This is a genomic window from Serratia sp. TSA_130.1, assembly GCF_052691795.1.
In genome coordinates, this window is the sequence record NZ_JBQZFS010000002.1 from 54,438 (window position 1) to 110,654 (window position 56,217).

Sequence of the window (56,217 nt, forward strand, 5' to 3'; positions counted from 1 at the left end):
TATTGGCGTCTATCGGTATGCCCTGCTCCAGCCGCGCCGCGCGGTTGGCCTCTTCCCATTCTCCCGGCACCGCGATCGGTTGTTCGCCGCTCGGCGGCGACGCCTTCACCCAGCCGATAAACGCTTCGGCCTCGGCCTGCATTTGCGGGGCGTCGAAGGCCTGAGGATCGAGGATCAGGGTCGTCATGCAGTTGAAGATGGCGTCGCTGTCGGCTTTCAGCGTGGCGTCGTGGGTGGTGCGGCCACCGGAGAGCGCGCCGCCGAGGATCTCACACATCGCCGCCAGCGCATAGCCTTTGTGCAAGCCGAACGGCAACAGTGACCCGAACGGCGCTTCGTGCATCACCTTCGGTTCGGTGGTGGGTTGCCCGTGTTCGTCGATCAGATAGCCCGGCGCCACCGACAAGCCTTTGTTATAGGCCACCCGAGTCTTGCCGAAGGCGATGCCGCTGGTGGCGAAATCCAACAGCAGCGGCGTGCGGCCCGGCCGCGGGAAAATGGCGCAGAACGGGTTGGTGCCGAAGCGGCGATCGCTGCCGCCGAACGGCGCCACCATCGGATCACCTACCACGTTGACGAAGTGAATCGAGATAAAACCGGCGCGGGCGCACTGTTCCGCCCAATGGCCGATGCGGCCGATATGGTGCGCGTTGTGCAGCGCCACCGCCGCCAGGCCCAGTTTGCCGGCGCGCTCAATGCCCAGCGCCATCGCTTCGCTGGCCACCACCTGGCCGAAGCCGCGCGCACCGTCGAGCGTCAGCACCGCGCCGGCGTCGCGCACCACCTCGGCATGTTGATTAAGCTGCAATTGCCCTTGCGCCAACGATGCCATGTAACTGGGGATCATGCCAACGCCGTGCGAATCGTGCCCGGCCAGATTAGCCTGCACCAGGTGATCGGCCACCAGCTCGGCTTCGCGCGCCGTGCTGCCGGCCTGGCGCCAAATCGCCTGAACGAACTGCGTCAAATGCGAGCCGGCGATGCGGAATTCGGTGCTCATCATGCGGTCCTTATGCGTGGGGAATGGACTTCCACACTATGAGCAACGCCTTGTTGCGGCAAGCGATTATGATAATCGCAAGCGTCCCGTTTTACCGCGCCCGCTCGGCGGCCAGCGCCGCGATGCGCATAATTACCGCCACCGCTTGCTCCATGCCTTCCAGCGTCACGAATTCGTGCTTGCCGTGGTAGTTGTAGCCGCCGGTGAACAGGTTCGGGCACGGCAGGCCGCGGAACGACAGCTGCGCGCCGTCGGTGCCGCCGCGGATCGGTTTCATCACCGGTTCAATGTCGCAGTCGCGCATTGCCTGCTGCGCCAGCGCGATCGCGTGCGGATGCTCCGCCACCTGTTCGCGCATGTTGTAATAACTGTCTTCGATGCTGACTTCAATATAACAATCGCGCGGCAGGCCTTTGCCGACCTCGCGGGCGATCTCCACCATCTTGCGTTTGCGCGCCTCGAATCCCTCGCGCTCGAAGTCGCGCAGGATGTAGTGCATTTCGGCGCGTTCCACGCTGCCCTTGATGCTGCTGAGGTGGTAAAAGCCCTGGTAACCCTCGGTGGTCTCCGGCGTTTCGTCCGCCGGCAGCGCCTGATGAATGCGGGTAGCCAGCGACAGCGCGTTGACCATCACGCCCTTGGCGCTGCCGGGGTGCACGCTGTTGCCGAGGATTTTGATCGTCACCGAGGCGGCATTGAAGTTTTCGCACTCCAGCTCACCGACGCCGCCGCCGTCCACCGTGTAAGCCCATTCGGCATTGAAGGCCGCCACGTCGAACAGCTGCGCCCCCTTGCCCACCTCTTCATCCGGGGTGAAGGCCACGCGGATGTCGCCGTGCGGGATTTTGCGCGCGCGCAGGCGCGCCATGGCGGTGAGGATCTCGGCGATGCCGGCCTTGTCGTCGGCGCCCAGCAGCGTTTTGCCGTCGGTGGTGATCAGGGTCTGCCCCAACATCTGGTGCAGGATCGGGAACATCACCGGCGACAGCACTTCATCGCCAATACCGAGCGCAATATCGCCGCCGCGATAGTTCTCGACGATCTGCGGATTGACGTGTTTGCCGCTGAAATCCGGCGAAGTATCCAGATGGGCGATAAAACCGACCGCCGGCACCGGCCAGGCGACGTTGCCCGGCCAGGTGCCCATCACGCAGCCGTGCTCGCTGAGCGACACCCGCTCGAAGCCGAGCGCGATCATTTCCTGCTGCAACGCACGCGCCAGCTTCAACTGCCCGTCGGTGCTCGGCACATGCTTTACGTTCGCTTTGGACTGGGTGTCGAAAGAGACGTAGTTGAAAAAGCGGTCAAGTAATTTATCCATGGTAGCGGCCCCTCAGAATATCGCGTTTCATTATGCTGAACCGATCAGGATCAAATATTGCGTCAGGTCATTTTTAACCAGAATTCGCCAATATCATTAATCTTTGTGATGATTTCAGAGGGAAATAACGCTGTCATCACAGGGTCATTTGTCGCTATCATGATGAAAAACGCGGCATCTGGGCCGGATCGGCTTTCAATTCCGGCATTCAGCGTCTATCATGCGCGCTCGAAAAATTTCCATTGGCGCAACTGGTTTGAGCTTCTTTTGAATCGCGGGCATGCCCGCAAGCTCCGGCAGTCTTTTCCAGTTGCGGTTCTATCTGCATTAGCCCACGGGATAGAGTAAGACGATAAATGACTGAGACATCCTCTCGAGCCCCCCTTGTTGAACTGCATGCCCTGAGCAAAGCGTTCGATGGCAAAACCATCATTTCCGATCTGGATCTGACGATTAATCACGGCGAATTCCTCACCATTCTTGGTCCCTCCGGCTGTGGCAAAACCACGGTGCTGCGCCTGATTGCCGGTCTGGAAGACGCCGATCGGGGCCGCATCGCGCTCGACGGCCAGGACATCACCGCCATTGCGGCCGAGCATCGCCACGTCAACACCGTGTTTCAGAGCTATGCCCTGTTTCCGCACATGTCGGTGTTCGACAACGTCGCCTTCGGCCTGCGTATGCAAAAGGTGCCGGCGGCCGAACTGACGCCGCGCGTCGAAGAGGCGCTGCGCATGGTGCAGCTGGATGCCTTCGCCAAGCGGCGGCCGGGCCAGCTCTCCGGTGGCCAACAGCAGCGTGTGGCCATCGCCCGCGCGGTGGTCAACAAGCCGAAAGTGCTGCTGCTGGACGAATCGCTGTCGGCGCTGGACTACAAGTTGCGCAAGCAGATGCAGAACGAACTGAAAGCGCTGCAGCGCAAGCTGGGCATCACCTTCGTGTTCGTCACCCACGATCAGGAAGAAGCGTTGACCATGTCGGATCGCATCGTGGTGATGCGCGAAGGCCGCATCGAGCAAGACGGCACGCCGCGTGAGATCTATGAAGAGCCGAAAAACCTGTTCGTCGCCAGCTTCATCGGCGAGATCAACATCTTCGACGCGGTGGTCCTGCAACGCCTCGATCCGCAGCGGGTGCGCGCCAATGTGGAAGGCCGCGAGTGCGACATCTATGCCGATCTGCCGGTAGAACCGGGCCAAAAGCTCAAGGTGCTGCTGCGCCCGGAGGATCTGCGGGTGGAAGAAGTGAACGACAGCGCGCAGCACGACGGGCTGATCGGTTACGTGCGTGAGCGCAACTACAAAGGCATGACGCTGGAATCGGTGGTCGAGCTGGAGAACGGCAAAACGGTGATGGTCAGCGAGTTCTTCAACGAAGACGATCCGGACGTCGATCACTCGCTCAATCAGAAGATGGCGGTGACCTGGGTCGAAAGCTGGGAGGTGGTGCTGGCCGATGAAGAAATCGCGTAAAGTCTTCCAGAATGTGGTGATCGTCGGCGTCGTCGCCTGGCTGTTGCTGTTCGTGTTCATGCCGAACCTGATGATCATCGGCGCCAGCTTCCTGACCCGTGATGACGCCAACCTGGTGCAGATGGTGTTCACGCTGGATAACTACCGGCGCTTGTTCGATCCGCTGTATGCCCAGGTGCTGCTGCACTCGCTGAACATGGCGCTGATCGCCACCCTGTGCTGCCTGGTGATCGGCTATCCGTTCGCCTTTATTCTGGCGCGCTTGCCGCAGAGGGTGCGGCCGCTGCTGCTGTTTCTGCTGATCGTGCCCTTCTGGACCAACTCGCTGATCCGCATCTACGGCCTGAAGCTGTTTCTCAGCACCCGCGGCTATCTCAACGACGCGCTGCTGTGGATCGGCGTTATCGACAAGCCGCTGCGCATCATGTACACCTCGGAAGCGGTGATCCTCGGCCTGGTATATATCCTGCTGCCGTTTATGGTGATGCCGCTCTACTCCAGCATCGAAAAGCTCGATAAATCCTGCCTGGAGGCGGCGCGTGATCTCGGCGCCAGCAAGCTCCAAACCTTTATCCGCATCATCGTGCCGCTGACCATGCCGGGCATTATCGCCGGCTGCCTGCTGGTGGTGCTGCCGGCGATGGGGCTGTTCTTCGTCGCCGATCTGATGGGCGGAGCCAAAAACCTGCTGATCGGCAACGTGATTAAAAGCCAGTTCCTCAATATCCGCGACTGGCCGTTCGGCGCGGCCACCAGCATCTGCCTGACGCTGGTGATGGGGCTGTTGCTGCTGGTCTATTATCGGGCCGCCCGCCTGCTGAACAAGAAGGAGGATCTGGCATGATCGGACGTCTGCTGCGCGGCGGCTTTATGACGCTGGTATACGCCTATCTGTATATCCCGATCGTCATCCTGATCGTCAACTCCTTCAACGCCTCGCGCTTCGGCATCAACTGGCAAGGGTTCACCACCAAGTGGTACAGCACGCTGCTCAACAACGACAGCCTGTTGCAGGCGGCGGGCCACTCGCTGACCATGGCGGTGCTCTCCGCCACCTTCGCCACGCTGATCGGCTCGCTGACCGCAGTGGCGCTGTACCGCTACCGCTTCCGCGGCAAACCGTTCGTCGGCGGCATGCTGTTTGTGGTGATGATGTCGCCGGACATCGTGATGGCCATCTCGCTGCTGGTGCTGTTCATGTTGCTGGGCATTTCGCTCGGCTTCTGGTCGCTGCTGTTCTCGCACATCACCTTCTGCCTGCCGTTCGTGGTCGTGACCGTCTACGCGCGCCTGAAAGGCTTCGACGTGAAGATGCTGGAAGCCGCGCGCGATCTCGGCGCAAGCGAGTTCACCATCCTGCGCAAAATCATTCTGCCGCTGGCGATGCCGGCGGTGGCGGCCGGTTGGCTGCTGAGCTTCACCCTGTCGATGGACGACGTGGTCGTCTCCTCCTTCGTCACCGGGCCGAGCTACGAGATTTTGCCGCTGAAGATCTATTCGATGGTGAAAGTCGGCGTCTCGCCTGAGGTTAACGCGCTGGCCACCATTTTGCTGCTGCTGTCGCTGACGCTGGTGATCGCCAGCCAGTGGGTGATGCGCGATCGCTCGCCCAAGGCCGAGTAATCCTTCCCGCCGGGCGCTGCGGCGCCCGTCTCTTTCATTGACCACAATGATATGAAAGCGGCCTTTGGTGATGGCCCTGACTCGGTTAACCCGCTGATTTGCCGCTGGGATAACCGCCTTTACCCACCCCGCCCCGGCCCCTATAATGGCCCCTTTCTGGGGTATGGCGCGGCCGAAAACGGCGGCTCATACGGGTTCGGCTCACTACTGCTGAAGGATACGCTGCATGAAAAAGTGGTCACATCTGCTCGCAGCCGGGATGATGGCGCTGAGTTTCTGCTCTGCAAACGCCTCTGACGGCAAAACGCTGTATTTCTATAACTGGACTGAATACGTCCCGCCGGGGCTGCTGGAGCAGTTCACCAAAGAAACCGGCATCAAGGTGATTTATTCCACCTATGAATCCAACGAAAGCATGTACGCCAAGCTGAAGACCTACAAGGACGGCGCGTACGATCTGGTGGTGCCTTCCACTTACTTCATCGCCAAGATGAGCAAGGAAGGCATGCTGCAAAAAATCGACAAGAGCAAGCTCAGCCACTTCAAGGATCTCGATCCTACCCTGCTGAACAAGCCGTTCGATCCCAACAACGACTACTCCATCCCTTACATCTGGGGCGCCACCGCCATCGGCGTTAACAGCGACGCGCAGGATCCGTCCACCGTCACCTCCTGGGCCGATCTGTGGCAACCGCAGTACAAAGGCCGCCTGCTGCTGACCGACGACGCGCGCGAAGTGTTCCAGATGGCGCTGCTCAAGCTGGGCTATTCCGGCAACACCACCGACCCGAAAGAGATCGAAGCCGCCTACCGCGAACTGCAGAAATTGATGCCGAACGTGCTGGCCTTCAACTCCGACAACCCGGGCAACCCGTTTATGGAAGGGGAAGTCAACGTCGGCATGGTGTGGAACGGTTCGGCCTTCGTGGCGCGCCAGGCCGGCACGCCGCTGGAGATCGTCTGGCCGAAGGAAGGTGGGATCTTCTGGATGGACAGCCTGGCCATTCCGGCCAACGCGCGCAACGTCGAAGGGGCGCTGAAGCTGATCGACTTCCTGCTGCGGCCAGAAATCGCGGTGCAGGTGGCGGAAACCATCGGTTACCCGACGCCGAACCTGGCGGCGAAGAAGCTGCTGTCGCCGGAGATCGCCAACGATCCGTCTCTCTACCCGGATAAAACGGTGATTGAGCACGGCGAGTGGCAAAACGACGTCGGCGACGCCAGCACGCTGTACGAAAGCTACTTCCAAAAGCTGAAAGCCGGGCGCTAACACGCCCGCCATCCCATCAGGGCGCGCATTGCGCCCTGATGTCTTTAGGGCTTATCGGCCCGCGCCACCTTGCCCACCAGGAATTTGTGCACAAAACGCGGCACCACTTCGCTGGCCAGGCCGTAGTGTTTCTCGTCGAACTGGCTTTCCACCTGACTCGGCTCCAGGTTCAGCTCCATCGCGTAGGCGCCGCCCAGCCGCGCCTCATGCACGAACCCGGCCGCCGGATAGACGTGGCCGGAGGTGCCGATGGCGACGAAGAAATCGGCCTTGCTCAGCGCCTGGTAGATGTCGTCCATGCCCAGCGGCATCTCGCCGAACCACACCACGTGCGGCCGCAGCGGCGCCGGGAACTGGCAGCAGTGGCAACGCTCATCGACGCTGAGATCGCCGGGCCACTCGAACACCTGGCCCGACTGGGTGCAGCGCACCTTCAGCAATTCGCCGTGCATGTGCAGCACCCGCTTGCTGCCGGCGCGCTCATGCAGGTTATCGATGTTTTGCGTGACCAGCAGGAAGTTGTCCCCCAGCCACTCTTCCAGATCCGCCAGCGCGCGGTGCGCGGCGTTCGGGGCGATGTCCTCGGTCTGCAGCTGGCGGCGGCGTTCGTTGTAAAACGCCTGCACCAGCGTCGGATCGCGCTGAAAACCTTCCGGCGTGGCGACGTCCTCCACCCGGTGCTCTTCCCACAGCCCATCCGCAGCGCGGAAGGTGCGAATGCCCGACTCGGCCGAAATGCCGGCCCCGGTCAACACCACCACAAACGGCTTTTTCAGCTCGGCCGCCGCCATGGTGTCACGGTGAAAAATGCGTGAACGAAAGCGCTGATGCAGCACATGCTTACTCTTGCGAAACTGACACAGCCGATGGCGAGTGTGCATTAACTCTCTCCTTACTTTTCCCTGTTTACCCTTCTTACTGAACGTTGCGGCGTTGTTGGCTGTATACATTCACGCCTGGCCGCAACGCCCATTACGTTGGGCGAGTCAAATTGAGAAACGCTGCGCCGCGCACGCCGCCGGCGTCGCCATAGCGCGCCTTCTCGATGCGCGGCAGCCGAGCCACCCGCAGCAGGTGCGCCGGCAGCCGCTGCGGCAACGCCTGGTAAATGGCGTCGAAGTTCGACAGCCCGCCGCCGATCACCACCAGGTGCGGATCCAGCACCGTCAGCAGGTTACCCAGGCAGATCGCCAGCACGTCCATAAAGCGATCGACATGCGCCACGGCCTGCGGCTCACCCGCCTGATAATGCGCAATGATCTCGGTGGCGGGCAAGCGCCGGCCATAAAAATGGGCGTACATCCATTCGAAACCGCGGCCCGATATGTAATTTTCAATGCAACCCTGATGGCCGCACCCGCAGGCGACGCGAGGCACATCACGCCCCAGCACCTCGAGCGCGTCCACCGGCAGGCGCAAATGGCCGAACTCGCCGGCGATATAGTTGCGCCCGGGCACCGTCTTGCCCTCGACGATCAGGCCGCCGCCTACGCCGGTGCCGAGGATGATGCCCAGCACCGTCGGGTAGCGGCGGAACTCGTCGTCCCAGGCCTCCGACAGCGCAAAGCAGTTGGCGTCGTTATCGACCCGCACCTCGCGCCCGATCAGCGCCGCCAGATCGCGCGGCAGCGGCCGCCCCATCGCCGCAGGCACATTGGCGGTAAACAGCGTGCCGTCATCGTCGTTGGGCAGGCCCGGAATGCCGATGCCGACGCTGCCGCGCCGGCCGCAAAACGCATCCGCCTCAAGGGTCAGCTCGCACAGCGTAGCCAGCAGTTGCCGATAATCGTCGCGCGGCGTCGGCACCCGCTTTTGCCAAATGCGCTGCAGGCTGTCGTCGAACACCCCCAGCTCAATCTTGGTGCCGCCCATATCGAAACCGTAGTACATAACCCATCCCCAGGCTAAAAAAACGGGGCGGCATCGCTGCCTCCCCGTGGGTTTTATTGTCCGCTCAGCACCCGCGCCGGATCGATGCGGCTGGCGCGCCTCGCCGGATACCAACTGGCCAACAGGCTCAGCACGATGGCGGTCGCCAGCACGATCAGCACATCCAGCCAGTGCAGCTCGGAAGGCAGGAAGTCGATGAAGTAAATATCGCCCGACAGGAAGGAGTGGCCGACCAGTTTCTCGATGCCCCGGATGATGTTGGTCAGCTGCAGCGAGGCGATCACCCCGATCACCACGCCGCTCAGGCTGCCCAGCAACCCGGCCAGCAGCCCATACCAGATGAAAATGGCGCGGATAAAGCCGTCTTTGGCGCCCAGGGTGCGCAGCACCGCAATGTCGGCGCTTTTGTCTTTCACCGCCATCACCAGCGTGGAGACGATGTTGAAGCAGGCCACGCCGATCACCAGCACCATCGCCAGGTACATAATGGCGCGGATCATCTGGATATCGCGGTACATGTAGCCGTATTTGCCGATCCAGCTCTTGATGTAAATGTAGGCGTTGGTCACTTCGCCGGCGTCGCGCACCAGTTTGTTGGCGGCGAACACGTCGTTCATCTTGAGCGCGATACCCGTGACGCTGTCACCCATGTCGAGATACTGCTGCGCATCGGCCAGCGGCACCAGCGCCAGGCTGTGATCGAGCTGGCCGCTGAGCTGCAAAATGCCGGTCACGTGCAGACGAATGCGCTTCGGCTGCAGCAGCTTCATCTCAGGGTCGCTGTTGGGGATCATCACCGTGACATAGGCGCCCTGCTTGACGCCCAGCGCGTCGGCCACGCCCTTGCCGAGGATCACCTGCTGCTCGCCGGGCTTGAAATTGGCCCAGGCGTCGCCCTGCACATACTGCGGCAACGCGCTCAGTCGGCTCTCCTGCTGCGGATCCACACCTTTGACTTCCACCGCGCGCAGCTGAGCACCGTTTTCCATCAGGCCGGTAAAGTTGATGTACGGCGCGGCGGCCACAATGCCCGGCACCTTTTCCACCCGCTGCAGAATCGACGGCCAGCCGCTGAACGGCTGATTGACCGGCTCGAGCTCGCCGTGCGGCACCACCGCCAGAATGCGGTTCTTCAGCTCGCGCTCAAAGCCGTTCATCGCGCTCAGACCGACGATCAGCACCGCCACCCCCAGCGCGATGCCAATGGTGGAGATGACCGAGATCAGCGACACCATGCCGCCGCGTTTACGGCCGCGGCTGAAACGCAGGGCCGTCAGGAAGGACAGTGAGGCTCCCGCCATTACTCGGCCCCCATCAGGGTCAGCTGCGCCTGCAGGTGACCGTCGGCCATTTCCAACTGGCGGCTCAAGCGCTTGGCCAGCTGCAGATCGTGCGTTACCACCAGGAAAGCGGTGCCCTGACGCACGTTCAGCTCACCGAGCAGATCGAAGATGCTGTCCGCGGTGCGCTTGTCGAGGTTGCCGGTCGGTTCGTCCGCCAGCACCAGCGCCGGGTTATTGACCAGCGCGCGCGCGATCGCCACGCGCTGACGCTCGCCGCCGGAAAGCTCGGACGGACGGTGTTTGCTGCGCTTTTCCAGCCCGACCGCCGCCAGCATCTCCCGCGCTTTCTCCTGCGCCTGCGCCGGTTTGGCGCCGCCGATCAAGAGCGGCATGGCGGCGTTTTCCAGCGCGGTGAAGTCCGGCAACAGGTGGTGGAACTGATAGATGAAGCCCAGCTGGCGGTTGCGCAGCTCAGCCTTGGCCGCCGAAGACATGGCGTTCAGCGATTCGCCCTTGAAAATCACCTCGCCGGAGGTCGGCGAGTCCAGCCCGCCCAGCAGGTGCAGCAGGGTGCTCTTGCCGGAACCCGAGCTGCCGACGATCGCCATCATCTCGCCCTGCTGCATGGCAAAGCTGACGTTGCGCAGCACGTCGGTGTGCAGGTTGCCTTCCTGATAGGTCTTGCACAGGTTGTCACACTGCAGCAAAAGATGGTTACTCATAACGTAAAGCCTCAGCGGGTTGTACGGCGGCAGCGCGCCATGAAGGATAGAGCGTGGACAACAGGGAAACCGCCATCGCCACCACGGCGATGATCGTCACCTGCAGTGGATCGACCGCCACCGGCAGCGAAGCGCCGTCGATCAATGCGCCGAGGATCGGCATCAGGTTGTTCAGGTTGGTGGCCAGCAGCACGCCGAGCAGCGTGCCGAGCAGCGAACCGATGATGCCGGCGCTGGCGCCCTGCACCATAAATACCGACATGATCTGGCGGCGAGTCAGCCCTTGAGTCTGCAGAATGGCGACCTCGCCCTGCTTCTCCATCACCAGCAGGCCGAGTGAGGTAATGATGTTAAACGCCGCCACCGCCACGATCAGGCTGAGCAGCAGCCCCATCATGTTCTTCTCCATGCGTACCGCCTGGAACAACTCGCCCTTGCGATCGCGCCAGTCTTTCCAGACGGTGCCCGCCGGCAGCGCCTGCTGGCTGAGGGTATCGACCGTCAGCGGCTGTTGCAGGAACAGACGCCAGCCGGTGATGTTGCCGGCCGGGTAACGCATCAGGCGCGAAGCATCCTGTTGGTTGACCAGCAGCTGATAGCCGTCCACCTCGCTGTTGGCGTGGAAGGTGCCGATGAGGGTGAACAAACGTTGGCTGGGAATGCGGCCCATCGGCGTGAACTGGCTGGCGCTCGGCACCATCACGCGCAGCGAATCGCCGCGCTTGACGCCGAGTTGCCCCGCCAGCTGTTCGCCGATGATGATGTTGTATTGGCCCGGCTGCAGCTGTTGCTGCTTGACGTTGACCAGATACGGGGTCAGCGGATCGGCCTCGTCGGGATTCACGCCGAGCATCACCCCGACCGCCACGCTGCGAGCGCTTTGCAGCACCACGTCACCGGTGGTCAGCGGCGCAACGCGCGTGACGCCCTGCAGCTTCTGCACCTCGGAGGCCGGCAGCTGCTGCGGGTTGACCGATCCTTGCGGACTGGTAACCAACGCCTGCGGCATCAGGCCGAGAATGTTGTTCTCCAGATCCTTTTCGAAACCGTTCATCACCGACAGCACGGTGACCAACGCCATCACCCCCAGCGTAATGCCGATGGTGGAAAGCCAGGAAACAAACCGCCCGAAGCGGTCTGAGGCTCGCCCGCGCATATAGCGCAGGCCAATGAATAACGCGACAGGTTGATACATGAAATCCGTTTGATAGCCGTGGCTTAAGCAAAGTGATCATGGATAATAAAGGCTCTCCCTCGTTTAGGGAACACCCGAGGGCCTTTTATTGCGTAGCGGCGAAGAGGGAGACGGCGGCAGCTTCGCGCGTTATTTATCCTCAGCCGCAAAAAACAGACGGCATTAACCGGTTAAATAACCGGCAGAAAATTGATGGGCAGCGCTTTTTGCTGTGTCAGTTTGCCGGCCGCTGGGCTACTATAAACAGCATAAAGGCGCTGGGTTATCCGTGCCGGGACGCCATCCAACACATTGATTAAAGATACCTGAATGAGCACTTCCGATAGCCGTAACCGTTCTTCATCCCCTCGTTACTCTCTGCCCGATCGCGCGGGCGATCTGCGCCAACTGGGGCAACTGACCGGCGCGGCCTGTGCCGTGGAGTGCGCCGAGATCGTCGAACGCCATCCTGGCCCGGTGATGCTGATCGCGCCGGACATGCAAAACGCCCTGCGGCTGCGCGACGAGATCCAGCAGTTCACCGACCAGATGGTGACCACGCTGTCCGACTGGGAAACCCTGCCGTACGACAGCTTCTCGCCGCACCAGGAAATCATCTCGGATCGTTTGTCGAGCCTGTATCACCTGCCGACCATGGCGCGCGGCGTGATCATTCTGCCGGTCAACACCCTGATGCAGCGCGTCTGCCCGCACGAGTTCCTGCACGGCCACGCGCTGGTGATGAAGAAAGGCCAGCGTCTGTCGCGCGACAAGCTGCGCGCGCAGTTGGAGCAGGCGGGCTACCGCAGCGTCGATCAGGTGATGGAGCACGGCGAATTCGCCACCCGCGGCGCGTTGCTCGACCTGTATCCAATGGGCAGCGATGAGCCTTACCGCATCGACTTCTTCGATGACGAAATCGACAGCCTGCGCATCTTCGACGTCGACACCCAGCGCACGCTGAGCGAAGTCGAGGCCATCAATCTGTTGCCGGCCCACGAGTTCCCTACCGACAAAAACGCCATCGAGCTGTTCCGCAGCCAGTGGCGCGAGCAGTTTGAGGTGCGTCGTGACGCCGAGCACATCTATCAGCAGGTCAGCAAAAGCGCCTGGCCCGCCGGCATCGAATACTGGCAGCCGCTGTTCTTCAGCCAGCCGCTGCCGTCGCTGTTCAGCTACCTGCCGGCCAATACGCTGATCGTCAACACCGGCGATCTGGAGGGCGCCGCCGAGCGCTTTTGGCAGGACGTCAACCAGCGTTACGAAAGCCGCCGCGTCGATCCGATGCGCCCGCTGCTGGCGCCGGATACGCTGTGGCTGCGCGTTGACGCGCTGTTCGGCGAGCTGAAAGCCTGGCCGCGCATCGCGCTGAAAACCGATGAGCTGCCGGCCAAAACGGGCAATACCAATCTGGATTACCATGCCCTGCCCGATCTGGCGGTGCAGGCGCAGCATAAATCCCCGCTGGATAATCTGCGCCGCTTTATTGAAAGTTTTGACGGCAGCGTTATCTTCTCCGTCGAGAGCGAGGGGCGGCGTGAAACGCTGCAGGATCTGCTCGGCCGCATCAAGCTGGCGCCGGCGCTGATTCAGCGCCTCGATCAGGCGGAAACGGCGGGCCGTTACATGATGGTCGGCGCCGCCGAACACGGCTTCCTCGACGGCCTGCGCCAGCGGGCGCTGATCTGCGAAAGCGATCTGCTCGGCGAGCGCGTCAGCCGCCGCCGGCAGGACAACCGGCGCACCATCAATACCGATACCCTGATCCGCAACCTGGCGGAGCTGCATCCCGGCCAGCCGGTGGTGCATCTGGAACACGGCGTCGGCCGCTACGTCGGCCTGACCACGCTGGAGGCCGGCGGCATCAAGGCCGAGTACCTGATCCTCTCCTACGCCGGTGAGGACAAGCTGTACGTGCCGGTTTCTTCACTGCATCTGATCAGCCGCTACGCCGGCGGCGCGGACGAAAACGCCCCGCTGCACAAGCTGGGCGGCGACGCCTGGACGCGCGCGCGGCAGAAAGCGGCCGAACGGGTGCGCGACGTGGCGGCCGAGCTGCTGGATATCTACGCCCAGCGCGCCGCCAAGGCCGGTTTCGCCTTCAAACACAACCGCGAGCAGTACCAGCTGTTCTGCCAGAGCTTCCCGTTCGAAACCACGCCGGACCAGGAGCAGGCGATCAATGCGGTGCTGAGCGACATGTGCCAACCGCTGGCGATGGATCGCCTGGTATGCGGCGACGTCGGCTTCGGCAAAACCGAAGTGGCGATGCGCGCCGCCTTCCTGGCGGTGGAAAACGGCAAGCAGGTGGCGGTGCTGGTGCCGACCACCCTGCTGGCGCAGCAGCACTTCGACAACTTCCGCGATCGCTTCGCCACCTGGCCGATCCGCATCGAGATGATGTCGCGCTTCCGCAGCGCCAAAGAGCAGCAGCAGGTGCTGGACGACGCGGCCGAAGGCAAGGTGGACATCATCATTGGCACCCACAAGCTGTTGCAGAGCGATCTGCGCTGGAAAGACCTGGGGCTGCTGATCGTCGATGAAGAGCACCGCTTTGGCGTACGCCACAAGGAGCGTATCAAAGCGATGCGCGCCGACGTCGATATCCTGACGCTGACCGCCACGCCGATCCCGCGTACGCTGAACATGGCGATGAGCGGCATGCGCGATCTGTCGATCATCGCCACCCCACCGGCGCGCAGACTGGCGGTGAAGACCTTCGTGCGCGAATACGACAGTCTGGTGATCCGCGAGGCGATCCTGCGCGAAGTATTGCGCGGCGGCCAGGTTTACTACCTCTACAACGACGTGGAAAACATCGAGAAAGCGGCGCAGCGTCTGGCTGAGCTGGTGCCGGAAGCGCGCATCGCCATCGGCCACGGCCAGATGCGCGAACGTGATCTGGAACGGGTGATGAACGATTTCCACCACCAGCGCTTCAACGTGCTGGTGTGCACCACCATCATCGAAACCGGCATCGATATCCCCAGCGCCAACACCATCATCATCGAGCGCGCCGATCGCTTCGGCCTGGCGCAGCTGCACCAGCTGCGCGGCCGCGTCGGGCGTTCGCACCATCAGGCTTACGCCTATCTGATGACGCCAAACCCCAAAGCCATGGGCACCGACGCCCATAAACGGCTCGAGGCCATCGCGTCGCTGGAAGATCTCGGCGCCGGGTTCGCGCTGGCGACTCACGATCTGGAGATCCGCGGCGCCGGTGAGCTGCTGGGCGAAGACCAGAGCGGCCAGATGACCACCGTCGGTTTCTCGCTCTATATGGAACTGCTGGAAAGCGCCGTCGACGCGTTGAAAAACGGTCGCGAGCCGTCGTTGGAAGATCTCACCAGCAGCCAAACCGAGGTGGAGCTACGCATGCCGGCCCTGCTGCCGGAAGACTTCATTCCCGACGTCAATACCCGCCTGTCACTGTATAAGCGCATCGCCAGCGCGAAGAACGACGGTGAGCTTGACGAGTTGAAGGTCGAGCTGATCGACCGCTTCGGCCAGCTGCCGGATGCGGCGCGCAACCTGTTGCAATGCGCGGCGCTGCGCCTGCATGCGCAGAAGCTGGGGATCAAACGCATCGAGAGCAACGAGCGCGGCGGCTTTATCGAGTTCGGCGACAACAACCGCGTCGACCCGGGTTATCTGATCGGCCTGTTGCAGGGCAATCCGCAGGTTTACCGCCTGGATGGCCCGAGCAAGCTGAAGTTCACGCTCGATCTGGCCGATCGCCAGAAACGCCTGACGTTCACCGAAGAGCTGCTGAACGCCTTCCGCGAACACACGCTGGCGGCCTGAGCCAACGCCCCCGCCGTGGCGGCGGGGGCGGCTTACTCGCGCGGGAATCCGGCGCCCAGCGGCGCCAGCTGCATCACGCGGCTGGTCACCACCCGGTTTTTGCCGCTGCGCTTCGCCTCATACAAGGCCTCGTCGGTCATGGCGATCGCCTTGTCCAGCATCATGCCAGGCAGATACAGCGACACGCCGATGGACATTGTGATGTGCGCTTCGTCGTGCGCATTCAGCAAGAACGTTGAGCTTTCCACCGCGCTGCGAATGCGCTCGGCCACCCCGCCGATCACCTGCGGATCGTAGCTGGCGGTGATCACCATAAACTCCTCGCCACCGTAGCGCCCGACGAAGTCCTCGTTACGCACGCTGTTTTGCAGCAGCCGACCGACGCTGGCCAGCAGCACGTCGCCGGCCGGATGACCGTAGGTATCATTGATGCTTTTGAAATTATCCAAATCGAGGATCATCAACCCGCACGGGCGGCGCTCGGCACGCTGCAGCATCAGCTGATAATCGACGCTGGCGCGGTTGTTGATGTGGGTCAGGCTATCGGTCGTGGCGCGCGCGCGCATCGCGAAATAGGCGTAGATGTGGCGCTCTTTGAAATTCAGCGCATGATAGCAAATCGCCAGGCAGAGCGCGGAAACCGCCTGGTACAGCAACACATCCGGCCACAGCCCCCTTAGGTCCACCAACAGCCACACCACAACGATGCGATACAGCGCGATGACGCCGATCGTCAGGTAAAACACCCGATGGGATTTCTTCAGCCACACCCGCGACAGCAGCAGCGGCGCGACAATCGAGGCGATGAACAGGTTATCGACGGTGAAGCCGCCGGTCAGTGCCATAGCGAACAGAAAGCTCACCAGCCCACTGACGCCGCCGCCGAAGAACGTCACCAGTATCATCGGGATCATCGCAAAGCTGTAATGTACCTTATCGGTCAACACCAGCCGATCCTGACTCAAATACAGCACCGCCACCCCGGCCAGCAGGCCGAACACGACGCGCTTCCACAGTGCGGAACGGTAGGAAAACGGGGCATTCTTGCTGAGAACGAAATAGCTTACCGACAGCGTGGCATAGGTGATGCAAGCGTCGCTGTAAAGGGTGGAAATGGACGCAATGTAAGTCATAAATAGTCAGCGCGCTCCTCGGGATCGCCAGGGGTAATGTAAAGACGTTGAATAACGCATCCCTGTCGTCTCCGCTTCGGCGGCGGCCATTTTACACAGTCTATTAATAGAGTAGCAGTTCTATCTTATCGCCAAGCCGTCTATCTCACGATGCTCGCTTCAGGCTACTCTGTCCTTTGTATATCGGGGGAGAAACGCATGAATATCGACGATGAACTGCAGGCGCTCAGCGAACAGGAAGCGACGCTGGCCTTTACCCATTTTGACGCCACCACCGCCTGGGAGCTGGGCGCGGCGCTGAAAACCGCCGCCGACCGACGCGGCCTGAGCATCGCCATCGAAATCCAACTGGCCGGGCAGACGCTGTTTTATTACGCCATGCCGGGCGCCACGCCGGACATCGCCGACTGGGTGCGGCGCAAGCGCAATCTGGTAAACCATTTTCACAAAAGTTCTTACGCCATCGGCCTGCGTCTGCAGCAGCGGCAAACGTCGCTGGAGGAACGTTACGGGCTGAGCGTACGCGACTATTCGGTGCACGGCGGCGCCTTCCCGCTCACCCTGACCGGCCTCGGCTGCGTCGGCAGCATCAGCATTTCCGGCGCGCCGCAGAAGGAAGATCACCAGCTGTTGGTAAGCACTTTAGCCCACTTTCTCGGCTTATCCCTACCCGCTCTGCACTAACCGCCAAAACCTTGATTATTCCTTTCTTTTTCAGCCGCAGAATCTGCGGCTTACTTACCTGTTAACGGCATTTAGCGCCGGATAAAACGACGACACTCTGATTTCCTGTGCCAAATTGACGCAGGTCTGGTAATCCGCTGAACAAAAGGCGTATGGTATCTGTCACGTGACAAGACGGACCTCATCGGGCCCGCCATTCCTTTCACTTTTGAAGATTTGGTACGCACCGTAGATGAAAACGCATGAAATAAACAAAATTCGCCCCTTCAGCGCGCTGATAGACGCCTGCTGGCGGGAACCTTATAGCCTGGCGCGGTTGCTGAAAGACGCCATCGCCGGGGTGACGGTCGGCATTATCGCCATTCCGCTGGCGATGGCGCTGGCGATCGCCAGCGGCGTGCCGCCGCAGTATGGCCTGTATACCGCCGCCATCGCCGGCATCGTCATCGCCGTCAGCGGCGGTTCGCGCTACAGCGTCTCCGGCCCCACCGCCGCCTTCGTGGTGATCCTCTATCCGGTCTCGCAGCAGTTCGGCCTGGCCGGCCTGCTGGTCGCCACGCTGATCTCCGGGGTATTTCTGCTGCTGATGGGGCTGGCGCGCTTTGGCCGGCTGATCGAGTACATTCCGCTGCCGGTGACGCTCGGTTTTACCTCCGGTATCGCCATCACCATCGCCACCATGCAGATTAAGGACTTTTTCGGTCTGCAGCTGACGCACACGCCGGAAAACTACGTCGGCAAGCTGTACGCCCTGCTGCAGGCGCTGCCGACGTTGGATCTCGGCGATACCCTGATCGGCGCGGTGACGCTCTTGATCCTGATCTTCTGGCCCAAACTCGGCCTGCGCGTGCCCGGCCACCTGCCGGCGCTGCTGGCAGGCACTGCGCTGATGGGGCTGCTGACGCTGTTTGACCACCCGGTGGCGACCATCGGCTCTCGTTTCAGCTACCTGCTGGCCGACGGCAGCAGCGGCCAGGGCATCCCGCCTATCTTGCCGCAGCTGCTGCTGCCCTGGGATCTGCCGGGCGGCGGCGGGCAGCCGTTCACCCTGAGCTGGCAAACCGTTTCCGCCCTGTTGCCGGCGGCATTTTCGATGGCAATGCTCGGCGCGATCGAGTCGCTGCTGTGCGCAGTGGTGCTCGACGGCATGACCGGTAAGAAGCATAACTCGAACAGCGAATTGATCGGCCAGGGCGCGGGCAACATCATCGCGCCGTTCTTCGGCGGCATCACCGCGACCGCCGCAATTGCCCGTTCAGCGGCCAACGTGCGCGCCGGTGCCACCTCACCGGTATCCGCCATCATCCACGCGCTGCTGGTGCTGTTGGCGCTGCTGGTTCTGGCGCCATGGCTCTCTTATCTGCCGCTGGCGGCGATGGCGGCGCTGCTGTTGATGGTCGCCTGGAACATGAGCGAGGCCCACAAGGTGGTTTACCTGCTGCGCCGGGCGCCGAAGGACGACATTCTGGTACTGCTGCTGTGCATGTCGCTGACGGTGCTGTTCGACATGGTGATCGCCATTACCGTGGGCATCGTGCTGGCTTCGCTGCTGTTTATGCGCCGCATCGCCCGCATGACGCGGCTAAGCGAACTGAGCGCCGATGACGGCCGCCTGGTGCTGCGAGTGAATGGCCCGCTGTTCTTCGCCGCCGCCGAGCGCATCTTTACCGAACTGCTGACGCGCAGCGAAAGTTATCGCACGATCGTGCTGCAATGGGATGCGGTGCCGGTGCTCGACGCCGGCGGTCTGAGCGCCCTGCGACGCTTTATCGACGTGTTGCCGGCGGACAAGAAACTGGTGATCACCGACGTGCCGTTCCAGCCGCTGAAAACCCTGGCGCGCGCGCGGGTGCAGCCGATCGAGGGCCGGCTGCAGTTCTACCCGACGCTGCCGGAAGCGCTGGCGGACACCGGCGCCTAAACGTAAAAAAGCCCGACGAGTCGGGCTTTTTTTTTGGCGATGAGCGCTTAGTTGCTGGTATCCAGCTCCGGGAAGCTCTTCACCAGGTCGTCGATGGCTTTCATCTGCGCCAGGAACGGCTCCAGCTTGTCCAGCGGCAGCGCGGACGGGCCGTCGCACTTGGCGTTGTTCGGATCCGGGTGCGCTTCGAGGAACAGCCCTGCCAGGCCAACCGCCATGCCGGCGCGCGCCAGCTCGGCCACCTGAGCGCGACGGCCGCCGGACGCGGCGCCGAACGGATCGCGGGTCTGCAGCGCGTGGGTCACGTCGAAGATTACCGGATGGCCGCCGGTCACGTTCTTCATCACGTTGATGCCCAGCATGTCGACCACCAGGTTGTCATAACCAAAGTTGCTGCCGCGATCGCACAGGATCACCTGGTCGTTGCCACCTTCTTTGAATTTGTCGACGATGTTGCCCATCTGTCCCGGGCTGACGAACTGTGGCTTCTTGACGTTGATTACCGCGCCGGTTTTCGCCATCGCTTCCACCAGATCGGTCTGACGCGCCAGGAAGGCCGGCAGTTGGATCACGTCAACCACTTCGGAAACCGGCTGCGCCTGCGCCGCTTCGTGAACGTCGGTGATGATTTTCACGCCGAAGGTTTTCTTCAGCTCTTCGAAGATCTTCATCCCTTCTTCCAGGCCCGGACCGCGGTACGAGTGGATGGAAGAACGGTTGGCTTTGTCGAAAGAGGCTTTGAAAACGTAAGGAATGCCCAGTTTTTGCGTCACGGTGACGTAGTGCTCGCAGATGCTCATCGCCAGATCGCGCGATTCCAGCACGTTCATACCGCCAAACAGCACAAACGGCAGGTCGTTTGCTACGTCGATGTCGCCAATGCTAACCACTTTCTGTTTCATGCTTTCGCCTTTGTTAAGGTTGTAACCGTCGCCTTGCAAACTGCACGGAGTCATTGAATTAATGCAGCGTCACCTGTTTCGGCTCAATCGAATGGATCTGTACTTTGATCACTTCGCTGACCGGGTCTTCAGGACACTGCTCGACAAAATAGTTGAGATCGGAAATCGCGATATGGTTGCACTCCAGCTGGGCGTAAATCAGCCCACGATCGCGGATCTCGTACGGATCTTCCGGATCGAAGCACAGCACCGTCTCGCTGGTGCGCAGCGCCATTTCCAGCTGCTTTTCTTCCATCAGGGCGGCCTTCAGCGTATCCAGCATCTTGCGCACCACCATGATGTTCTCGGATTCGTCGAGATCGTCGTCTTCCAGCTCGGCGCCCAGCCCCAGGTTGCCCTTGATCCACACTTCCAGCTGGTGTTCGCTCAGGGTTTCGCCGTTCAGCGGGTTGATCAGCCACAGCTCTTCATCCAGCCAATCGGCGCGCAGGATCAGCTGAGTGGGGAAAATCACCGGCAGCAGCGGCAAATCCAGCGCGTTGGCGATATGCAGGAAGATGGTGCCGAGCGAAACCGGCGTGCCCTGCCGCCCCTCCAGCACCTTATCCAGCCAAATGGCGTCCGACAGGCGATAGACGCCGCTGGCGCCGCCGAATCCCCAGGTTTTGTAGAACAGTTCGATGAGCGCATCCAGTTGCTGCTCCTGTGTGATGTCGGCCGGCACCGCCGCGCGCGCTTCGTCCACCAGCTGTTGCAGCTTGCGCTCCACGTCGGCGGCGGGGAAATCACGCCTTACCGACTGCGACACCAGGATCACCCCTTCGCTCAGCGGCGAGGTGTTAAATTCAAAATCAGCAATGCTACTCATAGGTATCCCATCAGAAACGGTATTTTCGTCGTGGCAAGTTTAATTATCAGATACAGACAGCCCAACGCCAGCACGAACGCCACGGTTCGCAGCCGCTGACTTTTGGTCTTCTTGCCCAATGCGACGTAGCCAAGCAGGATATAGATAATAACGCCAAACAGCTTCTCGGTCAGCCATGAGTCCATACCCAGCAGCGGATAAAACCCGAACGTCACCACCAGCGCGATGCCGCTGACGAACAGCAGCGTGTCGTTCAGGTGCGGCGCTATCTTGACCCAGCGGCGCCCCACGATCGGCGAGCGGCGCCACTGCCAGTAAAAACGCAGCACAAACAAGGTAATACTGATGGCGACCGTCAGCAAATGGAAATGTTTCAACGCGGTGTATGCAGTCATGATGCTCCCTTAGATGGCCCGGACGTCGTTATTATGAGGGGCGCTTATCCCGGCCATTGGCCGAGCGTCACACGATCGTTGTCGCCGTAATCACGGTGGGTGGCGACAGCGGAAAATCCGGCGGCCTGCAGCAGCGCGCGCACGCTCTCACCCTGCTGCCAGCCATGTTCCAACAGCAGCCAGCCCTGTGGCTGCAGATAGTGCGGCGCCTGGCGCACGATGGCGGCCAGATCGGCCAGCCCGTGCTCGGCGGCCACCAGCGCGCTGCCCGGCTCGAAGCGCACGTCGCCCTGCGACAAATGCGGATCGGCGGCGTCGATATAGGGCGGATTGCTGGCGATCAGCGCAAAGCGTTGCCCGGCCACGGGCGCAAACCAGCTGCCCTGTAAAAATCGAACGTTGTCGATCTTCAGCTTGTGCGCATTGTGCTGCGCCAGCGCGACCGCGTCCGGCTGCACATCGACGCCGATTGCCGAACAATCCGGGCGCTCGCTGGCCAGCGCCAGCGCGATGGCGCCGGTGCCGGTGCCGAGATCGAGGAAGTGGCAGGGTTGCGGCGGCAGGCGCGCCAGCGCCAGTTCCACCAGGCATTCGGTATCCGGGCGTGGGATCAGCGTCGCGGGCGAAACCGACAGCGGCAGCGACCAAAACTCGCGCTCGCCCACCAGATAGGCCACCGGTTCACCGCGTTCGCGGCGCGCCAGCAGCGTCTCCAGCTGCTGTTGCTGCGGCGGCGTCAGCGTGGTTTCGCCGAACGCCATCAGGAAGGTTCTGGCCTTGCCGGTCACGAAACCCAACAGGATTTCCGCGTCGCGCCGGGCGCTGTCGCTGTGGGTCAAACGCGCGGCGGCGGCTTTCAGCCAGTGTTGATAATCCATCACTCTTGCTCGGCGGACAGCGCAGCCAGCTGATCGGCCTGATACTCCTGCACGATCGGCTGGATCAGCATGTCCAGTTTGCCTTCCATCACTTCGTCCAGGCGGTAAAGCGTCAGGTTGATGCGGTGGTCGGTCACCCGCCCCTGCGGGAAGTTGTAGGTGCGGTTGCGATCGGAACGATCGCCGCTGCCAAGCAGGTTGCGGCGAGTGGACGCCTCGGCCTGCTGGCGCTTGGCCATCTCGGCGGCGCGAATGCGCGCGCCCAGCACCGACATCGCCTTGGCTTTGTTTTTGTGCTGTGAACGTTCGTCCTGACACTCCACCACGATGCCGGTCGGCAGGTGGGTAATGCGGATCGCCGAGTCGGTGGTGTTAACGTGCTGGCCGCCGGCGCCGGAAGAGCGGAAGGTGTCGATTTTCAGATCGCCCGGGTTGATGTCCGGCAGCTCGGCTTCCGGCACTTCCGGCATCACCGCCACGGTGCAGGCGGAGGTGTGGATGCGCCCCTGGGATTCGGTTTCCGGCACGCGCTGCACGCGATGGCCGCCGGATTCAAACTTCAGCTGGCCGTACACGCCGTCGCCGGAAACTTTGGCGATCACTTCTTTGAAGCCGCCGTGCTCGCCTTCGTTGGCGCTCATCACCTCGACGCGCCAGCGGCGGCCTTCGGCGTAACGGCTGTACATGCGGAACAGATCGCCGGCGAAGATCGCCGCCTCATCGCCGCCGGTGCCGGCGCGCACTTCGAGGAAGCAGCTGCGCTCATCATCCGGATCTTTCGGCAGCAGCAACACCTGCAGCTGCTGTTCCAGCTCTTCGCTGCTCGCCCGCGCCTGTTTCAGCTCTTCCTGCGCCATCTCGCGCATCTCCGGATCGTCCAGCATCATTTCCGCCGTCTCCAGATCCTCCTGCACCTGACGCCATTCCAGGAAGCAGCGGCTGACATCGGTCAGCTGCGCGTACTCTCGCGACAGCGCGCGGAACCGGTCTTGGTCGGCGATGACGCCGGCATCGCCGAGCAGCGCCTGCACTTCTTCATGGCGCTCTTGTAACGCTTCCAGTTTGGCAACAATAGAAGGCTTCATGCGTGGTAATAAACCCTGTTAATAGAGAAAACTAATGCTGATCCAGCCCGAGGCTGTCGCGTAATAACTGCAACCGCTCCACGTCGCCGTCGCCGGCGGCCTGCTGGAGGGATTTGGTGGGGGCATGAATAAGACGGTTGGTCAGTTTATGGGCCAGCTCGTGAATAACCTGCTCCACGTTGGCGCCCTGCGCGATGGCGGCCAGCGCTTTGGCCTCCATTTCTGCGCGGATCTGGTCGGCCTGCGAACGGTAGTCGCGGATGGTTTCCACCGCGCCCTGCGAACGCAGCCAGGCCATGAAGTTGGTGCTTTCCTGCTGCACGATCGACTCCGCCTGCACCGCCGCCGCTTTGCGCTGCGCCAGGTTGCTTTGAATGATGGCGTGCAGATCGTCCACGCTGTACAGATAGGCGTTGGCCAGTTTGCCGACCTCCGGCTCGATATCGCGCGGTACGGCGATATCCACCAGCAGCATCGGCTGGTTGCGGCGCGCCTTCAGCGCGCGCTCCACCATCCCCTTGCCGATGATCGGCAGCGGGCTGGCGGTGGAACTGATGATGATGTCGGCATCCGCCAGGCGTTCGTCGATCTCCGGCAGGGTGATCACCTCAGCGCCGACCTCGTCCGCCAGCAGCTGCGCGCGCTCGCGGGTGCGGTTGGCGATGATCATGTGCCGCACTTTGTGTTCGCGCAGGTGGCGCGCCACCAGCTCGATGGTTTCACCGGCGCCCACCAGCAATACGTTGAGATCGGCCAGCGATTCGAAGATCTGCCGCGCCAGCGTACAGGCGGCGAAAGCCACGGAGACCGCGCTGGCGCCGATTTCGGTTTCGGTGCGCACGCGCTTGGCGACGGAGAAGGATTTCTGGAACAGCCGCTCCAGCTCGCCGGACAGCGACTGGCCGCGTTGCGACTCGGCGAAGGCCTTTTTCACCTGGCCGAGGATCTGCGGTTCGCCCAGCACCAGAGAGTCCAACCCGCTGGCCACCCGCATCAGATGGCTGACCGCGTCGTTGCCCTGATGCCAGTACAGGCTTTTCTTCACCTCTTCCGGGCGCAGGTTGTGGTACGCGCACAGCCAGGCGACCAGCTGCTCGTGCATGTGTTCCTGTTGCTCTACGCTGAGGTACAGCTCGGTGCGGTTGCAGGTGGACAACACGACACCGCCCTGCACCAACGGTTGTTGGAGCAAGCTGGTTAGCGCCTCATCGATGGACTCTGGCGAGAAGGTCACCCTTTCACGCAGAGAAACCGGAGCGGTTTTGTGATTTATACCTAACGCCAGCAGGGTCATTGCTTCGAGTAATACTTATCTTGGTACGGGTTCTCGTTGAACGGCATTCTACTTGATGCGCGGGATCAATAAAAGTAACAACCGCATCTTCCGTTCAATCGCTGTCATAGATGACATCAATTAATGAATAAGCAATAAATACAGCAGGATAAATAGTCATAGGGTAGGTTAATTGCTTAAATTTTAGCGCAGTTTGCGATAACGCGCACGCTATTCGGCGTACGCAGCGGCGGCGTTTGCGCAACTCCGGCACCGCTTATCGGGCGCGCCTCCCCCGCCTTCAGCCGATTGTGTTAATCTTAATGGCGACCCCGACGCGCGCGCCGGGTTGGCATTGCGCCGGCAAAAGCGGCAAGATTCAACGCGATGCAGCAAAAAATTGACGCGTCGCCGCCGCCCCGTTAGCGTGAGCGCTGAATCCGGGTTTCGTCGCGCATGCCCGCAAGGACAAAAGGACAAGAGAAAGTTATGCCAATACGCAAAGTTAGTTTGCTCCGTCTGATCCCGCTGGCCAGCCTGGTGCTGGCCGCCTGTACCACCACCAAGCCGACCGGCCCGGCCACCAGCCCAACCTCACCGCAGTGGCGCGCCCATGAGCAGGCGGTGCAACAGCTCAGCACCTATCAGACCCGCGGCTCCTTCGCCTACTTGTCTGATCAGAAAAAAGTCTACGCCCGCTTCTTTTGGCAGCAGTTCTCGCCGGAGCGCTACCGCCTGCTGCTGACCAACCCGCTGGGCAGCACGGAAATGGATCTCAACGTGCAGAAAAACGTGGTGCAGCTGACCGACAACCAGGGCAAACGCTACGTCAGCGACAACCCGGAAGAGATGATCCGCAAGCTGACCGGCATGGCGATCCCGCTGAACAACCTGCGCCAGTGGATGCTCGGCCTGCCGGGCGAAGCCAGCGATTTTGCGCTGGATGACCAATATCGTCTGAGCAAACTGACCTACCAGCAAGGCGGCCAGACCTGGAAAGTGGATTACCAGGGCTACAGCAACGAGGTGCAGCCGACGCTGCCGAACCGCCTGGAGCTGCAGCAGGGCGACCAGCGCATCAAGCTGAAGATGGATAACTGGACGCTCAAATGATCCGCCAGTGGCCCTCCCCCGCGAAACTCAACCTGTTTCTGTACATCACCGGCCGTCGTGAAGACGGCTATCACCTGCTGCAGACGCTGTTCCAGTTTTTGGACTACGGCGACACCCTGACCATCGACCCACGCCAGGACGACCGCATTCACCTGCTGACGCCGGTCGAGGGCGTGCCGGACGAGCAGAACCTGATCGTGCGCGCCGCCCGCATGCTGCAACGCTATTGCAATGAACGCGGCCTGCAGACCGCGCCGCGTGGCGCCGACATCAGCATCGACAAACGCCTGCCGATGGGCGGCGGTTTGGGCGGCGGTTCCTCCAACGCCGCCACCGTGCTGGTGGCGCTGAACGAATTGTGGCGCTGCGGTCTTGGCGACGACCAACTGGCAGAGCTGGGGCTCAGCCTCGGCGCCGACGTGCCGGTGTTCGTGCGCGGCCACGCCGCCTTCGCCGAAGGCATCGGCGAGCGCCTGCAGCCGGCCGAGCCGCAGGAAAAATGGTATCTGGTGGCGCATCCCGGCGTCGGCATCCCGACGCCGGTTATCTTCGGCGACGCCGAATTGAAAAGAAACACCCCGGTTCGCTCCTTAAGTGAGCTGTTGCAGGCGCCGTACGCAAATGATTGCGAACCGATCGCAAGAAAACGTTTTCGCGAGGTTGAACAGCTTCTTTCATGGCTGTTAGAATACGCCCCGTCACGCCTGACTGGCACAGGTGCTTGTGTGTTTGCTGAATTCGACACAGAAATCGCCGCCCGTCAGGTGTTAAATCAAGCCCCGGAGTGGTTGTGTGGTTTTGTAGCGCGCGGCGTTAACGTCTCCCCACTACATCGCATCCGTTCCGGGCGGTTTGAGTCGTAGCTCAACGTTTCGCTGCGCAGGGTCATGCACACCTGGCCCTGTTATCCCTGCGCTGCCTGCGGTCTCAATTTTAGTTTTACATACCCGTATGTATATTGCGCCGGCGTCGCCGACTGCCCCTTGGCGATGTCGCATGACAATATCTTCTCTGGACGCAAGCCTGAGGTTCTTCTCGTGCCTGATATGAAGCTTTTTGCTGGTAACGCCACCCCGGAACTAGCACAACGTATTGCCAACCGTTTGTACACCAGCCTTGGTGACGCCGCTGTAGGTCGTTTTAGCGACGGCGAAGTGAGCGTGCAAATCAACGAAAATGTACGCGGCGGTGATATTTTCATCATCCAGTCCACCTGTGCCCCGACCAACGACAACCTGATGGAACTGGTTGTGATGGTCGACGCCCTGCGTCGCGCCTCCGCAGGTCGTATTACCGCCGTTATCCCTTACTTCGGCTATGCCCGCCAGGATCGTCGCGTGCGTTCCGCGCGTGTGCCAATCACCGCCAAGGTTGTCGCCGATTTCCTCTCCAGCGTAGGGGTTGACCGCGTTCTGACGGTGGATCTGCATGCTGAGCAGATTCAAGGCTTCTTCGACGTACCGGTAGACAACGTGTTCGGCAGCCCGATCCTGCTGGAAGACATGCTGCAGCAAAATCTGGAAAACCCGATTGTGGTTTCTCCGGATATCGGCGGCGTGGTGCGTGCCCGCGCTATCGCCAAACTGCTGAACGACACCGATATGGCTATCATCGACAAACGTCGCCCGCGCGCGAACGTTTCTCAGGTGATGCACATCATCGGTGACGTGGCAGGCCGCGATTGCGTCCTGGTCGACGACATGATCGACACCGGCGGCACCTTGTGTAAAGCGGCTGAAGCGTTGAAAGAACGCGGTGCCAAGCGCGTATTCGCCTACGCGACGCACCCGATCTTCTCCGGCAACGCCGTGGACAACATCAAGAACTCGGTGATTGATGAAGTGATCGTCTGCGACACCATTCCGCTGTCGCCGGAAATCAAGGCACTGAAAAACGTTCGCACTCTGACCCTGTCCGGCATGCTGGCTGAAGCCATCCGCCGCATCAGCAACGAAGAGTCGATCTCTGCGATGTTCGAGCATTGATTCGTCGTCTTTCCGGTGCGGCGCCCACTGCGCCGGAAAGATAACGAGCCCGACAGCAGAAAAAGAAAAACCCGTTGGTGCGCGAGCAACAACGGGTTTTCTACTTGTAGTTCGACATGACCTCAAACCTTAATGCACGGCAGATGTTCCCTTGCCCTGCTCTTGCTTCCCTTCTGCTTTTTTAATCAATGCGACGAACGATGTTGATCGTTGCGGCACCGTTTATCAAAGTGTTTTACCCACCAGTAGCGATCCGCTACCTGCTCGCGGCCGCCGATACGCGCGCCCACCAGCCACAACAGCGCGCCGACGAAGATGCTCATGATGGCGCCGTGGGCGAAAAATTGCGGTAAATTGAACTGAGATACTTCAGCAAGAATGGAGTATCCGACGCCGCCGATCATCACGACCAGGCCCAGCCCCATAAAAAAGTTGCCCATTCTGTCCGCGTTTCTACGTTTCATATGCCACCTCCATGATTGCCATGTGCCAACCGGGATAACGCTGCAACTTGTTAACCCACTTTGATAAGTTAAGTATAGCCCTTGCTGCGGCAAGGGGATTGCGGAGGCGATCACAAATGGTAAAGAATTATTGACACTTCTTAACACACGGCTGAAAATTAGCGGACAAATTGAATTATTCAGCTAATGAATCATTCGTCTTTGTTACCTACCCCGGAGGTAGAGATCGGATTTTGTCATTCACCGCCCCGACAGGTAGACTAAGGCCCTTTCCATCACCCTGATCATAGCGAATCTCCCAGTGAGCAGTATTAAATTGATAGTCGGCCTGGCCAATCCGGGCGCGGAATACGCCCAGACGCGCCACAACGCCGGCGCCTGGTACGTCGATCTGCTGGCCCAGCGCCACAATCAGCAGTTGAAAGAAGAGAGCAAGTTCTTTGGCTACACCGCCCGTTTGAACCTGGCGGGCAACGACGTGCGCCTGCTGGTGCCGACCACCTTCATGAACCTGAGCGGCAAAGCGGTGCTGGCGATGGCCAATTTCTACCGCATCGAACCCAACGAGATCCTGGTGGCGCACGACGAGCTGGATCTGCCGCCCGGCGTGGCCAAAATCAAGCTCGGCGGCGGCAACGGCGGCCACAACGGCCTGAAGGACATCCAGAACAAGTTCGGCAACAACCCGAACTTCTACCGCCTGCGCATCGGCATCGGCCATCCGGGCGACAAGAACAAGGTGGTGGGCTTCGTGCTCGGCAAGCCGCCTGCCAGCGAGCAGAAGATGATTGACGAGGCGATCGACGAGTCGCTGCGCTGCACCGAGATGCTGATGAAGGACGGGCTGGAAAAAACCGTTCAGCGCCTGCACAGTTTCAAGGCGCAGGCCTGAACCTTGCCGCAGCGGGCGCCCTGCCCGCTGCTGGCGTCTAGCCGCGTGGGTTGAAGGTCTCCTCGCTCACGCGGCGGTCATCGGCGGCGAATCCCTCTTCCGCCACGTAATACTGCGGATCGTCCAGCTCATGGCTGCAAAACGGCCCGGCGCGCTTGAGCAGGCGCACGCAGTCACCGCTCAGGTGGCGCAGCCGAATGCTTTTCCCGGCCGCCAGATAACGCGCCGTCAGCTTATCTATCGCCTCTACGCCGCTGGAATCCATCACCCGGGTGCCGGCAAAATCCAGCACCACGTTCTGCGGATCGCTTTGCGGCTCGAACAGCTCGGCGAAAGCCGCGGCAGAGCCGAAGAACAGCGGGCCATCCAGTTGATACACCGCCACGTCGCCCGTCACCTGCCGCTGGCGCACGCGGATGCGCGCCTGCTGCCAGGCGAACACCAGCGCCGAGATAATCACCCCGCTAATCACCGCCACCGCCAGATCGGTAAAGATGGTGATCAACGTGACGGCGACCATCACCAGCGCGTCTGCCTTCGGCATACGGCGCAAACGGCGCAGCGAACTCCATTCGAAGGTGTTGTAACACACCACCAGCATGACCCCGGCCAGCGCCGCCACCGGCAGCAGGCCGATATAGCGCGACAGGCTGACCACGAACAAAATCAGCAGGATGGCGCCCACCGTGCCGGAGATGCGCCCGCGCCCACCCGAGGTAAAGTTGATGATCGACTGGCCGATCATCGCGCAGCCGGCGAAACAGCCGAACAGGCCGCACACCGCGTTACCGGCGCCCTGCGCGATGCTTTCGCGGTTACCGTTCCCCTTCTTGCCGCCCATTTCATCCAGCACCGTCATGGTCAACAGCGATTCGATCAAACCGACCAAGGCAATCACCACCGCATAGGGCAACACCACCCGCACCATCTCCAAGGTAAACGGCGCCGTCGGCAAACTGAAGTGCGGCAGCGCGCCGGAAATGTCCGCCAGATCGCCCACCCGCAGCGTGTGCAGGTTGAGGCCGATCGCCAATGCCGAGACCACCAGCAGCGCCGCCAGCGAAGACGGAATGGCTTTGGTCAGGCGCGGGAACACCACCACCACCGCAATCGCCAGCGCTACCAGGCCGTACATCAGCGGCCCCTGCCCGGCGATCATCTTCAGCTGCGCCAGCATGATGACGATCGCCAGGCCGTTGACGAAGCCGTGGATCGCCGGCAGCGGCACCAGACGAATGAACTTGCCCAGCCGGAAGGCGCCGATCAGGATTTGGATCCCCCCGGCAAACAGCGTGGCCCACAGCACGTAACCCATGCCGTACTGCGCCGCCAGGCTCATCAGCACCACCACAATGGAACCTGCGGCGCCGGAAACCATGCCCGGCTTGCCGCCGAACAGCGCCGTGACCAGGCCGATAATAAACGCGGTATGCAAACCGACGATCGGCGAAAGACCGGCGACCAGCGAAAAGCCGACCGCCTCGGGGATCATCGAAACCGCCACCACAAAGCCCGCCAGGACTTCATTTTTAACGTCCGCGATCCTGACGTTACTCAGGTTAAACATGCATTATTCACTTATGACAGATGACATCATCTCCCCGCGTAGCGGGTATGGGGTACCGCAAGGCGCGGCAGACTGCAGGCGGGCACAGCTCAGGGTGGCGTAGGCAAGAAATACATCCGGCGCGTTTCCTGTCGGTTAATCGGAACGGCCAGTATGGGTAAATGTGATCCAAATCTCAATCAAAAACCGGTCGCCCGCACGGCACTCGCCCCGGCCAAGCAAGTCTGATCGAGATAAACGCCCATTACGTGTATAATGGCGGCATTATTTTGCCCTTTATGCAGCCGGTTAAACCTAACCAGCTGATAGTTAAGATATTTAAGGTGATTACAACATGGGATTCAAATGCGGTATCGTCGGCCTGCCTAACGTAGGCAAATCCACCCTGTTCAACGCGTTGACCAAAGCGGGCATTGAAGCAGCCAACTTCCCGTTCTGCACCATTGAACCGAACACCGGTGTGGTGCCGATGCCCGATCCGCGTCTGGATAAGCTGGCCGAGATCGTCAAGCCGCAACGCATTCTGCCGACCACCATGGAATTCGTCGACATCGCCGGCCTGGTGAAAGGCGCGTCCAAGGGTGAAGGCCTGGGCAACCAGTTCCTGACCAACATCCGTGAAACCGAAGCCATCGGCCACGTAGTGCGCTGCTTTGAAAACGACAACATCATCCACGTCAACAACAAGGTCGATCCGGCCGAAGACATCGACGTGATCAACACCGAGCTGGCGCTGTCCGACCTGGACACCTGCGAGCGCGCTATCCACCGCGTGCAAAAGAAAGCCAAAGGCGGCGACAAAGACGCCAAGGCCGAGCTGGCGGCGCTGGAGAAATGCCTGCCGCACCTGGAAAACGCCGGCATGCTGCGCGCACTGGATCTGACCGATGAAGACAAGGCGGCGATCAAATACCTGAGCTTCCTGACGCTGAAGCCGACCATGTACATCGCCAACGTCAACGAAGACGGCTTCGAGAACAACCCGTACCTGGACACCGTGCGTAAAATCGCCGACGCCGAAGGCTCCGTGGTGGTTGCCGTGTGCGCCGCCGTGGAATCCGACATCGCCGAGCTGGAAGACGAAGAGCGCGACGAGTTCATGGCCGAACTGGGCCTGGAAGAGCCGGGCCTGAACCGCGTGATCCGCGCCGGTTATGAACTGCTGAACCTGCAAACCTACTTCACCGCCGGCGTGAAAGAAGTGCGCGCCTGGACCATCCCGGTGGGCGCCACCGCCCCGCAGGCGGCCGGCAAGATCCACACCGACTTCGAGAAAGGCTTTATCCGCGCCCAAACCATCTCCTATGACGACTTCATCACCTACAAAGGTGAGCAAGGCGCCAAAGAAGCCGGCAAAATGCGCTCCGAAGGTAAAGACTACATCGTCAAAGACGGCGACGTAATGAACTTCTTGTTCAACGTCTAAGCCTCTCTCCGCAGCGCTTTTCTCCGCTGCCGGAAACGGAAAAATCCACGCTTCGGCGTGGATTTTTTTGTCCTGAGTATCCCCAGTCTCACCCTATTTCCCCCTCCCACGCCGAAGGCCGGTTCTCCTTGCGCCACCTCTCCCCCGCCGCCGTCCCCGGCGCCGGCGGTTTCAATCCGTCAATCGTCCACAGCGAGAACGGCGTTTCGTCGACGTGCAGTTCCCAGCGCTGCCCGCGGGCGGCGATGTAGGGGTGCAAGATGCGGGTGCAGGCCGCCAGGAATTGCTGCTGCTCTGCGTCGTTGTCCATGGCGCGCGCGATATGGTCGATGGTCACCCGCACGAAATCATCGGCCGGTTCGCCGCCGAGATAGGCCGAACCTGGCGGCAGCGCGTGGAAGAACACGTTGACGTAAAAGCGCGGCAAAAAGTCCTGGTACAGGGCGGTGACCTTCTGCGCAATCGCGCGTTTATCGGCGGCGCTGAAGGCCGGCTCAGGGTGGTAAATCTGCCACAGTGGCATCGCGTTGTCTCCTAGGGTTTCCGGCCGGCGTTCAGGCCATCAGCCGCTGTTAATGATAAACTCCAATAATAAGAGTAATAACTCCAATTATTGAAGTTATCAAGCCGAGGCGATAACATTCTCGGCAATCAGGCGGCAAGCGGAGGTAAAGCAACGTGAAAGCAAAAGGGTTTGAAGGCATGACGTGCTCGGTGGCGCACGTGCTGTCGGCATTGGGCGATCGCTGGGGCGCTATTCTCATGCGCGATCTGCTGCTGGGGCTCTCGCGCTATGACGATCTGCGCCACTCGACCGGCATCACCAACAATACGCTGGCCGACCGGCTCAAGGCCCTGGAAAGCCACGGCCTTATCGAAAAGCGGCAATACCAAACGCGCCCCGCTCGTTATGAGTATCTGCCGACGGAGAAAGGAAAAGATCTCGGGCTGCTGGTGATGGCGATGATTCAGATTGGCGACAAATGGAATCTGTCCGAGCTGGCCGGGCCGCCGCTGCGCGTGGTTGACCGCGTAACCGGCCACCCTGCCACCCTGCGCGCGGTGGATGCCGTGACCGGCGAATCGCTGCCGGCGCAAAACCTCGCGCTGGCGGCCGGGCCGGGCGCCGACGAAATGACGCAATGGCGGCTGGCCGTCGGCAAAACCCGCTAACGGTGCGCTACAACAGCGCAATCATCTTCAGCAATTCCACCCGATTGCGGATGCCGAACTTCTTGCCTGCATTGTTGAGGTGCGAATAAACGGTTTTCGGGTGCAAATTCAGCCGCCGCGCGGTCAGGCGGATATCTTCCGTACGGGCCGTTTCACACAGCACCGCCGCCTCACCGGGCGTGATCGCCGCCGCCCGATGCCTGTTCAGCGCGCGCCGTTCGCCCGCCTTTTCCCGGCGGCTCAGCGCCGCGCAGGTCTCCCGCACCACCTGCAACGCTTCCCGTTTGTGCAAAATCGCATCCGGCTGCGCCGCCGCGATAAACGCCAGGATCAGCGGCGAAGTCTTATCGACGAAGAACAGTATCCGGACGCCTTCATATTCAGCACGTGAGGCGTGAATAAATCGCAAATACGCTTCGAACCGATAAATTTCATGGGGGAAATCCATGATAATTAAATCAGGCGCGGGGCTTATATTTTTAATAATATTAATATTGGGCGAGGATAAGGTTATCACGCCTTCTCCTAATAATGTTTTCATCCCCAAACGGCACAGCGGTGAACCGTCGATATAAATCACTCTCACTTTAATTCTCCTTATCAGCGTAAAAGTATGCTTCCACACCTCAGGCGGCTTGTCGCTGCTCTTTTTTGGGGTAATTCGCCTGCAAAGCACACCGATATAAAACATCTTGATAACATGTTTTTCAAATAATCATGCAACAGCCAGCGCTTTGATTAATACGCAAAAAAGGCATGAATGTTTCAAATTATTTCATTCACAAAAACTGACAATTCAATAAAAATGCAACGCAATGATATAGATCTATTTTCTATTTTGTATGATATAAGCGAAAATGAAAGCAAATGTAACAACAGGAGCCATCGCCTTATTGCCTTATTCAAAATATCTATAGGGAAAATTCTTAGTTTGTTAGGATGAAAATCCATGTTTGCCGACGCGTTTAAAAAACAATTGCGCAACATGATTAATCAACAACCGCACGTCAGTAAATTATTACTGTCAGGAAAGCTTTTCTCTAAAGTAAATTAAAGGGCATTTCACATGAATGTTAAATTAGTCGCATTATCCATGCTGACTCTCTCCGGCGCCTGTGCGGCCGCCTCGTCCAATACGGTGCAATTTAAAGGCGAAGTCAGCACGCAAACCTGTTCGGTGAATATTAACGGCAACCAATCCAACCCGGTTGTTCTGCTGCCGACCGTCGCCGCCAGCCAGCTCGCCACCAAAGGCGCCACCGCCGGCGACACCACCTTTACCGTTAACGTCACGGGCTGTGCGGCGGCAACCAGCGATACGGCGATCAAAACCGTGCTGGCGGGCAACAACCCGACAGTTAACGGCAACCTGGGCAACGCGGGCGATGCGGCCAAGGTTTCCATTCAACTGCTGGACAGCGACGCCACTACGCCGTTGTCATTCGCCAGCGGCTCTACCGTCACCACGTCGGCGATGACGCTGGCGAAAGACGCCACGTCCACCTCGCAGAACCTGGTGGCTCGCTACTACGCGGAAGATACCGGCGTAGCGGCCGGTTCGGTGATCGCCACCGCCCAGTTCGCCATTACCTACAGATAAGCCGGCGTCAGGCGCCATACCTGTTGATGACAGCGCCGTTCCTTAGCGGACGGCGCTGAATGACTCGCTCCCTTTATCGGTTCACGTTTATGCAGCAGATAACCCGTTACGCCCGCCGTTGGGCCGCCCTATCGTTTTGCCTGATGAGTTTTGCCGCCAGCTACGCGTCGGCCAGCGTCACGCTGCTCGGCAATCGCGTGATCTACCCCGCCGAGGCGCGGGAAAAAACGCTGCAATTCACCAATGACGACGGCGCCCCGGCGCTGATGCAGATCTGGCTCGATATCAATAACCCCAAGTCCACGCCGGAAAACGCCGACGCGCCTTTTGTCGCCTCGCCGCAAATCTTCCGCATGAATCCGCACAGCGGGCAGATGGTGCGGCTGTCGTTCGTCGGCCAGCCGCTGCCGCGCGATCGCGAATCGCTGTTCTACCTCAACTTCCTGCAGGTGCCCGCCGTGCGTCAGACGGACAGCGACAAGAACAAACTGCTGCTGGTGGTCACCAATCGCCTGAAAGTGTTCTATCGCCCGGCCGGGCTGGCCGGCGACGCCAATCACGTCATCGATAAGCTCAGCCTGCGCCAGGTCGGCAACGCGCTGCGCGTCGATAACCCGACCGGCTACTACGCCAACGTCAGCCAGGCCGCGATACTCAGCGGCGCAAAACGCACCGCGATCCCGCAGGCGGACCTGATCCCGCCGTTTTCGCAGGCCAGCTGGCCGGTGAACGGTGAGGTGCGGCAGATCGCGCTGCGCGTCATCAATGACTATGGGGTGGAAATCACACGCACCCTGAACGTCGCGCGCTGAAACCAGACAGGGAGGTTTTCATGTTCGATGCTCGCAAGGCGACGCCGCTTCCCGCACGCTGGTGTTGCGCGCTGCTGGCGCTGCCGCTGGGCTGCGCCGCCGCCGATGGCTACACCTTCGATCCCGCGCTGCTGCGCGGCAGCGTGCTGAGCAACAGCGCCCTGAGTCAATTCAACCAACAGGACGCCGTCGCCCCCGGCAGCTATCAGATCGATCTGTACCTCAACGGCCAGTTTCTCGAGCGCGATCAAATTCGTTTCGTGCGCGATGGCAAGCAGGTACTGCCCTGTTTCGATCGCGCGCAGCTGACGCGCTTCGGGCTGAAAAATCCGCCGTCGGCCGAAACGGCATGCCTGCTGCCCGGCCGGGATCTGAAGGACATCACGGTGAACGCCGATATCTCGCGGCTGCGCCTGGATCTGAGCATTCCGCAGGCGCTGTTGAACGGCCAGCCGCGCGGCAGCGTCAATCCCGCCAGCCTGGACGGCGGCGAATCGATGGTCTTCGTCAATTACAACCTCAACCAGTACCACGTCAGCTACCGACAGGGGCAAACCCGCGACCTCGACTCGACCTACGCCAACCTGAACGGCGGGTTCAACCTCGGGCTCTGGCGCTACCGCCAGCAATCCAGCTACCGCTACGATCGGGAGTTCGGCGGCCACCTGGACACCAGCCGCCGCTACGTGCAGCGCGCGATCTTGCCCTGGCGCAGCGAAATGCTGCTGGGCGAAGGCTTTACCGACGGGCACTTCTTTTCCGGCCTGGGCTTTCGCGGCATTCAGCTCAGCTCGGACGATCGCATGCTGCCGGATTCACAGCGCGGCTATGCGCCGGTGGTGCGCGGCGTGGCGAAAAGCAACGCGCGCGTGACGGTGCTGCAGGGTAAAAGCACGCTGTACGAAACCACCGTGGCGCCGGGGCCGTTCGCCATCAACGATCTGTACGCCACCAACTACGCCGGCGATCTGACCGTGGTGGTGACCGAGGCCGACGGCAGCGTCAGCACCTTCACCGTGCCGTTCGCCGCGGTGCCGGAATCCATCCGCCCCGGCCAGTCGCGCTACTCCGCCATCGTCGGCCGTTCCCGCTACGTCGGCGATAACGACCTGTTCAGCGAGCTGACCTGGCAACACGGCCTGACCAACGCCCTGACCTTCAACGTCGGCAACCAGCTGGCGGACGGCTATCAGGCGATGATGCTGGGCGGCGTGTACAGCAGCGAACTGGGCGCCTTCGGCATGGACACCACCTATTCCCACGCCAGCCTGCCGGACGGCGGCGCCTCAGGCTGGATGCTGCATCTCTCTTACAGCCGAACCTTCAGCCCGACGGACACCACCTTATCCATCGCCGGCTACCGTTACTCCACCGAAGGCTTCCGCGATCTCAGCGACGTGCTCGGCGTGCGGCGCGCCGCCGTCACCGGCCAACGCTGGCAGTCCGATTCCTACCGCCAGCGTTCGCGTTTCGAGGTGGCCGTCAATCAGGGCATGGGCGCGTTCGGCAGCCTGACGATGTCCGGCTCGACCCAGGACTACCGCGATCAGCGCGGCCGCGACAATCAGCTCCAGCTGGGCTGGGGGAAAACCTTTGGCAACGGCGTGGCGCTTAACCTCTCCGTCACCCGCACCCGCAGTCTGGGCTACAGCAACGGCGACTATCGCGGCTACGGGCCGTTGGATAACGTCTACAGCGCGCCGCTGGCGCAGAACACGCAAACCGTCACCGCCCTGTCGCTCAGCTTCCCGCTCGGGCGTTCGTCATCCGCCCCCAGCGTCTCGCTGCTGGCCAACCACAGCCAAGGTCAGGGCGGCAACTATCAGGCTGCGCTGTCGGGCAGCGTCGGCGACGAACAGCCGGTCAGCTACGGTCTGAACTTCACCACCGACGACGATCGCCAACAAAGCATCTGGGGCGGCAACCTGCAAACCCGCCTGCCTTACGCCAACGTCACCGGCTCGTTCTCCACCGCGCGCCAGTATCGACAAGGCTCACTGTCGCTGCAGGGCGCGGTGGTGGCGCACCGCGGCGGCGTGACATTAGGGCCGTATGTCGGTGATACCTTCGCCCTGATAGAGGCGCCCGGCGCCAACGGCGCGCAGGTGATGGGCGGCCAAGGCGCGCGCGTCGATCGCTTCGGCTATGCGCTGGCGCCGGCGCTGGTGCCCTATCACTACAACACCGTCGCGCTGAACCCCGAGGGCATGAATGATAAAGCGGAACTGGAGGACGGCCAGCAACGCGTCGCCCCGTACGCCGGCGCCACGGTGCGCCTGCGCTTCAACACCGTGCGCGGCCAGGCGCTGCTGATTACCGCACAGCGTCCCGACAACGCGCCGATCCCGATGGGCGCCAACGTGTTGGACAACGCGGGCAACAGCGTAGGCATGGTTGGCCAGGCCAATCAGGTGTATCTGCGCAGCGACCGGAATGCCGGCACGCTGACGCTGAACTGGGGCGACGTGCCCGGCCAGCAGTGCACGCTGCACTATCGCCTGCCCCCCGCGGAAGACAGCCCGATTCAGCGGCTCAGCGCTCCGTGCCGCTAACCCGTTTAACTTATCTCAGGAGAGACGATGAAACGCATTTCTTATCTGGTCGCCGCCCCGGCGCTGTTCGCCCTGTCGCTGTTCGGCGCGCCCGCGGCGCTGGCGCAATGCACGCGCGTCGCCCCCTGGATCGACTCTGGCTGCGATCCTTGCGGGGTGGGCACGGCGCTGGGTCGGGTCAACCTGACCAGCACCTATCTGCAGCCCGTCGGCACGCCGCTGGGCACCAGCGTGTTCGATCTGACCTCTGGCACCCGCTATCCCGACCCAAACAAGGTGCTGTATGAATGCGATGCCGGCGATGTTGGGCAAATTTATGAAGTCTTCGCCACCAACGGCGACGATCGCGTCGGCGGCTATTACGATCTGGGCGCCAGGGACGGCAACCCCAACTATTACGCCACCTACTTCCCTTACGTCGGCATTCGTTTGACCCATCTGGATTCCGGCAAGGTTTTTACCCGTTACTGGCAGTCGGCGCCGATTACCCGCTACGCCACCGTCGGCAGCAAAATTCAGATCCGGGTGAAAGATTTCAGCGCCATCCGTGCCGACCTGATCCGCATCAGTTCGCTGCCGGGCGCGGGCGCCAGCAACTACTGTGGCTACAGCGCCGGCAACCCGCTGGTGGGTATGGCCTCGACCACCGGCAATTCGAACTATACCTGCACGCAGCCGAACGGCTATGTCACCTTTCAGGGGCCCGGCATCGCCTCGGATCCTATCGGCAGCGACTCCGCCACCAACTACGCCACCTGGGGCACTGGGCGCTGGAACGCGATGGGCATGGGCACCGCACCGATCTCTTCGCTGACCTATACCGCCACCTGCGTGGCGCGCAACGTCACGCCGCTGGTGATCCTGCCGACCCTCTCCGTCAGCCAACTGACCGCCGGGCAAACCTCGCAGGCGCAGTTCACCCTCAATATCGAATGCGACAACGCCGCCGTGTCCGGCGTCAGCAGCAACAATACCGCCCTCGGCCTGCAGGTGCCGTATGAAAGCTATGTCGCGGCGCAGCGGCTCGGGTTGGTCAGCGCCAACGGCGGCGTAAGTTACCTGCTCTCCAGCGGCTACGGCACCGACAGCAGCGTCGCCACCGGCGTGGGCATCGCGCTCGCCAACGCTGGCAACGGCGCGCCGATGAACTTTGTCGGCTGGGCGCGCTGCAGCGCCGGGCAATGCCCGCAGGGCAGCGACGCAGGCTGGTATCCGGTGCTCAACGGCGCCAGCGGCGGCGGCAGCACCGCGGCGGGGTTTACCCACTACACCACCCAGCTCACCGCCACGCTCGCCCGGCTGCCTGGCCAGACCGTCACCGCCGGCAAGGTGGATGCCAGGGCCTACGTCTGGGTTAAGGTGCAATGATGAGAAAGAAATACCTGATTATGGGATGCGCCCTGCTGCTGGCGCTGGCCTCCATCGGCGCGCAGGCGGGCATCATCGCCTCCGCCACGCGGGTGATCTTTCACGAGGGCGAGACGGAAAAAACCCTGATGCTGCTCAACACCAACGGCTACCCGATCGTGGCGCAAACCTGGGTCGATAACGGTGACGTCAACGCCGCCCCCGAACTGTCTCGCGCGCCGTTTGTCGCCCTGCCCAGCGTATTCGCCCTGCAGCCTTCGGCGCTGAAAGGGCTGCGGATCCTGTTTGCCGGCGCGAACCTGCCCGCCGACAGAGAGTCGGTGTTCTGGCTTAACCTGTATGAGATCCCGCCCACCCGGCCGACCACGCCGCCGCTGGCGTCGCGCGTGACGCTGGCGATGAATACCCAGATGAAAATCTTCTACCGGCCCAGGGCGCTGAAGGGAAAAGCCGAAAACGCGGCCGAGGCCGTCTCATTCACGCTGCAAAAATCGCCGGACGGTTATCTGCTGCGCTGTCAAAACCGATCGGCGTTTTATCTCTCGTTCGCGCGTATCGCCGTGCACGCCGACAGACGCGATTATCCGGTGCGGCAAGAAAGCGACATGATGACCGCGCCATTCAGCTCGCGGGATTATCACCTCGACGGCGTTTCGGCATCCGCGCTCCCCTCTCGGGCCACCGTTCAGGCCACCCTCATCAACGACCAGGGCCAGCAGATCGTCAAGCCATACACAGCAAACCCATAACGATAAAAAGCAGCGCATTTTTTTAAGTACAGGAAATAGGGAAAATGAGTCTAAGCAGATTCCAGCTACAGTTTCATCTGGAGAAACAGGCCAACAACATCAGGCAGTCAGCGGCGTTTCACACCGCCATCGTCAAACACGGGGAATTATTGAGGGAGACCTACAAGAAGCATCCGCTGTTTTACAAAATCATTTTCAGGAACAGCCGGTTCATCATCTGCTCCACCATCCTGTCCATTTATTACCACCAGCCCGCCGCCGCGCTGAAAGACATCAAAGCCTTTTTCAAAGGGAAGAATATGATCAGCGAGAACTCCCTGGATTCCTTTCTGTTCTTTTTACGGGTCGGGCGCCGGCTGGAGGTCAAACCCTGCGAGCATGACAAACGCCAGTTGCGCTATAAACCTACGCCGCACGCGCTGGCGGAAACTCAGGCGCTGATCGCCTCAATGGCGCGGCCTTATCAGGCGCTGGCGCCACAGATGCCCATCGCGGCGCTGCTGGCGGCGCCCGACTTTCTGCCCACCTTTTTCGCCGCCTACGGGCAACTGATGCTCAAGGAGATCTACCTGATCGACCTGGTGCCACAGTCCGGGCTGTTTATCAGCAAAGACGCCGGCCACATGGTGTTGTTGATGCTGTTTATCGAAAGCATCCGACAGGACTCCCCCTTTCTGCTGCTCTCCTCGGCGAAAATCGCCAAGTCGTGTTCCGTCTCTCGCGCTCACGTGAACCGCATTCTGCAGGCGGCGGAAAAATCCGGCCTGCTGGCCACCACCAATAATGTGGTGATCGAACTCAACAGTTCGTTTTTCATCATGGCGGAGCGTTATTTCAGTCTCTATTTCGCGATGGTCGAATTCGGGCTTGAACACGTTTGGCAAAACTGGCAAGAAGGCCAGACAGCAAAACCGTAAGTTGACGCCAAGACTAAATCGTCACATGCCCAGAGGTGAAATACTCACAAGACAGGCAATACGGTGTAAAAATCATCCTATAGAGAAATAGCGGTTCTACCTTATAAGAACCGCTATAAAGCCTCAATATGCTCTTATTCTCAAAGCATCGGCAGTTTCAATCCAAATCTTTTCGCGGCAGCAACGGCTTGCTCATAGCCAGCATCGGCATGGCGCATCACGCCGGAACTGCAGTCGTTGACCAACACCCGAGCAAGCCGCCGGTCAGCCTCCTCACTGCCATCGCACACGATCACCATTCCCGAATGCTGCGAATATCCCATCCCCACACCGCCACCATGATGCAAACTCACCCAGGTAGCGCCGCCCGCAGTATTGAGCAATGCATTCAGCAACGGCCAATCGGAAACGGCATCGGTTCCATCCTTCATGCTTTCGGTTTCACGATTGGGGCTGGCGACAGAGCCAGTATCCAGATGATCTCGGCCGATAACAACCGGTGCGCTAAGCTCCCCTCTACGCACCATCTCGTTGAAAGCCAGGCCTGCCAGATGACGCTCGCCCAACCCCAACCAACAGATACGCGCCGGCAATCCCTGGAAAGCAATGCGCTCACGCGCCATATCCAGCCAACGATGGATATGCTGGTTTTCAGGAAACAGCGCTTTAACCTTGGCGTCCGTTTTGTAGATATCTTCCGGATCGCCAGATAACGCCACCCAGCGAAACGGCCCTTTGCCCTCGCAAAACAGGGGGCGAATATAAGCCGGTACGAAGCCAGGAAAATCGAAAGCATTTTCCACGCCCATATCGCGTGCGACCTGGCGAATATTGTTACCGTAATCAACAGCCGGCACACCCATGTCAACGAAATCAAGCATTGCCTGCACATGAATGGCGCAGCTAGCAGCTGCGGCGTCAGCCAACCTGGCATGCTGCCCCGGATCGCGTTGCGCTGCTTTCCACTGCGCCACGCTCCATCCCACCGGCAAATAACCGTGGATCAGGTCGTGCGCAGACGTCTGATCGGTAACCAGATCGGGTCGGATGCCGCCTGCACGCGCGCGTTTGACCAGTTCAGGCAACACCTCTGCGGCATTGCCTAGCAGGCCTATAGAAACCGCCTGTCCGGCCGCCGTGTGCGCCTTGATCAAGGCGATAGCTTCATCCAGATCTTTTGCCTGTTTATCGAGATAGCGCGTACGCAAACGAAAATCCAGGCTACTCTGCTGACACTCTATATTCAACGAAACCGCGCCGGCCAATGTCGCCGCTAACGGCTGCGCCCCGCCCATCCCCCCCAGCCCGGCGGTGAGGATCCAGCGTCCGGTCAGATCCCCGCCATAGTGCTGGCGGCCCGCTTCGGCAAACGTTTCAAACGTACCCTGCACAATGCCCTGGCTACCGATGTAGATCCAACTACCGGCAGTCATTTGCCCGTACATGAACAATCCCTTGCGATCAAGCTCGCTGAAGTGTTCCCAATTGGCCCACTGTGGAACCAAATTAGAATTGGCGATTAACACTCGGGGAGCATCAGTATGGGTGCGGAATACTCCAACCGGTTTTCCGGATTGAACCAACAGAGTTTCGTCTTCATTGAGCGCTTTAAGTGAGGCCAAAATCTGATCGTAACATTGCCAATTGCGCGCAGCGCGACCGATACCGCCATACACAACCAGCCCTTGCGGGTTTTCGGCGACGTCGGGATCCAGATTATTTTGAATCATTCGATAGGCCGCCTCGGTCAGCCAATTTTTGCAGGTCAATTCGTTGCCCCTGGGGGCACAAATAGTCCGGGTGGAATCGAAACGAGGATCGAGAGTATTCGTCATGGTTTGTCTCCTTCAACATGACAGACATCATGGTTCGCCAGCCTGGTCAGGCAGGCTGCAGAAAGGCGTACCGCTCACATTAAAACGCCCGTTGAAAACGCCGCCGAGAGCTAAAAGGAACCGTACAATCAACGACGCATTTATTGACGAGCCCATTCGCATCACTCCCGCCATAGAGCGGCAATTGCGAGGGATCAAGGGAAGTGCCGGGCAGCAAAGCGCTGACATGAATATCGCGTTCAAGTCGGGCGCGCGTACTCATAGCCCAGAGGACATCACGCTCCGAATAAGGGTCAACATCCTCATCCACCAGTAACACATTTTTGAGTGACGGCACCTCACCGAGCAATCTCTTGGCTGCGTCGATAACGCGCAGGTCATCACTGCAAGCGCGTTTAACGACTTGCAATACGGTAAGCAAGTGACCGCCGCCGGAAGGCAGAGCCGCGACGCGACAAAACAGCCTCTCAAGCCCCTCTGTTTTTAGTCGGGCGAGCAGCGAACACTCTTGGCCTAAACCAAGCAGAATGGATTGCTCCACACCAGGACCCGACAGCGTCTGATATATCGCCCCGGCGCGGTGGCTTACCGCCTGAACCTGCAGTGTTGTGGCCATACCACATGGCGAGCGATAACCGAGATACTCAGGTAAGGAAAAACCGGCCACCTCCGCTGTCTCCGGTTCTTTTTCCGCCCCCAACATCCCTTCTATAACGATCTCGGCATGGGCGATATATCGCCCCGTATTGGCGTGACATGGCGCAATCTCCACCGCATTGCCGCGCAGGGCCCCCGCAACGCCTAACTCGTCGCTACCGTAAGAAAGACAAGGCCGAGTCAATGTCGAAGCCAGATAAATGGCCGGATCAAGCCCGATATTGACGGAAATCGGCAGTAGCTCTCCGCGCGCCAGATGTGTCGAAAGCATGTGTTGCAAGTGACCACGAGAGTCAATCGCCACCACCGCCGAATCCTCTTTGAAGGTAATTCGGTGGTAAGAACAATTCGCGGCTCCGGTTCGATTATCGTGCGCATAGATCAACCCCAACGTCACCGTCGGCCCAGGATCATCTTGCAGATAACGTAGAATCGGCAACAAAGCCAGGATTTCAGCAGGCTTACGCACGTTGTGAAAGTTGCGTTCCTCCCCGCCCAGTAATCTGGGCGCTATCGGCCTACTCGCCGCCTGCAACAACAACTGAGCATTTGATATGTCTGCGGAGTAACGTCCGAAGGGATCCAAAAACAGCCTGCAACGACGGCGATTACCAAACATCCCCATCAAAACGGGAAACTCGCCCCGCGTTGGTCGTCGATAAAGCCGTAACGGTTGCTCATCGGCAAACCAGGAACCGCCAGGCTGGCGATAGGCATCGAGAAAATCTTCAATCATCTCCACCTCGGGAGAAATCGATCTCTCCACCGGGGTAATCTCATCCCCTGCTTGCCGCAACAACGCCAAGGCAGAGCGCAAGTCATTAGGCAATAGCATTTGACTCCTCCCTCATCCCATCCGGGAAGTACAGCGAGAAGCCAAGACGATCCCCAACGCAGACAACAGCGCCGCCATGCCGGCCAACGCAATAGACAACGTGTAACTCTGATACAGGTCATACAGCCAACCGGCGGCGCTGCCCCCGCCAACGGCGGCGATCCCCACGGCGATATACAATGCCCCCAGAATGGCGCCCAGATTGGCGGTGCCGAACCATGTACTGGCCACTGCCGGGTACAGCGCAATACAGCCGCCGTTGGCCGCGCCGAACAACAGCGCGAAAATCGCCAGCGCGGTAAAGCTGTGCGCCACACTCCAAAAACCGCATAACAGGGCCAAACTCAACGTGACGATAACCAAAAAACGCCGCGCGCCCAGACGGTCGCCTATTCGTCCCAAAACCAGACGGCCGCCGATATTGCCCACGCCGATCAAACCGATGAGCAGATTGGCTTGTGTTACATGCAGCCCCTGTTGCTGCGCATAAGGATTGATATGAACCAACGCCAGGAACAGTCCGATAGAGCCGAAAAATATCGCGATAAAAAACCACCAAAATTGAGCTCGGCCAGCGGCCTCTCGCAGCGTGACGCTACCGCTGAAGCCTGGACGCTGCATTGAGGTCACCTCAACGGGACGAAGCCCATCGGGATATTCGCCCACGTCCTCTGGCCGGCCTCGTAAAATGAAGGCGGCAGCCAACCCCAACACGGCGATAGCGACGGCATACACTTGCAGAGTGCTTTGCCAGGACAAATGTCGCATCAGCCCACCGGCCACCATCGGCCCCACCAGCGTTCCCAAGCCGGTGCCAGCCAGCGCCAGGCCGGAAGCCGAGCTGCGATGAACGACGAACCAGCGTTGAATGGTTGAAACAGCCGGCACGTAAACCAATCCGACGCCAACCCCTACCAACAGGCAAAACGTGAGCAAAAACGCCGTCAGTGACGACGCCAGCAGGCTACTGCCGAAGAATCCCAGCGAAAGCAGTAAAATACCAATGCCGGTTACCGTCCTTACCGAAGTACGATCGCTCCAGGCACCGGAAAATACCCCAACGGCATAGTAAATTAACGCCGTCAGCGAGAAGATTGAGGCGGTAGAAAAACGCCCTGCGTCAAAGTTCGTCTGTAATGCAGTAAAAAATGCCCCGAATGAGTAAGCAGCGCCAAAAATAACCGCCAGTAAAAGATGAACGGCACCGACCATGTACCAACCGCGGAATTTTCTTTCCTTGACCATCACAGCCTCCTTTTTATTTAATAATTAACGCCGACAACGACCGAATGCTCGCCGCTCACATCCACTTCAATAAGCGATTGCACCGAGATCCCCGTCGCCTCGAACACGCGCCTGGCTCCACCATAATTGCGTTTTTCCACCACACATAAGATGCCTGATACATCAGCCCCTGCTTTCCGCACTGCACAAACCAACCCCACCAATGTTCCGCCAGTGCTGATGAGATCGTCCACGATATAAACGTTATCGCCGGGCTCCACGCCGTTCAAAAAGAGGCTGCCGCCGGTATATTCGCAATCGAAATCAACCTTAACCTGTCCTTCAAGACCGGATGGGTACCAGCGGGCAATGCCGTATGACAGGCCTGAAAGCAGCGAAACGGCAGCCAATAAACCGCCTCCTTTGTCTTCCTCCCCCACCAGCTTGGTTCCCGGCGGAAATTGCGCCGCATCGCAGACTCGCCTGGCTGCTTCACGCAAGAGTTCAGCCGGGGTTGCCGGGATCTGTTCCGTCAGAGCATTCAACAAAAACCGCCGCCCCTGAATCTCCACCAAAGGCTGCCGATCAAAAGACGCCTTGAGGATGTCCTCTTGCCCACTCTCAGCCGGCGCCTGCACGCGAAGGCGATCGGCATAGGCGACAGCGTCAAAAAAGGTTTGGAGTCGCACAGGGTCCTTACGGCGCGCGGACCGAGAGACGCCAGAACAGACATCAATGGCCGTGGGGAAACAATGCTGAATCAGATGGCTGACATTGCCGGCATGCAGTCCACCCGCAACAATTACCGGCCGCGCAAATGTTTTGTTTTTCAACAAACTCCAATCGAATGGCTTTCCAGAACCGCCGCTCAGCCCCTCGACCTGTGTGTCCAATAGGTATGCACTAACCTGATAGTCGTTTATCCTGTCCAGAGCCAAAGTGCTTTCGAGATGGAAACTTTTAATGACCGGGACATCAAATGCCTGGCAATACTCATTCGTTTCGTCACCCTGAAGCTGAATCGCTGCCAGGCCGCAATAACATATAATGTTTTGCACCCATTCCCTGGGTTCATTGACAAACACGCCGACCACCTGAGTAAAAGGCGGCAATCGTTCAATGATCGAACGGGCTTCGTCGGGCGAAACCTGACGTGGACTTTGTGAAAAAATGAACCCCAATGCATTGGCCCCCGCGTTTAATGCCGCCAGAGCATCCTCAAGGTGCGTGATGCCGCAGACTTTCACTCTCGTTCTCATTCATCGTCTCCTTGAATCGTTTAAGAACCTGATACGCCCGCCCGTTATCCAATACTTGCCGCACGAGTTTCGCCGCCTCGCCAAAGGAGCGCGTCTTGCCGGCCAACACCAGCGCCGTCGCGGCGCTCACTATAGTCGCGTTGCGATAGGTCCCCCGCTCGCCGTTAAGCACTGCCAGGCAGATTTTCGCGTTACGCTCCGCAGACCCCCCTCGCAGCGCCCGTAATTCACAGGCAGGGACCTCAAAATCATCCGGCTGCACGGAAAACCGACCTATACAGCCATCACTTACACACAGGACCTGGGTTTCTCCCAGGCAACTGACTTCATCCAAATCTCCGGCACCATGTACGATAAAAGCCGTCACCTTGCCCAACCTCACCAGCGCCTCAGCCATGGGATACAAAAGCGAAGCATGCGCAACGCCTATCAGTTGGTGCGTCACGTTAGCAGGATGAACCAACGACCCACTCAGATTAAACAGGCTACGAACACCCAAAGCGCGCCGTACAGCAGTCAGCCGTTCAGGAAACGCATACCAAGACGAAGTAGAGAGAAACGCGAAGTTGCTCGTTGCCAACGATCGCCGCAGCCACGCTTCATCACCCTTGCGCGAAACATCAATGCCCAACGCCGACATCATGTCGCTGCTGCCGCTGACGCTGGTCACGCGACTATTGCCATGCTTGATCACTGGCACGCCAGTTGCGGCCACAACCAAGGCTGCCGTGGTGGAAATATTGAAGGTCCCGCTCCGGTCTCCTCCAGTACCACCGATATTCAACGTAAGCGGCAAACCGCTTACCAATGGCCGGCAACGTGCCGCTATTGCGTCAACCGCACCGGCGATCTCATCAGCGGACTCGCCCTTTTGTGCCATAGCGACGAGCAACGCGCCGATCTGCATATCATCCAATTGCTGTCCCAGCATGGCCTGGACCAGATCTCGGGTCTGTTCCCGGCTCAAGCTAAGCCGTTTTTCAACCAAGATTTGCAAGACGTTTCTGAATCGCTCTTCCAGCGGTTTTATCGACAGCGTTGCGTTCATGTTTCCTCCAATCCCACCCGCAAGAGATTCATAACCTCAGTCAAACTCTGAATACTGCCAAATACATAACCGATGTTCTCAAGCGCCGCCTCATGTCGCACTTGACGCGTCCCCGCGACGCACTCGCGCGGCACTATGACGCGATAATCTAATTGCATGGCGTCCTGAGCAGTCGCACGAACACAAACATCCGTGGCAACACCGGTCAGAACGACGGTATCTACTCCCATCCCACGCAGCAGAAGATCCAGGTCGGTGGCGAAGAACGCACTGTAACGGCGTTTGATTAATACCTGATCGCCAACCTGTGGAGATAAATCTGCGATGATCTCAACGCCACGACTCCCTTCGAGGCAATGAAGTGTCTCGCCGTAGTCAAGCTCCCGGCCGAAGTCCACACGGTTGACGCGGTGACTTTCCTGGGTATAGATCACCGGGATGCCCGCACCGCGCGCAAAGCTCAACAAAACTTGAAGCGACGCGATAATCTCCCGCCCTCCTTCGCAAGGAACAGGACCATCTTCATCCAGAAAGTCGTATTGCATGTCGATCACCAAAACGGCAAATCGACGTGTCCGATTGGGGGGCTGAGTTGCTTTTTGACGTTGCATCTTTCTCTCCATGAATGACCGCACGGTGCCGATATTCGGTCTGGGTCAGGCGAAATACGTCGTGACGAGCTCTTGCAATGCGCGATGGCTTTCACGTACGGGTTTCAATTCATCCAAATGATCGAACCCCATGACATGCAACACACCGAATCCGCCAGACAGCGATTGCATTTCTTCTATGCGTTCACGTACCGTCTCCGGCGATCCAAGGAGCCAGCAATGCTTGGCGCAATACTCGACGGTGACTTCACTGTCGGGTACATCCGGGTGATGTTTGAACAAACCAAGCGCCTTGTTGCCGGCGATCATCGGCAAGTAATCCTCACGAAAGTAACGTCCCATTTCGCCTTCGACAGCAAGCCGCCATGCTTGCGCATCTGTGTCGGCGATCAGAATAGGACGACTGACACGCCATGTATCCCTGGCCGGAGGAACCCTTCCATTCAATGCGGCGCCCTCTTCAACAACTTGCCAATGGGTATGGAGATACTGCGGCGTAAAACAAAAGCTGATAGGGATCCAGCCATTACGACCGGCAATCTTTAACGTCGAGGATGAAGGTGAAAGGCCGGTCACGCCTACTGGCGGATGGGGTGATTGATAGGGCTTGAGGTGATAACCGGAGGTTTTATCCCACTGATCCGCCGGCCGACGCGCTGTCCAATACTTACCTTTAAATTCGAATGGCCCATCGCTATTCCAAAATCGCATCATGATCGCTATCGATTCTGCCGTCATCTCCCGATGCACACCCGACTTATGATCTATGTCGAACATGTCGAGATCCAACGTGGTACCGCTGGCGCCAATTCCCACCATTAATCGCCCCTTCGATATATGATCCAGCCAACAAATGCGATGAGCCAACTCGGCTGGATGATGAAACGGCAGCATAAAGGCGCCCGGCGCCAATTTTATGCGCTCAGTCTGCAAAATGGCTTGAGCGATGAGCAAATCTGGAGAAGGGCACGGTTCAGCCGGCATCGTATAATGCTCGCCAATCCAAGCCTCATCAAAACCGATTTTGTCCAAAAACCTCAAGGTATCAAGATCGTGGTAATGCCCATCGTGCAACGAGCGATAACGCGGATGTGCCGGCATTAAAAATGCGCCAAGTTTCATGTTCGATTATCTCCTTGAAGCGTAAAATCCCGATTGGCACGTGATATACGGCAAATTGACATTCAACCCATCAATTTCATTCAAATTAAAAATGAATTAATGCTTAGACATTATTAAGTCGTAAAATTAAACACCTGAAAAAGTTAACCACGAAAAGTTAAGATGATTATTGAACATTACTTTCCCCTTAAGTATATAGTTGTATAGACAAGGCAATGGCAACACGAAATTGCTTAATTTGTGATCAATAACAAATTCATAACAATTAGCCATGAAGAAAAAAAGACATTACTGGTTCAAAAAAAGAGGCAACGTGAAGTGTGCAAAAGCGAGACAAAAAATGGCTAACCTTACTGTTAAATAAAGAAAAAATAAACATCCCCGCGTGAATGATTGTGAGAAAGATGAAACATTTCTCCCAACTTGGTTTATTAACATAAGGAAACAACCAAATACAATAATTAGAATGACACGCATTTGTAGTTATATTCCACGTGAATAATTAAACATAAATGCATTTTTAAATATGATGGATTATAGTTTCATTTACGCTTTACCCATTTTATTGAGAAAGGTATATTTACCAAACATCAATATAATAAATATCTCTGGAGAAATATCTTGCAAAATAAACTCACCATCCTCGCGGGCATAGCCACAATTATCGGCACCCTCTTCGCTGGTTATTCTGCCTTTTCATCTTCAACGGAAACACGCAGTCAGTTCGTTAATGGCAGCGCGAATACGACGATTGGTAGTAATAGCGGAAATATCACCATCACTAACACACCGGGTGAAAAGGCGCCTCAGCTAGTGCTGAAGCGGCCGATGCCTTTAATTGCTCAACCCAATATGGGTAACTTGTTGGAACCCACCAAACATATTTGCCAGCTCATCGCCGGCACACAGGTCGCATTGACAGGTAAAAGCGCTGCAATGGACATCGGCAATGCGGAATGGAAAGAAATCTCCATCATTACCGGCGAATGTGCCGGTCAGCGTGGCTGGATCACCTCAACGGCGCTCACCTACCAATAATCGAGTGATATTGCCCCCTTCATTCCGCTATCGGAGCCGACACTCACCGCGCCCGCAATACCCGATCGATCAATCCCCAGGCCGCCGCTTCGTCGGCGGTCATAAAGCGATCGCGATCCAACACCCGCTCCACTTCCTCTTCGCTCAGGCCACAATGTTGGGCATACAGCCGGATCACCCGGTCTTTGGTGCGTTTCATTTCCTCTGCCTGGATCAGAATGTCGGACGCCTGCCCCTGAAAGCCGCCCAGCGGTTGGTGCACATGCAGACTGGCGTTGGGCAGCGCCATGCGGTGCCCCGGCTCACCGGCCATCAGCAGGAACGACCCCATCGAGCGCGCGGTGCCCATGCACAGCGTATGCACCGGGGCACGGATATACTGCATGGTGTCGTAAATCGCCAGCCCGCTGGTGATCGCCCCGCCCGGCGAGTTGATGTACAGGTGGACCGGTTTTTCCGGGTTTTCCGCTTCCAGAAACAGCAGCTGGGCGCACAGCATTTCGGCCACGTCATCGTTGACTTCGCCGTTGAGGAACACGATCCGATCGCGCAGCAGGCGCGAGTAAATGTCAAAGGAACGTTCTCCCCGGCTGGTCTGCTCCACCACCATCGGGACGAGCATCATCTTCTCACGCATCGGTGAACTCCTGGGTTGGCAACAAAGAGAAAGGTGTTTAACGCGTCAGGCGGCGCGCATTACCGTCGTCGGGCCATCGTTGGCGGCGTCGAGCTGGTGGATAATCCGCAGCAGGCTGCCGCCGCCGGCGTCCGGCACGATCTGCAGGGTGACGACGCTTTCGAGAAACGGCGGTTGGTCGTCGCGCAGGCGATAGCTCACCGCTTCGCCCGGCGTGGCGGCCAACGGTTCTGCCTGCGCCAGATCTCCCGTCGGCAGCCACTGCTCGCGCAATTCGGGCACGCTGAGCGCTCGCCACACTTTTTCCGGCGGCGCATCAAGCGAATATTCCAACACCAGCCGTTCATGCGGCGGCGGCTCGGCCTGTTTGTTCATTGATCCATGTCCTTCAGCAAGGTTTGCAGCGCGTCGATGCGTGCCGGCCAGTAAGCACGGTACTTCGCCAGCCACTGCGCGATCTGCGCCAGCCCCTCCGGGTCGACCTGGTAATTGACGAAGCGCCCCTGTTTCGCCTCGCGCACCAGTCCGGCATTGCGCAGCACCGCCAGGTGTTGCGACATCGCCGACTGGCTGATGGTCAGCCCTTCGCGCAGCGCGCTGGCGTTCATGCTGCCGGCGGCGAGTTTGTCGAAGATGCAGCGGCGGGTCGGATCGGCCAACGCCTTGAAGATGTCATTTTCGTTCATACAAACACATTAGTATTCACTTATGTATTATGCAACCGAGCAAGGCATTTTTTGCTGCAAAAGAAACTCCGCGCCGCAGCGCGGAGTGAATGGACGAGGCATAATCGCGCTTATGAACGGATCGGGATCACCAGCACGTCGATATTCAACTGGTTGATGGCGTTGCGGGTGGAAGAAAACAGATTGCTCCACAGATCGTGGTGATGGCCGAACACCAGCAGATCGATGTCTTTATACACGATCGCCGTGCGCAGTTCGTCAACGAAGCCGCCGCGCCCGATAATCACTTCCGCGATCGGGTAATTGACGTTTTGCGTGGTGGGTTCCAGCTCTTTGCGGATCTTCTCTTCGAACGGCACGCCGTCGTCGCTGCGCTCCGAAAAGCCGATCGCCGCGTGGTAGGTGTCGTAGTGAACGTCCACATAGATCAGCGAGAGTTTGGCCTTCAGCGCTTCCGCCAGCAGCGCCCCCTTTTCGACCAGCCGTTTGCCGTCATCGCTCAGATCGGTGGCGATGACAATATGGTGGTAACACATAGCGCCTCCTGTCATGGACTCGGTAGAGCCGAGGCTCCGATATCACGCCGGGGTCATATCGTTATGGTTAATTTTAGTTCAGAAATGGCACTCGTGGCGGGAGGTGATGCGGTGGGAAAGCCCCGTTGCCGGGGCTGAAGGCAGAAATTACTTCTCGCGCTGCGCCTCAAACCAGACGTTGCACAACGACAGGATCAGCGTGTTGGCGTCTTTCACCAGCACGTTGTCGCCGGGCACCCCTTCGGTGCCTTGATCGGTGATGCCTTTGATGGCGATATCGGCATGCTGAATGGCCACGCGCTCGACCGACGGCGTGCTGATGCCCAGCATCGGGAAATCGATGTAGGAACTGCTGCCGGCGTTGTCCTCGACAAACTCCTGCGCCTCTACGGTGCTGACGGTAGCCCCCTCGCTTTTCAGCGCCGTGCCGTTCCAGCTGAACGCATCCGCTTTATAGCTGATCTTGCCGCCGATCAGGCTCTGCGCCTGCTGCTGATCCCAGCAACCAGTGGTTTGGGTCGGCACGATTTTGCTGACGCGCCAGTTGCCCAGCAGCTGTTTAGGGATCGGCCCGGTATCGCTCTCCGCCGCCCGAACCTGAGTCGCCGAGACGCAGGCCAACACCACCAGCGGCAGCAGCGCCTTGCTCCAAGTGTTCAATCGCATTGTCTTTTCCTTCGTTTCAGTACCCAGTCTGCCCTCGCGGGCCAGCGGCTATCATAATAAGCCCGCCGATTCGCCGTCAAAGCAATCCGCATCGCGCCGGGCGGCGGCTACTCATAGCCAATCGCTATTAGTCATAGTGAATCAGTATTTTGTTTTAGCTCAGCGATTACCTACAGTCACTGCCACTATTCTGCCCGCCTAAATTAGCAGGCAATGTTGACAAGGACCCTGGGGAAATGACATTTACGCTGAAAAACCTCACGCTGGCGCTGGCCGCCGCCGGCACGCTGTTGCTGACCGCCTGCGGCCCGACCGCACAGGACGATCACCACATCAAGGTCGGCATCAGCGCCGGCATCGATCAGTCGCTGTGGGCGGTGGTGCAGAAAGTGGCCAAGCAGAAATACGATCTGGACGTGGAGGTGGTGACCTTCAACGATTACGTGCTGCCGAACGAAGCGCTGAACAACGGCGATCTGGACGTCAACGCCTTCCAACACAAGCCGTATCTGGACAAACAGATGCAGGAGCGCGGCTACAAGCTGGCGGCAGTAGGCAACACCTTCGTCTACCCGATCGCCGGCTATTCGAAGAAAATCACCGCGCTCAGCCAACTGCCGGACGGCGCGCAGGTGGCAGTGCCGAACGATCCGACCAACCTGGGCCGCTCGCTGCTGCTGTTGCAAAAACAGGGGCTGATTACGCTGAAAGACGGCGTCGGCCTGCTGCCGACCGCGCTGGACATCGTCAGCAACCCGAAAAAGCTGAAAATCGTCGAGATTGAAGCGCCGCAGCTGCCGCGCGCGCTGGACGACCAGCAGGTGACGCTGGCGATCATCAACACCAACTATTCCAGCCAGATCGGTCTGTCGCCGGCGAAGGACGGGCTGTTTGTCGAGGACAAAAACTCGCCTTACGTCAACATCTTCGCCAGCCGCATCGACAACAAAGACAGCGAGAAAGTGAAGGATCTGGTCAAGGCCTATCAGACCGATGAAGTGGCGGCCAGCGCCGCCGAAATCTACAAGGGCGACGCCGTCAAAGGCTGGTAACGCCGCGCGTAGGGCCCGTGGCGCCTGGCCACGGGCGATGACAGCCTCAGCCGCGCTGGATGGAAACGCCGCCGTCCACCAGCATTGCGGTGCCGGTGACGAACGAGGAAGCGTCAGACGCCAAATACAGCGCCGCCTGCGCGATCTCCTCCGGCATCGCCAACCGCTTCAGCGCGTGCAGCTGGGCCACCTGCGCCAGCGCCTCCGGGGTATTGCTCATCTGCCGCCCCATCGCCGTGTCGGTGCCCCCCGGCAGCAGCGCGTTCACCCGAATGCCGTGTCCGCCAAACTCCACCGCCAGCGCCTGCGTCAGGCCGATCAGCCCCGATTTGCTGGCCGCATAGGCCGCCGTACCGGGAAACGCCGCGGTGTGGCCGACGAACGTGGAGGTGAAGATCACCGAGCCCGCGCCGCGCGCCTGCATGGCGGGGATTTGATATTTGGCGCTGTAGTAAGCGCTGGACAGGTTGGTTTCCAGCACGTCGCGCCATTCTGACGCGCTGAGCGCCAGCGACGGCCCCAGCGGCCCCAACGTGCCGGCGTTGTTGAAGGCGATATCCAGCCCGCCGAATTCATCGACGGCCGTCGCCGTCAACCGTTCGGCGAAGGCTTCGTCGCGCACGTCACCGGCTACCGCCAACGCCCGGCCGCCCTCGCGCCGAATGTCCCCCACCAGTTCAGCCAGTAGCCGCTCGCGCCGGGCGCCCAGCACCAGCGTCGCCCCCTGCCGGGCGAACAACAGCGCCGCCGCCCGCCCGATCCCCGAACTGGCGCCGCCAATCACCGCCACCTTACCGTTCAATGCGTTCATCTCTTATCCTCACACCGTAAAAGAGCCTCAGTGTGAGGCAAGATCCCGCGCCGCGCTGGCCGCAAGCGGACATGCAATTGGAGCCATGAAAAAGGCGCTGCAAGCAGCGCCCCGGCAACGCGGATCCGACGGCGAACTCACGGTTTGGCCGCGTATTTCTCCTGATTGGCCGGCGTCACCAACTCGAACGGGATCCAGTAATACGGCTCAAGCTTTTCGCCGTTGATCATGCGCTGCGCCACATCGACCGACGCCTTGCCCTGGCCGACCGCATCCTGGAACACCGTGACCTGCATCTTGCCGGAGGCCAGCGCCTTGAGGCCGTCGGGCGTGGCGTCGATGCCGCCGATCAGCACGTTCTTGTCCGCTTTGCCGGCCTGCTGCAGCGCCATGATCGCGCCGATCGCCATCTCGTCATTGTTGGCGGCGACGATGTCGATCGTTTCGCCGTTGGTCAGCCAGTTCATCATCAGGTCCATACCTTCACTGCGTGAATAGTTGGCGCTCTGTTTCTGCACCACCTTCATCTTCGGGTATTTGGCCACCACCTGCTCCACGTCTTTGGTGCGCTGCAGCGCGCCGGCGTCGGTCAGGTTGCCGATCATCACCGCCACATTGCCCTGATAGTTAGCCAGCCGCGCCAGTTCTTCCATCTGCAGCGTGCCGGACTCCCGCTCGTCGGAGCCGACGAACACCACCCCCTGCGGCAGCCTGGCGTCGCCCGGCGTGCGGTTCACGTATACCAGCGGCACGCCGGCGGCCTGCACCATTTTGGTCATCACCGGCGTGCTGGCCGAGTTGACCGGATCGACGATAATCGCGTCCACCCCGGCGCTGATAAAGCTCTGCACCTGATCGGTCTGGCGGCCGACGTCGCCGCGCGC

The 56,217-nt window shown here is 59.8% G+C and carries 55 protein-coding genes (2 of these 55 running past the window's edge); 23 read left to right on the plus strand and 32 right to left on the minus strand.

Going from position 1 to position 56,217, the window contains the following annotated elements:
- Both ACUTQY_RS06905 and pepT read right to left on the minus strand, forming a co-directional pair.
- Positions 1-1,000, minus strand: partial view of a malate/lactate/ureidoglycolate dehydrogenase gene (locus tag ACUTQY_RS06905; RefSeq protein WP_033644256.1) — the 5' portion only. It extends 89 nt beyond the left edge of the window; the window shows 1,000 of its 1,089 coding nt (coding positions 1-1,000); it begins with the start codon at positions 998-1,000; its stop codon lies off the left edge, out of view.
- Positions 1,001-1,091: 91 nt separating this feature from the next.
- Positions 1,092-2,321: a peptidase T gene (gene pepT, locus ACUTQY_RS06910; RefSeq protein WP_033642773.1), complete on the minus strand. Its 1,230-nt coding sequence runs from the start codon at positions 2,319-2,321 to the stop codon at positions 1,092-1,094.
- Positions 2,322-2,378: 57 nt separating this feature from the next.
- Here pepT and ACUTQY_RS06915 point away from each other — a divergent pair, with 57 nt between their 5' ends.
- The 5 genes from ACUTQY_RS06915 to potD all read left to right on the plus strand — a co-directional run bounded on the left by ACUTQY_RS06915 (position 2,379) and on the right by potD (position 6,686).
- Positions 2,379-2,669 carry a hypothetical protein gene (locus ACUTQY_RS06915; protein ID WP_127897190.1) on the plus strand — a complete coding sequence of 97 codons (291 nt, stop codon included), beginning with the start codon at positions 2,379-2,381 and terminating at the stop codon, positions 2,667-2,669.
- An 8-nt stretch (positions 2,670-2,677) separates the two neighbouring features.
- Positions 2,678-3,793 (plus strand): spermidine/putrescine ABC transporter ATP-binding protein PotA, encoded by a 1,116-nt coding sequence (gene potA, locus ACUTQY_RS06920; protein ID WP_101453106.1) that lies wholly within the window; start codon positions 2,678-2,680, stop codon positions 3,791-3,793.
- The gene (gene potB / locus ACUTQY_RS06925; protein ID WP_046686900.1) at positions 3,777-4,637 is read left to right on the plus strand and encodes a spermidine/putrescine ABC transporter permease PotB; all 861 of its coding nucleotides are present in this window, start codon (positions 3,777-3,779) and stop codon (positions 4,635-4,637) included. Before potA ends, potB begins: the two co-directional genes overlap by 17 nt.
- On the plus strand, positions 4,634-5,416 hold the full coding sequence (gene potC / locus ACUTQY_RS06930; protein ID WP_033642769.1) for a spermidine/putrescine ABC transporter permease PotC: 783 nt from the start codon (positions 4,634-4,636) through the stop codon (positions 5,414-5,416). The genes potB and potC overlap by 4 nt, the downstream gene beginning before the upstream one ends.
- 226 nt (positions 5,417-5,642) lie before the next feature.
- Complete coding sequence (gene potD / locus ACUTQY_RS06935) at positions 5,643-6,686, plus strand: spermidine/putrescine ABC transporter substrate-binding protein PotD (protein WP_033642768.1); 1,044 nt, start codon at positions 5,643-5,645, stop codon at positions 6,684-6,686.
- Between the two features lie 44 nt (positions 6,687-6,730).
- On the opposite strand, the gene cobB is transcribed toward potD, so the two are convergent.
- The 5 genes from cobB to lolC form a co-directional block, all read right to left on the minus strand.
- The gene (cobB, locus tag ACUTQY_RS06940) at positions 6,731-7,567 is read right to left on the minus strand and encodes a Sir2 family NAD+-dependent deacetylase (RefSeq protein ID WP_046686899.1); all 837 of its coding nucleotides are present in this window, start codon (positions 7,565-7,567) and stop codon (positions 6,731-6,733) included.
- 91 nt (positions 7,568-7,658) lie between these two features.
- The gene (nagK, locus tag ACUTQY_RS06945; protein WP_033642766.1) at positions 7,659-8,576 is read right to left on the minus strand and encodes an N-acetylglucosamine kinase; all 918 of its coding nucleotides are present in this window, start codon (positions 8,574-8,576) and stop codon (positions 7,659-7,661) included.
- Between the two features lie 53 nt (positions 8,577-8,629).
- The gene (lolE, locus tag ACUTQY_RS06950) at positions 8,630-9,877 is read right to left on the minus strand and encodes a lipoprotein-releasing ABC transporter permease subunit LolE (RefSeq protein ID WP_033642765.1); all 1,248 of its coding nucleotides are present in this window, start codon (positions 9,875-9,877) and stop codon (positions 8,630-8,632) included.
- Positions 9,877-10,581: a lipoprotein-releasing ABC transporter ATP-binding protein LolD gene (gene lolD, locus ACUTQY_RS06955; RefSeq protein ID WP_004941120.1), complete on the minus strand. Its 705-nt coding sequence runs from the start codon at positions 10,579-10,581 to the stop codon at positions 9,877-9,879. The genes lolE and lolD overlap by 1 nt, the downstream gene beginning before the upstream one ends.
- On the minus strand, positions 10,574-11,776 hold the full coding sequence (lolC, locus tag ACUTQY_RS06960; protein ID WP_004941116.1) for a lipoprotein-releasing ABC transporter permease subunit LolC: 1,203 nt from the start codon (positions 11,774-11,776) through the stop codon (positions 10,574-10,576). Before lolC ends, lolD begins: the two co-directional genes overlap by 8 nt.
- Before the next feature lie 38 nt (positions 11,777-11,814).
- On the opposite strand from lolC, the gene ACUTQY_RS06965 reads away from it, so the two are divergent.
- Both ACUTQY_RS06965 and mfd read left to right on the plus strand, forming a co-directional pair.
- Positions 11,815-12,075: a hypothetical protein gene (locus ACUTQY_RS06965; RefSeq protein ID WP_046686897.1), complete on the plus strand. Its 261-nt coding sequence runs from the start codon at positions 11,815-11,817 to the stop codon at positions 12,073-12,075.
- A gap of 10 nt (positions 12,076-12,085) precedes the next feature.
- Positions 12,086-15,559 carry a transcription-repair coupling factor gene (mfd, locus tag ACUTQY_RS06970; protein ID WP_046686896.1) on the plus strand — a complete coding sequence of 1,158 codons (3,474 nt, stop codon included), beginning with the start codon at positions 12,086-12,088 and terminating at the stop codon, positions 15,557-15,559.
- Between the two features lie 32 nt (positions 15,560-15,591).
- On the opposite strand, the gene ACUTQY_RS06975 is transcribed toward mfd, so the two are convergent.
- Positions 15,592-16,692 (minus strand): GGDEF domain-containing protein, encoded by a 1,101-nt coding sequence (locus ACUTQY_RS06975; protein ID WP_046686895.1) that lies wholly within the window; start codon positions 16,690-16,692, stop codon positions 15,592-15,594.
- A gap of 198 nt (positions 16,693-16,890) precedes the next feature.
- On the opposite strand from ACUTQY_RS06975, the gene ACUTQY_RS06980 reads away from it, so the two are divergent.
- The gene (locus tag ACUTQY_RS06980) at positions 16,891-17,376 is read left to right on the plus strand and encodes a heme-degrading domain-containing protein (RefSeq protein WP_342188357.1); all 486 of its coding nucleotides are present in this window, start codon (positions 16,891-16,893) and stop codon (positions 17,374-17,376) included.
- Between the two features lie 232 nt (positions 17,377-17,608).
- Entirely contained in the window at positions 17,609-19,297 is a 1,689-nt protein-coding gene (gene dauA, locus ACUTQY_RS06985; protein WP_046686894.1) for a C4-dicarboxylic acid transporter DauA, read from the plus strand.
- 47 nt (positions 19,298-19,344) lie between these two features.
- On the opposite strand, the gene kdsA is transcribed toward dauA, so the two are convergent.
- Genes kdsA through hemA form a run of 6 tightly spaced genes read right to left on the minus strand, consistent with a single transcriptional unit; the run spans position 19,345 to position 24,719 of the window.
- Positions 19,345-20,199 (minus strand): 3-deoxy-8-phosphooctulonate synthase, encoded by an 855-nt coding sequence (kdsA, locus tag ACUTQY_RS06990; protein WP_004941087.1) that lies wholly within the window; start codon positions 20,197-20,199, stop codon positions 19,345-19,347.
- A gap of 58 nt (positions 20,200-20,257) precedes the next feature.
- Positions 20,258-21,067, minus strand: a complete 810-nt coding sequence (gene sirB1 / locus ACUTQY_RS06995; protein ID WP_033642759.1) for an invasion regulator SirB1 — start codon at positions 21,065-21,067, stop codon at positions 20,258-20,260.
- Positions 21,064-21,462, minus strand: a complete 399-nt coding sequence (locus tag ACUTQY_RS07000) for a SirB2 family protein (protein ID WP_033642758.1) — start codon at positions 21,460-21,462, stop codon at positions 21,064-21,066. The genes sirB1 and ACUTQY_RS07000 overlap by 4 nt, the downstream gene beginning before the upstream one ends.
- Positions 21,463-21,506: 44 nt before the next feature.
- Entirely contained in the window at positions 21,507-22,340 is an 834-nt protein-coding gene (prmC, locus tag ACUTQY_RS07005; protein ID WP_046686893.1) for a peptide chain release factor N(5)-glutamine methyltransferase, read from the minus strand.
- A complete protein-coding gene (gene prfA, locus ACUTQY_RS07010) occupies positions 22,340-23,425 on the minus strand; it encodes a peptide chain release factor 1 (RefSeq protein WP_033652048.1) in 1,086 nt (361 codons plus the stop codon). The genes prmC and prfA overlap by 1 nt, the downstream gene beginning before the upstream one ends.
- Before the next feature lie 31 nt (positions 23,426-23,456).
- On the minus strand, positions 23,457-24,719 hold the full coding sequence (hemA, locus tag ACUTQY_RS07015; protein ID WP_019454778.1) for a glutamyl-tRNA reductase: 1,263 nt from the start codon (positions 24,717-24,719) through the stop codon (positions 23,457-23,459).
- A 468-nt stretch (positions 24,720-25,187) separates the two neighbouring features.
- Between hemA and lolB the strand changes: the two genes are divergently transcribed.
- The 3 genes from lolB (at position 25,188) to prs (ending at position 27,796) form a co-directional block, all read left to right on the plus strand.
- Complete coding sequence (gene lolB, locus ACUTQY_RS07020) at positions 25,188-25,811, plus strand: lipoprotein insertase outer membrane protein LolB (protein WP_025302493.1); 624 nt, start codon at positions 25,188-25,190, stop codon at positions 25,809-25,811.
- Positions 25,808-26,674 carry a 4-(cytidine 5'-diphospho)-2-C-methyl-D-erythritol kinase gene (gene ispE / locus ACUTQY_RS07025; protein WP_046686892.1) on the plus strand — a complete coding sequence of 289 codons (867 nt, stop codon included), beginning with the start codon at positions 25,808-25,810 and terminating at the stop codon, positions 26,672-26,674. Before lolB ends, ispE begins: the two co-directional genes overlap by 4 nt.
- 174 nt (positions 26,675-26,848) lie before the next feature.
- Positions 26,849-27,796 carry a ribose-phosphate diphosphokinase gene (gene prs / locus ACUTQY_RS07030; RefSeq protein WP_004941061.1) on the plus strand — a complete coding sequence of 316 codons (948 nt, stop codon included), beginning with the start codon at positions 26,849-26,851 and terminating at the stop codon, positions 27,794-27,796.
- A gap of 185 nt (positions 27,797-27,981) precedes the next feature.
- On the opposite strand, the gene ychH is transcribed toward prs, so the two are convergent.
- Positions 27,982-28,260, minus strand: coding sequence for a stress-induced protein YchH (gene ychH / locus ACUTQY_RS07035; RefSeq protein WP_033642754.1), 279 nt, complete (start codon positions 28,258-28,260; stop codon positions 27,982-27,984).
- A gap of 301 nt (positions 28,261-28,561) precedes the next feature.
- Here ychH and pth point away from each other — a divergent pair, with 301 nt between their 5' ends.
- Positions 28,562-29,152 carry an aminoacyl-tRNA hydrolase gene (gene pth, locus ACUTQY_RS07040; protein ID WP_004941053.1) on the plus strand — a complete coding sequence of 197 codons (591 nt, stop codon included), beginning with the start codon at positions 28,562-28,564 and terminating at the stop codon, positions 29,150-29,152.
- Positions 29,153-29,189: 37 nt separating this feature from the next.
- Here pth and ACUTQY_RS07045 read toward each other — a convergent pair whose 3' ends face one another.
- The gene (locus ACUTQY_RS07045) at positions 29,190-30,719 is read right to left on the minus strand and encodes a SulP family inorganic anion transporter (RefSeq protein WP_046686891.1); all 1,530 of its coding nucleotides are present in this window, start codon (positions 30,717-30,719) and stop codon (positions 29,190-29,192) included.
- Positions 30,720-31,053: 334 nt separating this feature from the next.
- Between ACUTQY_RS07045 and ychF the strand changes: the two genes are divergently transcribed.
- Positions 31,054-32,145 carry a redox-regulated ATPase YchF gene (ychF, locus tag ACUTQY_RS07050; protein WP_025302489.1) on the plus strand — a complete coding sequence of 364 codons (1,092 nt, stop codon included), beginning with the start codon at positions 31,054-31,056 and terminating at the stop codon, positions 32,143-32,145.
- Positions 32,146-32,233: 88 nt separating this feature from the next.
- On the opposite strand, the gene ACUTQY_RS07055 is transcribed toward ychF, so the two are convergent.
- On the minus strand, positions 32,234-32,668 hold the full coding sequence (locus tag ACUTQY_RS07055; RefSeq protein ID WP_046686890.1) for a tautomerase family protein: 435 nt from the start codon (positions 32,666-32,668) through the stop codon (positions 32,234-32,236).
- 155 nt (positions 32,669-32,823) lie between these two features.
- Here ACUTQY_RS07055 and ACUTQY_RS07060 point away from each other — a divergent pair, with 155 nt between their 5' ends.
- Positions 32,824-33,318, plus strand: coding sequence for a winged helix-turn-helix transcriptional regulator (locus ACUTQY_RS07060; RefSeq protein WP_025302484.1), 495 nt, complete (start codon positions 32,824-32,826; stop codon positions 33,316-33,318).
- 7 nt (positions 33,319-33,325) lie between these two features.
- Here ACUTQY_RS07060 and ACUTQY_RS07065 read toward each other — a convergent pair whose 3' ends face one another.
- Complete coding sequence (locus ACUTQY_RS07065) at positions 33,326-34,009, minus strand: helix-turn-helix transcriptional regulator (protein ID WP_226773005.1); 684 nt, start codon at positions 34,007-34,009, stop codon at positions 33,326-33,328.
- Between the two features lie 375 nt (positions 34,010-34,384).
- Here ACUTQY_RS07065 and ACUTQY_RS07070 point away from each other — a divergent pair, with 375 nt between their 5' ends.
- The 6 genes from ACUTQY_RS07070 to ACUTQY_RS07095 all read left to right on the plus strand — a co-directional run bounded on the left by ACUTQY_RS07070 (position 34,385) and on the right by ACUTQY_RS07095 (position 41,316).
- On the plus strand, positions 34,385-34,918 hold the full coding sequence (locus tag ACUTQY_RS07070; RefSeq protein ID WP_046686889.1) for a fimbrial protein: 534 nt from the start codon (positions 34,385-34,387) through the stop codon (positions 34,916-34,918).
- An 89-nt stretch (positions 34,919-35,007) separates the two neighbouring features.
- On the plus strand, positions 35,008-35,730 hold the full coding sequence (locus ACUTQY_RS07075) for a fimbrial biogenesis chaperone (protein WP_033642746.1): 723 nt from the start codon (positions 35,008-35,010) through the stop codon (positions 35,728-35,730).
- 20 nt (positions 35,731-35,750) lie between these two features.
- Positions 35,751-38,282, plus strand: a complete 2,532-nt coding sequence (locus ACUTQY_RS07080; protein WP_046686888.1) for a fimbria/pilus outer membrane usher protein — start codon at positions 35,751-35,753, stop codon at positions 38,280-38,282.
- Positions 38,283-38,309: 27 nt separating this feature from the next.
- On the plus strand, positions 38,310-39,650 hold the full coding sequence (locus tag ACUTQY_RS07085; RefSeq protein ID WP_033642744.1) for a fimbrial protein: 1,341 nt from the start codon (positions 38,310-38,312) through the stop codon (positions 39,648-39,650).
- Positions 39,650-40,399, plus strand: a complete 750-nt coding sequence (locus tag ACUTQY_RS07090; protein ID WP_046686887.1) for a fimbrial biogenesis chaperone — start codon at positions 39,650-39,652, stop codon at positions 40,397-40,399. The genes ACUTQY_RS07085 and ACUTQY_RS07090 overlap by 1 nt, the downstream gene beginning before the upstream one ends.
- Before the next feature lie 44 nt (positions 40,400-40,443).
- Positions 40,444-41,316, plus strand: a complete 873-nt coding sequence (locus ACUTQY_RS07095) for a hypothetical protein (RefSeq protein WP_046686886.1) — start codon at positions 40,444-40,446, stop codon at positions 41,314-41,316.
- A 140-nt stretch (positions 41,317-41,456) separates the two neighbouring features.
- Here ACUTQY_RS07095 and hutU read toward each other — a convergent pair whose 3' ends face one another.
- The 7 genes from hutU to ACUTQY_RS07130 form a co-directional block, all read right to left on the minus strand.
- Positions 41,457-43,151, minus strand: a complete 1,695-nt coding sequence (hutU, locus tag ACUTQY_RS07100; protein ID WP_046686885.1) for a urocanate hydratase — start codon at positions 43,149-43,151, stop codon at positions 41,457-41,459.
- A gap of 79 nt (positions 43,152-43,230) precedes the next feature.
- Positions 43,231-44,643: a UbiD family decarboxylase gene (locus ACUTQY_RS07105; protein WP_052752687.1), complete on the minus strand. Its 1,413-nt coding sequence runs from the start codon at positions 44,641-44,643 to the stop codon at positions 43,231-43,233.
- A 12-nt stretch (positions 44,644-44,655) separates the two neighbouring features.
- Positions 44,656-45,888 carry an MFS transporter gene (locus tag ACUTQY_RS07110; protein WP_046686884.1) on the minus strand — a complete coding sequence of 411 codons (1,233 nt, stop codon included), beginning with the start codon at positions 45,886-45,888 and terminating at the stop codon, positions 44,656-44,658.
- Between the two features lie 17 nt (positions 45,889-45,905).
- A complete protein-coding gene (locus ACUTQY_RS07115) occupies positions 45,906-47,126 on the minus strand; it encodes a hypothetical protein (RefSeq protein ID WP_116286418.1) in 1,221 nt (406 codons plus the stop codon).
- Positions 47,086-48,174, minus strand: coding sequence for an anthranilate phosphoribosyltransferase (gene trpD / locus ACUTQY_RS07120; protein ID WP_052752684.1), 1,089 nt, complete (start codon positions 48,172-48,174; stop codon positions 47,086-47,088). The genes ACUTQY_RS07115 and trpD overlap by 41 nt, the downstream gene beginning before the upstream one ends.
- Positions 48,171-48,785 carry a cysteine hydrolase family protein gene (locus ACUTQY_RS07125; protein WP_046686883.1) on the minus strand — a complete coding sequence of 205 codons (615 nt, stop codon included), beginning with the start codon at positions 48,783-48,785 and terminating at the stop codon, positions 48,171-48,173. Before ACUTQY_RS07125 ends, trpD begins: the two co-directional genes overlap by 4 nt.
- A gap of 45 nt (positions 48,786-48,830) precedes the next feature.
- Positions 48,831-49,907 (minus strand): LLM class flavin-dependent oxidoreductase, encoded by a 1,077-nt coding sequence (locus ACUTQY_RS07130; protein WP_046686882.1) that lies wholly within the window; start codon positions 49,905-49,907, stop codon positions 48,831-48,833.
- Between the two features lie 621 nt (positions 49,908-50,528).
- Between ACUTQY_RS07130 and ACUTQY_RS07135 the strand changes: the two genes are divergently transcribed.
- Positions 50,529-50,945 carry a hypothetical protein gene (locus tag ACUTQY_RS07135; protein WP_046686881.1) on the plus strand — a complete coding sequence of 139 codons (417 nt, stop codon included), beginning with the start codon at positions 50,529-50,531 and terminating at the stop codon, positions 50,943-50,945.
- 43 nt (positions 50,946-50,988) lie between these two features.
- Here the strand turns inward: ACUTQY_RS07135 and ACUTQY_RS07140 are convergent, their stop codons facing one another.
- From ACUTQY_RS07140 to ACUTQY_RS07160, 5 genes are all read right to left on the minus strand, one after another.
- Positions 50,989-51,582 carry an ATP-dependent Clp protease proteolytic subunit gene (locus ACUTQY_RS07140; protein ID WP_046686880.1) on the minus strand — a complete coding sequence of 198 codons (594 nt, stop codon included), beginning with the start codon at positions 51,580-51,582 and terminating at the stop codon, positions 50,989-50,991.
- 45 nt (positions 51,583-51,627) lie between these two features.
- Positions 51,628-51,957: an SRPBCC family protein gene (locus tag ACUTQY_RS07145; RefSeq protein WP_033652026.1), complete on the minus strand. Its 330-nt coding sequence runs from the start codon at positions 51,955-51,957 to the stop codon at positions 51,628-51,630.
- On the minus strand, positions 51,954-52,268 hold the full coding sequence (locus tag ACUTQY_RS07150) for an ArsR/SmtB family transcription factor (RefSeq protein WP_033642736.1): 315 nt from the start codon (positions 52,266-52,268) through the stop codon (positions 51,954-51,956). Before ACUTQY_RS07150 ends, ACUTQY_RS07145 begins: the two co-directional genes overlap by 4 nt.
- 110 nt (positions 52,269-52,378) lie before the next feature.
- Entirely contained in the window at positions 52,379-52,804 is a 426-nt protein-coding gene (locus ACUTQY_RS07155; protein ID WP_046686879.1) for a universal stress protein, read from the minus strand.
- A 147-nt stretch (positions 52,805-52,951) separates the two neighbouring features.
- A complete protein-coding gene (locus ACUTQY_RS07160; protein ID WP_033642734.1) occupies positions 52,952-53,470 on the minus strand; it encodes a hypothetical protein in 519 nt (172 codons plus the stop codon).
- 236 nt (positions 53,471-53,706) lie between these two features.
- Here ACUTQY_RS07160 and metQ point away from each other — a divergent pair, with 236 nt between their 5' ends.
- Positions 53,707-54,522 (plus strand): methionine ABC transporter substrate-binding lipoprotein MetQ, encoded by an 816-nt coding sequence (gene metQ / locus ACUTQY_RS07165; RefSeq protein WP_015377546.1) that lies wholly within the window; start codon positions 53,707-53,709, stop codon positions 54,520-54,522.
- 46 nt (positions 54,523-54,568) lie between these two features.
- Here the strand turns inward: metQ and ACUTQY_RS07170 are convergent, their stop codons facing one another.
- Both ACUTQY_RS07170 and ACUTQY_RS07175 read right to left on the minus strand, forming a co-directional pair.
- The gene (locus tag ACUTQY_RS07170) at positions 54,569-55,333 is read right to left on the minus strand and encodes an SDR family oxidoreductase (RefSeq protein ID WP_033642733.1); all 765 of its coding nucleotides are present in this window, start codon (positions 55,331-55,333) and stop codon (positions 54,569-54,571) included.
- A 137-nt stretch (positions 55,334-55,470) separates the two neighbouring features.
- A protein-coding gene (locus tag ACUTQY_RS07175; RefSeq protein ID WP_033642732.1) for a sugar ABC transporter substrate-binding protein crosses the window boundary here: on the minus strand, positions 55,471-56,217 show its 3' portion. Its footprint extends 174 nt past the window's final position; 747 of the gene's 921 nt are visible here — the last part of the coding sequence; the start codon falls outside the window, past its right edge; its stop codon occupies positions 55,471-55,473.

Excerpts from the sequence above, each read along its gene's own strand:
- pepT (WP_033642773.1), bottom strand. The coding sequence starts at position 2,321 with ATGGATAAATTACTTGACCGCTTTTTCAACTACGTCTCTTTCGACACC.
- potA (WP_101453106.1), top strand. The coding sequence starts at position 2,678 with ATGACTGAGACATCCTCTCGAGCCCCCCTTGTTGAACTGCATGCCCTG.
- potB (WP_046686900.1), top strand. The coding sequence starts at position 3,777 with ATGAAGAAATCGCGTAAAGTCTTCCAGAATGTGGTGATCGTCGGCGTC.
- potC (WP_033642769.1), top strand. The coding sequence starts at position 4,634 with ATGATCGGACGTCTGCTGCGCGGCGGCTTTATGACGCTGGTATACGCC.
- potD (WP_033642768.1), top strand. The coding sequence starts at position 5,643 with ATGAAAAAGTGGTCACATCTGCTCGCAGCCGGGATGATGGCGCTGAGT.
- cobB (WP_046686899.1), bottom strand. The coding sequence starts at position 7,567 with ATGCACACTCGCCATCGGCTGTGTCAGTTTCGCAAGAGTAAGCATGTG.
- nagK (WP_033642766.1), bottom strand. The coding sequence starts at position 8,576 with ATGTACTACGGTTTCGATATGGGCGGCACCAAGATTGAGCTGGGGGTG.
- lolE (WP_033642765.1), bottom strand. The coding sequence starts at position 9,877 with ATGGCGGGAGCCTCACTGTCCTTCCTGACGGCCCTGCGTTTCAGCCGC.
- lolD (WP_004941120.1), bottom strand. The coding sequence starts at position 10,581 with ATGAGTAACCATCTTTTGCTGCAGTGTGACAACCTGTGCAAGACCTAT.
- lolC (WP_004941116.1), bottom strand. The coding sequence starts at position 11,776 with ATGTATCAACCTGTCGCGTTATTCATTGGCCTGCGCTATATGCGCGGG.
- ACUTQY_RS06965 (WP_046686897.1), top strand. The coding sequence starts at position 11,815 with ATGGATAATAAAGGCTCTCCCTCGTTTAGGGAACACCCGAGGGCCTTT.
- mfd (WP_046686896.1), top strand. The coding sequence starts at position 12,086 with ATGAGCACTTCCGATAGCCGTAACCGTTCTTCATCCCCTCGTTACTCT.
- ACUTQY_RS06975 (WP_046686895.1), bottom strand. The coding sequence starts at position 16,692 with ATGACTTACATTGCGTCCATTTCCACCCTTTACAGCGACGCTTGCATC.
- ACUTQY_RS06980 (WP_342188357.1), top strand. The coding sequence starts at position 16,891 with ATGAATATCGACGATGAACTGCAGGCGCTCAGCGAACAGGAAGCGACG.
- dauA (WP_046686894.1), top strand. The coding sequence starts at position 17,609 with ATGAAAACGCATGAAATAAACAAAATTCGCCCCTTCAGCGCGCTGATA.
- kdsA (WP_004941087.1), bottom strand. The coding sequence starts at position 20,199 with ATGAAACAGAAAGTGGTTAGCATTGGCGACATCGACGTAGCAAACGAC.
- sirB1 (WP_033642759.1), bottom strand. The coding sequence starts at position 21,067 with ATGAGTAGCATTGCTGATTTTGAATTTAACACCTCGCCGCTGAGCGAA.
- ACUTQY_RS07000 (WP_033642758.1), bottom strand. The coding sequence starts at position 21,462 with ATGACTGCATACACCGCGTTGAAACATTTCCATTTGCTGACGGTCGCC.
- prmC (WP_046686893.1), bottom strand. The coding sequence starts at position 22,340 with ATGGATTATCAACACTGGCTGAAAGCCGCCGCCGCGCGTTTGACCCAC.
- prfA (WP_033652048.1), bottom strand. The coding sequence starts at position 23,425 with ATGAAGCCTTCTATTGTTGCCAAACTGGAAGCGTTACAAGAGCGCCAT.
- hemA (WP_019454778.1), bottom strand. The coding sequence starts at position 24,719 with ATGACCCTGCTGGCGTTAGGTATAAATCACAAAACCGCTCCGGTTTCT.
- lolB (WP_025302493.1), top strand. The coding sequence starts at position 25,188 with ATGCCAATACGCAAAGTTAGTTTGCTCCGTCTGATCCCGCTGGCCAGC.
- ispE (WP_046686892.1), top strand. The coding sequence starts at position 25,808 with ATGATCCGCCAGTGGCCCTCCCCCGCGAAACTCAACCTGTTTCTGTAC.
- ychH (WP_033642754.1), bottom strand. The coding sequence starts at position 28,260 with ATGAAACGTAGAAACGCGGACAGAATGGGCAACTTTTTTATGGGGCTG.
- ACUTQY_RS07045 (WP_046686891.1), bottom strand. The coding sequence starts at position 30,719 with ATGTTTAACCTGAGTAACGTCAGGATCGCGGACGTTAAAAATGAAGTC.
- ychF (WP_025302489.1), top strand. The coding sequence starts at position 31,054 with ATGGGATTCAAATGCGGTATCGTCGGCCTGCCTAACGTAGGCAAATCC.
- ACUTQY_RS07055 (WP_046686890.1), bottom strand. The coding sequence starts at position 32,668 with ATGCCACTGTGGCAGATTTACCACCCTGAGCCGGCCTTCAGCGCCGCC.
- ACUTQY_RS07065 (WP_226773005.1), bottom strand. The coding sequence starts at position 34,009 with ATGTTTTATATCGGTGTGCTTTGCAGGCGAATTACCCCAAAAAAGAGC.
- ACUTQY_RS07070 (WP_046686889.1), top strand. The coding sequence starts at position 34,385 with ATGAATGTTAAATTAGTCGCATTATCCATGCTGACTCTCTCCGGCGCC.
- ACUTQY_RS07075 (WP_033642746.1), top strand. The coding sequence starts at position 35,008 with ATGCAGCAGATAACCCGTTACGCCCGCCGTTGGGCCGCCCTATCGTTT.
- ACUTQY_RS07080 (WP_046686888.1), top strand. The coding sequence starts at position 35,751 with ATGTTCGATGCTCGCAAGGCGACGCCGCTTCCCGCACGCTGGTGTTGC.
- ACUTQY_RS07085 (WP_033642744.1), top strand. The coding sequence starts at position 38,310 with ATGAAACGCATTTCTTATCTGGTCGCCGCCCCGGCGCTGTTCGCCCTG.
- ACUTQY_RS07090 (WP_046686887.1), top strand. The coding sequence starts at position 39,650 with ATGAGAAAGAAATACCTGATTATGGGATGCGCCCTGCTGCTGGCGCTG.
- ACUTQY_RS07095 (WP_046686886.1), top strand. The coding sequence starts at position 40,444 with ATGAGTCTAAGCAGATTCCAGCTACAGTTTCATCTGGAGAAACAGGCC.
- hutU (WP_046686885.1), bottom strand. The coding sequence starts at position 43,151 with ATGACGAATACTCTCGATCCTCGTTTCGATTCCACCCGGACTATTTGT.
- ACUTQY_RS07105 (WP_052752687.1), bottom strand. The coding sequence starts at position 44,643 with ATGCTATTGCCTAATGACTTGCGCTCTGCCTTGGCGTTGTTGCGGCAA.
- ACUTQY_RS07110 (WP_046686884.1), bottom strand. The coding sequence starts at position 45,888 with ATGGTCAAGGAAAGAAAATTCCGCGGTTGGTACATGGTCGGTGCCGTT.
- ACUTQY_RS07115 (WP_116286418.1), bottom strand. The coding sequence starts at position 47,126 with ATGAGAACGAGAGTGAAAGTCTGCGGCATCACGCACCTTGAGGATGCT.
- trpD (WP_052752684.1), bottom strand. The coding sequence starts at position 48,174 with ATGAACGCAACGCTGTCGATAAAACCGCTGGAAGAGCGATTCAGAAAC.
- ACUTQY_RS07125 (WP_046686883.1), bottom strand. The coding sequence starts at position 48,785 with ATGCAACGTCAAAAAGCAACTCAGCCCCCCAATCGGACACGTCGATTT.
- ACUTQY_RS07130 (WP_046686882.1), bottom strand. The coding sequence starts at position 49,907 with ATGAAACTTGGCGCATTTTTAATGCCGGCACATCCGCGTTATCGCTCG.
- ACUTQY_RS07140 (WP_046686880.1), bottom strand. The coding sequence starts at position 51,582 with ATGCGTGAGAAGATGATGCTCGTCCCGATGGTGGTGGAGCAGACCAGC.
- ACUTQY_RS07145 (WP_033652026.1), bottom strand. The coding sequence starts at position 51,957 with ATGAACAAACAGGCCGAGCCGCCGCCGCATGAACGGCTGGTGTTGGAA.
- ACUTQY_RS07150 (WP_033642736.1), bottom strand. The coding sequence starts at position 52,268 with ATGAACGAAAATGACATCTTCAAGGCGTTGGCCGATCCGACCCGCCGC.
- ACUTQY_RS07155 (WP_046686879.1), bottom strand. The coding sequence starts at position 52,804 with ATGTGTTACCACCATATTGTCATCGCCACCGATCTGAGCGATGACGGC.
- ACUTQY_RS07160 (WP_033642734.1), bottom strand. The coding sequence starts at position 53,470 with ATGCGATTGAACACTTGGAGCAAGGCGCTGCTGCCGCTGGTGGTGTTG.
- metQ (WP_015377546.1), top strand. The coding sequence starts at position 53,707 with ATGACATTTACGCTGAAAAACCTCACGCTGGCGCTGGCCGCCGCCGGC.
- ACUTQY_RS07170 (WP_033642733.1), bottom strand. The coding sequence starts at position 55,333 with ATGAACGCATTGAACGGTAAGGTGGCGGTGATTGGCGGCGCCAGTTCG.